This is a genomic window from Ruegeria sp. BHSA123, from assembly GCF_059613425.1.
On sequence record NZ_JBXWSL010000007.1, the window covers coordinates 57,020 to 112,199 of the forward strand.

60 protein-coding genes and 1 tRNA gene (2 of these 61 cut by a window edge) are annotated in these 55,180 nt (G+C 58.3%); 32 read left to right on the forward strand and 29 right to left on the reverse strand.

Annotation, left to right across the window (positions count from 1 at the left end; translation table 11 throughout):
• The 3 genes from AC2FNC_RS05685 to AC2FNC_RS05695 all read left to right on the forward strand — a co-directional run.
• On the forward strand, positions 1-274 hold the final stretch of the coding sequence (locus tag AC2FNC_RS05685) for a TRAP transporter substrate-binding protein (protein WP_480473301.1). Its footprint begins 809 nt before the window's first position; the window shows 274 of its 1,083 coding nt (coding positions 810-1,083); the start codon falls outside the window, past its left edge; it ends in the stop codon at positions 272-274.
• 122 nt (positions 275-396) lie between these two features.
• Complete coding sequence (locus AC2FNC_RS05690) at positions 397-1,323, forward strand: TRAP transporter small permease subunit (protein WP_480553749.1); 927 nt, start codon at positions 397-399, stop codon at positions 1,321-1,323.
• A gap of 17 nt (positions 1,324-1,340) precedes the next feature.
• Positions 1,341-3,695 carry a TRAP transporter large permease gene (locus AC2FNC_RS05695; protein WP_480493007.1) on the forward strand — a complete coding sequence of 785 codons (2,355 nt, stop codon included), beginning with the start codon at positions 1,341-1,343 and terminating at the stop codon, positions 3,693-3,695.
• 134 nt (positions 3,696-3,829) lie between these two features.
• Here the strand turns inward: AC2FNC_RS05695 and AC2FNC_RS05700 are convergent, their stop codons facing one another.
• From AC2FNC_RS05700 to AC2FNC_RS05715, 4 genes are all read right to left on the reverse strand, one after another.
• Positions 3,830-4,219 carry a VOC family protein gene (locus tag AC2FNC_RS05700; RefSeq protein WP_480624503.1) on the reverse strand — a complete coding sequence of 130 codons (390 nt, stop codon included), beginning with the start codon at positions 4,217-4,219 and terminating at the stop codon, positions 3,830-3,832.
• Positions 4,220-4,226: 7 nt separating this feature from the next.
• On the reverse strand, positions 4,227-5,051 hold the full coding sequence (locus tag AC2FNC_RS05705) for an arginyltransferase (RefSeq protein WP_496714790.1): 825 nt from the start codon (positions 5,049-5,051) through the stop codon (positions 4,227-4,229).
• A gap of 75 nt (positions 5,052-5,126) precedes the next feature.
• Complete coding sequence (locus AC2FNC_RS05710) at positions 5,127-5,558, reverse strand: RDD family protein (RefSeq protein WP_480473291.1); 432 nt, start codon at positions 5,556-5,558, stop codon at positions 5,127-5,129.
• A 66-nt stretch (positions 5,559-5,624) separates the two neighbouring features.
• Complete coding sequence (locus tag AC2FNC_RS05715) at positions 5,625-6,047, reverse strand: DUF2852 domain-containing protein (protein WP_480473289.1); 423 nt, start codon at positions 6,045-6,047, stop codon at positions 5,625-5,627.
• A gap of 142 nt (positions 6,048-6,189) precedes the next feature.
• On the opposite strand from AC2FNC_RS05715, the gene AC2FNC_RS05720 reads away from it, so the two are divergent.
• Genes AC2FNC_RS05720 through AC2FNC_RS05740 form a run of 5 tightly spaced genes read left to right on the forward strand, consistent with a single transcriptional unit; the run spans position 6,190 to position 11,460 of the window.
• Positions 6,190-6,579, forward strand: a complete 390-nt coding sequence (locus AC2FNC_RS05720; RefSeq protein ID WP_496714791.1) for a DUF4440 domain-containing protein — start codon at positions 6,190-6,192, stop codon at positions 6,577-6,579.
• Between the two features lie 49 nt (positions 6,580-6,628).
• Positions 6,629-9,424 (forward strand): bifunctional [glutamate--ammonia ligase]-adenylyl-L-tyrosine phosphorylase/[glutamate--ammonia-ligase] adenylyltransferase, encoded by a 2,796-nt coding sequence (gene glnE, locus AC2FNC_RS05725; RefSeq protein WP_496714792.1) that lies wholly within the window; start codon positions 6,629-6,631, stop codon positions 9,422-9,424.
• On the forward strand, positions 9,408-9,680 hold the full coding sequence (locus AC2FNC_RS05730; protein ID WP_480517387.1) for a hypothetical protein: 273 nt from the start codon (positions 9,408-9,410) through the stop codon (positions 9,678-9,680). Before glnE ends, AC2FNC_RS05730 begins: the two co-directional genes overlap by 17 nt.
• 38 nt (positions 9,681-9,718) lie before the next feature.
• Positions 9,719-10,921 (forward strand): RSP_2647 family RNA methyltransferase, encoded by a 1,203-nt coding sequence (locus tag AC2FNC_RS05735; protein WP_496714793.1) that lies wholly within the window; start codon positions 9,719-9,721, stop codon positions 10,919-10,921.
• Positions 10,918-11,460: an RSP_2648 family PIN domain-containing protein gene (locus AC2FNC_RS05740; RefSeq protein WP_496714794.1), complete on the forward strand. Its 543-nt coding sequence runs from the start codon at positions 10,918-10,920 to the stop codon at positions 11,458-11,460. The genes AC2FNC_RS05735 and AC2FNC_RS05740 overlap by 4 nt, the downstream gene beginning before the upstream one ends.
• 71 nt (positions 11,461-11,531) lie before the next feature.
• On the opposite strand, the gene AC2FNC_RS05745 is transcribed toward AC2FNC_RS05740, so the two are convergent.
• Together AC2FNC_RS05745 and AC2FNC_RS05750 are read right to left on the reverse strand one after the other, a co-directional pair.
• Positions 11,532-12,218, reverse strand: coding sequence for a M48 family metallopeptidase (locus AC2FNC_RS05745; protein ID WP_480473277.1), 687 nt, complete (start codon positions 12,216-12,218; stop codon positions 11,532-11,534).
• A gap of 130 nt (positions 12,219-12,348) precedes the next feature.
• Positions 12,349-12,765: a hypothetical protein gene (locus AC2FNC_RS05750; protein WP_496714795.1), complete on the reverse strand. Its 417-nt coding sequence runs from the start codon at positions 12,763-12,765 to the stop codon at positions 12,349-12,351.
• A gap of 182 nt (positions 12,766-12,947) precedes the next feature.
• Between AC2FNC_RS05750 and AC2FNC_RS05755 the strand changes: the two genes are divergently transcribed.
• Positions 12,948-14,573: a winged helix-turn-helix domain-containing tetratricopeptide repeat protein gene (locus tag AC2FNC_RS05755; RefSeq protein ID WP_480553741.1), complete on the forward strand. Its 1,626-nt coding sequence runs from the start codon at positions 12,948-12,950 to the stop codon at positions 14,571-14,573.
• An 83-nt stretch (positions 14,574-14,656) separates the two neighbouring features.
• On the opposite strand, the gene AC2FNC_RS05760 is transcribed toward AC2FNC_RS05755, so the two are convergent.
• The 5 genes from AC2FNC_RS05760 to AC2FNC_RS05780 form a co-directional block, all read right to left on the reverse strand.
• Complete coding sequence (locus tag AC2FNC_RS05760) at positions 14,657-15,841, reverse strand: vWA domain-containing protein (protein ID WP_496714796.1); 1,185 nt, start codon at positions 15,839-15,841, stop codon at positions 14,657-14,659.
• Positions 15,842-15,845: 4 nt separating this feature from the next.
• Positions 15,846-16,016, reverse strand: coding sequence for a hypothetical protein (locus AC2FNC_RS05765; RefSeq protein ID WP_209503658.1), 171 nt, complete (start codon positions 16,014-16,016; stop codon positions 15,846-15,848).
• Between the two features lie 7 nt (positions 16,017-16,023).
• Complete coding sequence (locus AC2FNC_RS05770; RefSeq protein ID WP_496714797.1) at positions 16,024-17,391, reverse strand: DUF2927 domain-containing protein; 1,368 nt, start codon at positions 17,389-17,391, stop codon at positions 16,024-16,026.
• Entirely contained in the window at positions 17,388-17,837 is a 450-nt protein-coding gene (locus AC2FNC_RS05775) for a GNAT family N-acetyltransferase (RefSeq protein ID WP_496714798.1), read from the reverse strand. Before AC2FNC_RS05775 ends, AC2FNC_RS05770 begins: the two co-directional genes overlap by 4 nt.
• A 109-nt stretch (positions 17,838-17,946) precedes the next feature.
• Positions 17,947-18,792, reverse strand: a complete 846-nt coding sequence (locus tag AC2FNC_RS05780) for an AAA family ATPase (RefSeq protein WP_480473265.1) — start codon at positions 18,790-18,792, stop codon at positions 17,947-17,949.
• 381 nt (positions 18,793-19,173) lie between these two features.
• Between AC2FNC_RS05780 and dksA the strand changes: the two genes are divergently transcribed.
• Entirely contained in the window at positions 19,174-19,596 is a 423-nt protein-coding gene (dksA, locus tag AC2FNC_RS05785) for an RNA polymerase-binding protein DksA (RefSeq protein WP_209504868.1), read from the forward strand.
• 71 nt (positions 19,597-19,667) lie between these two features.
• Positions 19,668-20,816, forward strand: coding sequence for an FAD-dependent monooxygenase (locus tag AC2FNC_RS05790; protein ID WP_496714799.1), 1,149 nt, complete (start codon positions 19,668-19,670; stop codon positions 20,814-20,816).
• A 4-nt stretch (positions 20,817-20,820) separates the two neighbouring features.
• Here AC2FNC_RS05790 and xth read toward each other — a convergent pair whose 3' ends face one another.
• Entirely contained in the window at positions 20,821-21,600 is a 780-nt protein-coding gene (gene xth, locus AC2FNC_RS05795) for an exodeoxyribonuclease III (protein ID WP_480473261.1), read from the reverse strand.
• A 280-nt stretch (positions 21,601-21,880) separates the two neighbouring features.
• On the reverse strand, positions 21,881-22,204 hold the full coding sequence (locus tag AC2FNC_RS05800; protein WP_267363969.1) for a HesB/IscA family protein: 324 nt from the start codon (positions 22,202-22,204) through the stop codon (positions 21,881-21,883).
• 76 nt (positions 22,205-22,280) lie between these two features.
• On the opposite strand from AC2FNC_RS05800, the gene AC2FNC_RS05805 reads away from it, so the two are divergent.
• The 6 genes from AC2FNC_RS05805 to scpB all read left to right on the forward strand — a co-directional run bounded on the left by AC2FNC_RS05805 (position 22,281) and on the right by scpB (position 28,999).
• Positions 22,281-23,420, forward strand: coding sequence for a deoxyguanosinetriphosphate triphosphohydrolase (locus AC2FNC_RS05805; RefSeq protein ID WP_480473259.1), 1,140 nt, complete (start codon positions 22,281-22,283; stop codon positions 23,418-23,420).
• A gap of 252 nt (positions 23,421-23,672) precedes the next feature.
• On the forward strand, positions 23,673-25,418 hold the full coding sequence (gene argS / locus AC2FNC_RS05810; protein ID WP_496714800.1) for an arginine--tRNA ligase: 1,746 nt from the start codon (positions 23,673-23,675) through the stop codon (positions 25,416-25,418).
• An 88-nt stretch (positions 25,419-25,506) separates the two neighbouring features.
• Positions 25,507-26,571, forward strand: coding sequence for an SPOR domain-containing protein (locus AC2FNC_RS05815; RefSeq protein WP_496714801.1), 1,065 nt, complete (start codon positions 25,507-25,509; stop codon positions 26,569-26,571).
• The gene (nagZ, locus tag AC2FNC_RS05820) at positions 26,568-27,575 is read left to right on the forward strand and encodes a beta-N-acetylhexosaminidase (RefSeq protein WP_496714802.1); all 1,008 of its coding nucleotides are present in this window, start codon (positions 26,568-26,570) and stop codon (positions 27,573-27,575) included. The genes AC2FNC_RS05815 and nagZ overlap by 4 nt, the downstream gene beginning before the upstream one ends.
• Complete coding sequence (locus AC2FNC_RS05825) at positions 27,565-28,359, forward strand: segregation and condensation protein A (RefSeq protein ID WP_480517368.1); 795 nt, start codon at positions 27,565-27,567, stop codon at positions 28,357-28,359. The genes nagZ and AC2FNC_RS05825 overlap by 11 nt, the downstream gene beginning before the upstream one ends.
• Entirely contained in the window at positions 28,352-28,999 is a 648-nt protein-coding gene (gene scpB, locus AC2FNC_RS05830) for an SMC-Scp complex subunit ScpB (RefSeq protein WP_267363960.1), read from the forward strand. Before AC2FNC_RS05825 ends, scpB begins: the two co-directional genes overlap by 8 nt.
• A gap of 93 nt (positions 29,000-29,092) precedes the next feature.
• Here the strand turns inward: scpB and AC2FNC_RS05835 are convergent, their stop codons facing one another.
• From AC2FNC_RS05835 to AC2FNC_RS05870, 8 genes are all read right to left on the reverse strand, one after another.
• Positions 29,093-30,172, reverse strand: a complete 1,080-nt coding sequence (locus AC2FNC_RS05835; protein WP_480493018.1) for a 2'-deoxycytidine 5'-triphosphate deaminase — start codon at positions 30,170-30,172, stop codon at positions 29,093-29,095.
• 61 nt (positions 30,173-30,233) lie between these two features.
• A tRNA-Pro gene (locus AC2FNC_RS05840) sits at positions 30,234-30,310 on the reverse strand.
• 61 nt (positions 30,311-30,371) lie between these two features.
• On the reverse strand, positions 30,372-30,977 hold the full coding sequence (locus tag AC2FNC_RS05845) for a MerR family transcriptional regulator (protein WP_480473247.1): 606 nt from the start codon (positions 30,975-30,977) through the stop codon (positions 30,372-30,374).
• Between the two features lie 18 nt (positions 30,978-30,995).
• Positions 30,996-31,298 (reverse strand): integration host factor subunit alpha, encoded by a 303-nt coding sequence (gene ihfA / locus AC2FNC_RS05850; protein WP_209503673.1) that lies wholly within the window; start codon positions 31,296-31,298, stop codon positions 30,996-30,998.
• Between the two features lie 96 nt (positions 31,299-31,394).
• A complete protein-coding gene (locus tag AC2FNC_RS05855) occupies positions 31,395-32,366 on the reverse strand; it encodes a beta-ketoacyl-ACP synthase III (protein WP_496714803.1) in 972 nt (323 codons plus the stop codon).
• A 22-nt stretch (positions 32,367-32,388) separates the two neighbouring features.
• On the reverse strand, positions 32,389-33,477 hold the full coding sequence (gene plsX, locus AC2FNC_RS05860) for a phosphate acyltransferase PlsX (RefSeq protein WP_480473243.1): 1,089 nt from the start codon (positions 33,475-33,477) through the stop codon (positions 32,389-32,391).
• A 24-nt stretch (positions 33,478-33,501) separates the two neighbouring features.
• Positions 33,502-33,708, reverse strand: coding sequence for a 50S ribosomal protein L32 (gene rpmF, locus AC2FNC_RS05865; protein WP_008756996.1), 207 nt, complete (start codon positions 33,706-33,708; stop codon positions 33,502-33,504).
• Positions 33,709-33,913: 205 nt separating this feature from the next.
• Positions 33,914-34,450, reverse strand: coding sequence for a YceD family protein (locus AC2FNC_RS05870; protein WP_480517364.1), 537 nt, complete (start codon positions 34,448-34,450; stop codon positions 33,914-33,916).
• Between the two features lie 85 nt (positions 34,451-34,535).
• Here AC2FNC_RS05870 and AC2FNC_RS05875 point away from each other — a divergent pair, with 85 nt between their 5' ends.
• From AC2FNC_RS05875 to AC2FNC_RS05885, 3 genes are all read left to right on the forward strand, one after another.
• A complete protein-coding gene (locus AC2FNC_RS05875; protein ID WP_480517362.1) occupies positions 34,536-35,009 on the forward strand; it encodes an outer membrane protein assembly factor BamE in 474 nt (157 codons plus the stop codon).
• A gap of 100 nt (positions 35,010-35,109) precedes the next feature.
• Complete coding sequence (locus tag AC2FNC_RS05880) at positions 35,110-35,850, forward strand: GNAT family N-acetyltransferase (RefSeq protein WP_480473237.1); 741 nt, start codon at positions 35,110-35,112, stop codon at positions 35,848-35,850.
• A 68-nt stretch (positions 35,851-35,918) separates the two neighbouring features.
• Positions 35,919-37,727 (forward strand): ABC-F family ATP-binding cassette domain-containing protein, encoded by a 1,809-nt coding sequence (locus AC2FNC_RS05885; protein WP_480517360.1) that lies wholly within the window; start codon positions 35,919-35,921, stop codon positions 37,725-37,727.
• On the opposite strand, the gene AC2FNC_RS05890 is transcribed toward AC2FNC_RS05885, so the two are convergent.
• Together AC2FNC_RS05890 and AC2FNC_RS05895 are read right to left on the reverse strand one after the other, a co-directional pair.
• A complete protein-coding gene (locus AC2FNC_RS05890; protein WP_480517357.1) occupies positions 37,724-38,272 on the reverse strand; it encodes a sugar O-acetyltransferase in 549 nt (182 codons plus the stop codon). The two genes, AC2FNC_RS05885 and AC2FNC_RS05890, sit on opposite strands and share 4 nt — an antisense overlap.
• Positions 38,273-38,281: 9 nt before the next feature.
• Complete coding sequence (locus tag AC2FNC_RS05895; RefSeq protein WP_480473231.1) at positions 38,282-39,037, reverse strand: 3-hydroxyacyl-CoA dehydrogenase; 756 nt, start codon at positions 39,035-39,037, stop codon at positions 38,282-38,284.
• A gap of 220 nt (positions 39,038-39,257) precedes the next feature.
• Between AC2FNC_RS05895 and AC2FNC_RS05900 the strand changes: the two genes are divergently transcribed.
• Positions 39,258-39,983 (forward strand): hypothetical protein, encoded by a 726-nt coding sequence (locus AC2FNC_RS05900; protein WP_496714804.1) that lies wholly within the window; start codon positions 39,258-39,260, stop codon positions 39,981-39,983.
• Between the two features lie 78 nt (positions 39,984-40,061).
• Here AC2FNC_RS05900 and tyrS read toward each other — a convergent pair whose 3' ends face one another.
• Entirely contained in the window at positions 40,062-41,315 is a 1,254-nt protein-coding gene (gene tyrS / locus AC2FNC_RS05905; RefSeq protein ID WP_267363943.1) for a tyrosine--tRNA ligase, read from the reverse strand.
• Positions 41,316-41,620: 305 nt separating this feature from the next.
• On the opposite strand from tyrS, the gene AC2FNC_RS05910 reads away from it, so the two are divergent.
• Positions 41,621-42,715, forward strand: coding sequence for an anhydro-N-acetylmuramic acid kinase (locus AC2FNC_RS05910; protein ID WP_480517764.1), 1,095 nt, complete (start codon positions 41,621-41,623; stop codon positions 42,713-42,715).
• A gap of 27 nt (positions 42,716-42,742) precedes the next feature.
• Here the strand turns inward: AC2FNC_RS05910 and AC2FNC_RS05915 are convergent, their stop codons facing one another.
• Together AC2FNC_RS05915 and AC2FNC_RS05920 are read right to left on the reverse strand one after the other, a co-directional pair.
• Entirely contained in the window at positions 42,743-43,519 is a 777-nt protein-coding gene (locus tag AC2FNC_RS05915) for an extensin-like domain-containing protein (protein WP_480624489.1), read from the reverse strand.
• Positions 43,520-43,609: 90 nt separating this feature from the next.
• On the reverse strand, positions 43,610-44,029 hold the full coding sequence (locus AC2FNC_RS05920) for a cupin domain-containing protein (protein ID WP_496714805.1): 420 nt from the start codon (positions 44,027-44,029) through the stop codon (positions 43,610-43,612).
• Between the two features lie 85 nt (positions 44,030-44,114).
• Here AC2FNC_RS05920 and AC2FNC_RS05925 point away from each other — a divergent pair, with 85 nt between their 5' ends.
• The 7 genes from AC2FNC_RS05925 to AC2FNC_RS05955 all read left to right on the forward strand — a co-directional run bounded on the left by AC2FNC_RS05925 (position 44,115) and on the right by AC2FNC_RS05955 (position 50,352).
• A complete protein-coding gene (locus AC2FNC_RS05925; protein ID WP_496714806.1) occupies positions 44,115-45,533 on the forward strand; it encodes a protein adenylyltransferase SelO in 1,419 nt (472 codons plus the stop codon).
• A gap of 296 nt (positions 45,534-45,829) precedes the next feature.
• On the forward strand, positions 45,830-46,534 hold the full coding sequence (locus tag AC2FNC_RS05930; RefSeq protein ID WP_480517762.1) for an endonuclease/exonuclease/phosphatase family protein: 705 nt from the start codon (positions 45,830-45,832) through the stop codon (positions 46,532-46,534).
• 83 nt (positions 46,535-46,617) lie between these two features.
• Positions 46,618-47,031, forward strand: a complete 414-nt coding sequence (locus AC2FNC_RS05935; protein ID WP_480473221.1) for a Fur family transcriptional regulator — start codon at positions 46,618-46,620, stop codon at positions 47,029-47,031.
• Between the two features lie 135 nt (positions 47,032-47,166).
• On the forward strand, positions 47,167-48,045 hold the full coding sequence (locus AC2FNC_RS05940; RefSeq protein WP_496714807.1) for a DMT family transporter: 879 nt from the start codon (positions 47,167-47,169) through the stop codon (positions 48,043-48,045).
• Between the two features lie 136 nt (positions 48,046-48,181).
• Complete coding sequence (eno, locus tag AC2FNC_RS05945) at positions 48,182-49,459, forward strand: phosphopyruvate hydratase (protein WP_496714808.1); 1,278 nt, start codon at positions 48,182-48,184, stop codon at positions 49,457-49,459.
• Positions 49,460-49,507: 48 nt separating this feature from the next.
• Positions 49,508-50,047: a GNAT family N-acetyltransferase gene (locus tag AC2FNC_RS05950; RefSeq protein WP_480603358.1), complete on the forward strand. Its 540-nt coding sequence runs from the start codon at positions 49,508-49,510 to the stop codon at positions 50,045-50,047.
• 140 nt (positions 50,048-50,187) lie between these two features.
• Complete coding sequence (locus AC2FNC_RS05955) at positions 50,188-50,352, forward strand: hypothetical protein (RefSeq protein ID WP_480517341.1); 165 nt, start codon at positions 50,188-50,190, stop codon at positions 50,350-50,352.
• Here AC2FNC_RS05955 and AC2FNC_RS05960 read toward each other — a convergent pair.
• Genes AC2FNC_RS05960 through mazG form a run of 3 tightly spaced genes read right to left on the reverse strand, consistent with a single transcriptional unit; the run spans position 50,349 to position 52,657 of the window.
• On the reverse strand, positions 50,349-50,798 hold the full coding sequence (locus AC2FNC_RS05960; RefSeq protein ID WP_480517339.1) for a GNAT family N-acetyltransferase: 450 nt from the start codon (positions 50,796-50,798) through the stop codon (positions 50,349-50,351). The genes AC2FNC_RS05955 and AC2FNC_RS05960 overlap by 4 nt on opposite strands.
• Positions 50,795-51,736, reverse strand: a complete 942-nt coding sequence (locus AC2FNC_RS05965) for a nucleoside hydrolase (protein ID WP_480517337.1) — start codon at positions 51,734-51,736, stop codon at positions 50,795-50,797. Before AC2FNC_RS05965 ends, AC2FNC_RS05960 begins: the two co-directional genes overlap by 4 nt.
• Positions 51,737-51,790: 54 nt before the next feature.
• Complete coding sequence (gene mazG / locus AC2FNC_RS05970; protein WP_496714824.1) at positions 51,791-52,657, reverse strand: nucleoside triphosphate pyrophosphohydrolase; 867 nt, start codon at positions 52,655-52,657, stop codon at positions 51,791-51,793.
• A gap of 66 nt (positions 52,658-52,723) precedes the next feature.
• Here mazG and AC2FNC_RS05975 point away from each other — a divergent pair, with 66 nt between their 5' ends.
• From AC2FNC_RS05975 to speB (AC2FNC_RS05985), 3 genes are all read left to right on the forward strand, one after another.
• On the forward strand, positions 52,724-53,887 hold the full coding sequence (locus AC2FNC_RS05975; RefSeq protein WP_480473207.1) for a M20 aminoacylase family protein: 1,164 nt from the start codon (positions 52,724-52,726) through the stop codon (positions 53,885-53,887).
• Between the two features lie 30 nt (positions 53,888-53,917).
• Positions 53,918-54,892 carry an agmatinase gene (gene speB / locus AC2FNC_RS05980; RefSeq protein ID WP_480473205.1) on the forward strand — a complete coding sequence of 325 codons (975 nt, stop codon included), beginning with the start codon at positions 53,918-53,920 and terminating at the stop codon, positions 54,890-54,892.
• 89 nt (positions 54,893-54,981) lie between these two features.
• Positions 54,982-55,180 carry the 5' end (the start) of an agmatinase gene (gene speB / locus AC2FNC_RS05985; protein WP_480624485.1) on the forward strand. Its footprint extends 749 nt past the window's final position, so 199 of the gene's 948 nt are visible here — the first part of the coding sequence; its start codon is at positions 54,982-54,984; its stop codon lies beyond the right edge, outside the window.

Genomic DNA, 55,180 nt, shown 5'->3' on the forward strand with positions numbered 1-55,180 from the left:
CGAAGCGCACCAGTGGAACCTGGCGCAGTTCCTGGCCAACAACGGTGCCGCCCTGCAGCGCCTGCAGGCCGGTGGCGTCAAGGTTTTGGAATTCCCCGACAGTGTCTGGGATGCGTTCGGCAAGGCCAGCCAAGAGGTTCTGGACGAGAACATGGGCGACGAGCTGTTCAAGAAGATCTACGACAGCGCAATGCCGTCGATGGCGGCTTCGTCGGCATGGAACAACCTGTCGTCGGGTGTCTACACCGCACAGCGTGACCGTGTTCGCGGCTAAATCTTCCTGATCAAAGGAAAAACGGTTTCCCCGCGCCTTGCGGGGAAACCTTTCCCGTTGCGCGAAAGGACTTGGGCAAGCCACAATAGGCCTGCGCGCAACTGAGACGACCTGGGGACAACATGCAGGACGAAAACGGTATCTCGTTCTTCGGCGCCCTGTGGAATGGACTGGTTTGGTTCATTCAGAACATTGCCGAAGCCTTCTATAATTTCGGATATGCGATCACGCATCCGCAGCTCTGGCTGGACTGGTCTGACAAGGCGTCGATCATGCGCTTTGTCTATTACGGCGGTTCGGTCGAATTCTTCTTTGTGGTGTTCACCTTCTTTCTGGTTCTGACAGCCGTCGGGTTGTATTACAGAAACTTCATGTGGGCCATCGTGCGTGGCCTGGAAGGGTTTGCAAACACCACCGGGCGGTTCTTTGCCTGGGCGGGTCTGCTGATGGTAATCCAGCAGATTGTCATCGTATTCATGCAACGGGTCTTTACCCGTCCCGATATGTCCTTCGGTCTGGGAATACCGTTCCAGATGGATATCAGCTGGTTCGCGGAAGAGCTGAAACTGTATAACGCCATGGTCGTCTGTCTGTGCTGTACATACACATTTGTGCAGGGCGGGCATGTGCGCGTTGATCTGATCTATGCCGGTATCAGCCACCGCGCCAAGCGCGTGGTCGATATGTGCGGTGCGTTACTGTTCATGATGCCAATGGCGGTGCTGACCTGGATGTACGGCTGGTTCTTCCTGTGGCGTCACCTGATCGTGCCGAACCCTTCGGCCAGTGACGCGCTGGACCGTCTGGTAGCCAAGTCCCGTGCCTTGCGCTGGAACGTGGAAACCATCGGGTTCAGCCCCAACGGGTTCAATGCCTACTTCCTGTTCAAGATCCTTCTGGTGGCGTTTGCGGCCATGGTGTTCCTGCACGCCATCGCGTTTTTGTACCGGTCGTATCTGGAATACGTGGAAGGGCCGGACAGCATCGGAAAATACCTCGACAAGGACAGCCTTGGTGAGGGCGAAGAAGCCTATGAAGGCGCGCATTAAGGGCGGAGACAAAGACAATGCTATTCGGACTTGATGGCGTCGAGATAGGCCTCATTATCGTATTCTTTTGCCTTTTCGGGGGCATTCTTTCCGGCTTTCCGGTGGCTTTTGCCATCGGCGGGGCGGGGATCATATCCTTTGGCATCATCGCCGCGCTGGACAGTGCGGGGTTGCTGATCCACCAGGCGATTGATGTTGGATCGCAAAGTTATCGGGACCTTGTGAATTCCGGGATCAAGCCGGACACCATATCGGTGTTCCGATACCCGGATTTGCCAAGGCTCGCCGAACCGGTTTTTGCCTCGGGCTGGGAAACCGCGCTGGACCGCAACGTTTCGTTCATCGTGAACCGCATGAACGAGCGCGTACTGGCCGGACAATCCATCGAGACCCTTCTGGCCGTGCTCATGTTTGTTCTGATGGGCATCACGCTGGAACGTTCGAAGATTGCCAATGATCTGCTGACGACGATGGCACGTGTTTTTGGCCCGCTTCCGGGTGGTCTGGCCGTGTCAATTGTGGTTGTGGGGGCGTTTCTGGCGGCTTCGACCGGTATCGTTGGCGCGACCGTTGTGACGATGGGCCTGCTGGCGCTTCCAACCATGTTGCGCAACAACTATTCACCGGAACTGGCGACCGGTGTGATCGCGGCATCGGGCACCTTGGGGCAGATCATTCCGCCGTCGATCGTGATCGTCCTACTGGGCACATTGGCAGGAGATCTGTATTCGACAGCCCAGGAAACCAGGGCTGTTGAGGCCGGTTGCACCGACGCGCTGACCTATCTGGGTGAGCCTGCGGTTGTCTCGGTCGGGACATTGTTCCAGGCTGCGCTGTTGCCAGGGATCATGCTGGCGCTGCTCTATGCGCTCTATGCCTTTGGTTATGCATTGCTGAATCCACACAAAGCGCCCGCTGTGGCTGTGTCCGGTGGTTCCGGGGAACCCATTACGCGGTCAGAAGGCCTGACATGGTTGCTGGGTGCGCCTGTAGCCCTGATCGTCGGCGCGGTCCTTTTGGGCAATGTCGGTGTGATCGGAAGCCAGAACATCTCGGTCTCGGCCTTCTCGGATATCGGCGAGGGTGCGTCGCTGCGGACCAACGTATCGGAAGAATGCAAGGCGTCAATGATCGACCTGCATGGGCAGGCTGCATGGGATCAGGCGGTTTCCGAGCAGGAAGCCATTGATGCCGCGGGCGGCACAACCCAAGCGCATCGCCTGACAGAAGAGGAACTGGCTGCTGAACAGCAAAAAAGGATTGCCGATGCGGCACCGATCGGCACCGGAGTGGCGGTTACCCTCGTCCTGCTGGGTCTGACCCTGGTTCTGGGCCGAGGGATCGCACCGTCGCGGTCACCGCAACCGCTGATACTTGGCGCAATCGGGCTGCTGCTGATGGCGTTGGTCGATATCCTGATAATATCGCCTACCACATCCTCTGGCGTGACTTTCGTGCTGCTCGCCCTGCCGTTCGCGCTGGCCATGTATGGTTGCAAAGAGGCTGCGGCCCGCTGTGCCACAAACGATCTGATCCGCGTGGTCTTCCCGCCGCTTGTTCTGATCATCGCGGTGCTGGGCTCGATCCTGGGAGGTGTCACCAATCCGACACCGGCGGCTGCGCTGGGCGCGGGTGGCGCGATCATGCTGGCCGCCTATCGCAAGCTGCAGGATCAGGGCCGTTCGGGCAAAGTGGTCATCTGGTCGACCTTCGCCGTTGTCATTGCACTGCTGATGGGGGTCAACTTTGACCTGCGTATCAATCAAGGCAGTGTGACGGTGGAAACCTGGATCGCCTTCATCATTGCTTATGCGGCCTACCTTTACGCCCTGTTCGGGCTGCTGTACGGATGCTGGGTGCTCTATTCCAGCGGTGTTTTGACCCCGGTGGTGCGTGAGACAGCCAAAGTGACCTCGATGGTGTTCACCATCCTCATCGGATCGCAGTTGCTGAACCTCGTGGTGATTTCATTCGGAGGGGAGCATTATATCCAGCAATTCCTGAAGAGCTTTGACAACGAGTTCACGGTTTTCCTGATCGTGATGCTGGTGCTGTTCATTCTGGGGTTCGTGCTGGATTTCCTCGAGATCATCTACATCGTGATCCCCATCGTGGGCCCGGTGATCTATGGCGGCTCGTTCGATCCGAAATGGGTCACGATCATGGTGGCGGTGAACCTTCAGACGTCGTTCCTGACGCCACCTTTCGGGTTTGCGTTGTTCTACCTTCGAGGGGTTGCGCCGAAAGAGGTCACAACTGGTCATATCTATCGCGGGATCGTTCCGTTTGTTCTGATCCAGGTTATGGGGATCGCGATCTTGTGGTTCTTCCCGACGATTGTCACGATCGTTCCGGACCTGATGCCAAACTGATCCGATCCGGAAGAGAATATTGCAAAGGGGGCCGATTGGCCCCCTTTTCTGTTTGTTTCGGGCAAGGGGCCAGCCCCTTCTTGGCCTGCGGCCAATTCATCCCCGGGATATTTATAGCCAGATGAAGATGCGGATCAGGTGAACTGGATCAGGTCCCAGCGATTGCCGAAGGGATCACGCCAGACAGCGACGATGCCATAGGGTTCGTGGCGTGGGTCTTCTTCGAAGTGGACATCCCCAGCGCGCATATCTGCGTGGTCACGATAAAAGTCATCGGTTTGCAGGAAGAACCCAACGCGCCCGCCGGTCTGGTTGCCTATGGCGGCGGTTTGTTCAGGTCCGTCAGCCTTTGCCAATAGAAGGCATCCGCTGTCCGAACCTGGAGGCGCGATGAGAACCCAGCGCTTGCCATGGCCGAGGTCGATGTCCTTGATGAGTTGGAAGCTGAGTGTCTTTGTATAAAACAAGATGGCGTCGTCGTAATCCGGCACAACAAGGGTGACGGCATGCAGGCTTTGTTTCATCGCGCGGTCAGCCTTTGGTCGGATGCCGGTCAGGGAGCTGGATATTGGCGACCTGTTCGGCGATTGGCGGCGCCGACAAGGGGTGATGCGATGTGCCGGAATAAGCATCCGGATCACTGATCTTTTGCCACCCCCCCTGAATATACGCCTCAAGCCCAGAAAACTTGGCTTTGTAGCCCATCTTGGGACTGCCGGGGACCCAGTACCCCAGATAGATATAGGGCAGGCCCGCCTCACGTGCGATGTCGATATGGTTGAGGATCATGTAGGTGCCGAGTGAGTTCTGCGGCTGTTCCGGGTCGTAGAAGGAATAGACCATGCTTAGCCCGTCATCGAGCACATCGGTCAGGCTGACGGCGATCAACTCGCCCGTTTCAGGATCGGCATATTCCACAACGCGGCTGCGGATCGGTGTTTCCTCGATCATCGCGGCGAATTCGAAAACGTCCATGTCAGCCATGCCACCATCGGCGTGACGGGTGTCAAGATAGCGGCGAAACAGCTCGTATTGCTCATCCGTGGCCCATGGCGAGGTTGCGCGGCGTTCCAGATACCCGTTCCGCTTTGCCGTGCGTTTCTGGCTTTTGGTCGGACGGAAGGCTGAAACATCGATCCGGGCCGACAGGCAGGCTGCGCAATCCGTGCACGAAGGCCGGTAGAGTACATTCTGAGACCGGCGAAATCCTTGTTGAGACAGGGAATTGTTCAGCTGTTCAGCCCCTTCGCCTTGCAGGGCGGTGAACAGTTTACGTTCCATCCTGCCGCCAAGATAAGGGCAGGGCTGCGGTGCCGTGACATAGAATTGTGGCGCAATTGGCAGCGTATGTCGCATGAAATCCCCATCCAGCCTCGGGAGGGATGATAGCAACCGTTCCCGAGACCGCCAAGTGTTTCACGCAACCTTGCGTCAGGCCCGTTGATTGATCATGACGGTGCCCAGAAAACTGTCGGTCAGACCCTGGCCACGGGCGCTGGTCATCATCATGATGACCGAGATGATCTGGACCACGGGAAAGGCCATGCTGACGAAATAACCAGCTGTGTGGGCAAGCGCCTTGCCCAGATCCATTCGTTCTCCGAACGCATCGCGCAGCTCGATCCCCATAAAGCGCATTCCCAGCGTGGCTGAGCCGTTGGCGATTGTCACTACCCGGTAGACGAAGCTAACAACCGCGTAGATCAGGGCCAGAAAAAACAGACCCAGAAAGGCGGTTAAAAGGATTGCCACCGTGCAAAGCAGCGAAATGAAGGCGATATCGAACAGCCAGGCAACGAAGCGTTTGGTTGTCACCGAACGATAGAAATCAGGTTGGGTGTCCGGGTCGGGCAGATGGTTCATTCGATAGGTCCGAAAAACTGGGGTAGGGGTACCCTGTCCCGAAACACCGGGGCAGGGCAAGGTCAATCAGGCGGGCTCGCCCTTGCCGTCTTCGTCATGGCTTTCGCGGGCGCGTTCATCCATGAATTGATCGAATTCGGCTTTGTCCTTGGCGTCACGCAGGCGGCGCAAGAAGGCTTCGAAATCCTGTTGTTCGCGTTCCAGGCGGGCCAGGGTATCTGCTTTGTAGGCGTCAAAGGCGCTGTTGCCTGAGGGCTTCATTGCACTCATGTGGCTGTGCCAGGATTTGCGGCGGTTGCAGGATTTGCTGAACATGCGTTTGCTCCAGATCATATAGGCCAGCAGGGCAAGGCCAACGGGCCAGAAGAAGATGAAACCAAGAACCATGGCGGCGATCCAGGCCCCTTTGCCTTTGTCATCCAGCCAAGCTTCGGTTCGGTAAAGCCATCCCGGATTCGCGGGGACGGCGGGGTCGGACAATGCGGTCATTTGAGCTCTCCAGGGTTGATGTAAACTCTATTCACATTGCATAGATGGGGTACCGTTTGGACGGGTGCAAGGGGTAATGTGAAAAAGATTTACATTATGCAATCCGGTTGACGTTTCAGGATCTGGCTCGCAGGGTCCGGGTATGGATAAGACGGACAACAAAGCTGCCCCTGCACTAAAGGACATTCTTGAACTGGAAACGCAGGTCTGGGTGGCGCTGGTTGATGGTGATGCAAGCGCCGACCGCGCCTTGCTGAGCGCGGATTTTCTGGGCGTTTATCCCACAGGATTTGCCAATCGGGACGATCACGTCGGGCAATTTGCAGATGCGCCAACGATGGCCGAGTTTGATCTGAGTGACGCTCGGTTACGCGTTCTGACACCGGATATCGTCTTGCTGTCCTACCGTGCCGATTACCTGCGCCCGGGTGCAGATCGGCGCGAGGCGATGCTGATTTCATCTTTGTGGGAACGAAGAAACGACGTTTGGGTCAACAGCTTCAGTCAGGACACGCCGGTTCAGGAAACCTGATCAGAATGCCCCATTGACGATTACGTCCCGTAATGCGCAGGGTGCGCGCATGACTGACGCTCTTGCCATTACCCGCCTTCCGCGTGCGTTTGATCCGTCCCTGGGCGATGAAGCCCGCGCTCTGATACCTGATCTGTCGCAGGAGATGGGAGAGCTGGTGGCGGGGGCGGCCGGGTCCAGCCCATATCTTAAAGGCCTGATAGAGCATGAAAGGGAATGGTTGCCTGATGCCTTAGTGCGCCCGGACCAGGCGCTGACTGAAGTCATGGCGGATGCGCGTGAGCTGCCGCCGGATCAGCTGAAATCCGGCTTGCGGCAGGCCAAGCGGCGTGTGGCGCTGTTGACCGCGCTTGCCGACATCGCAGGTGCCTGGCCGCTTGAGAAAGTCACCGCGGCACTGACCGATTACGGGGCACTGGCCGCAGATGTTGCGGCCAAGGCCGAGATTGCGACGTTGATCCGGCGCAACAAACTGCCGGGTATGACCGAGGACGATATCGAAACTGCCGCCGGGATGGTCATTCTGGCCATGGGCAAGATGGGCGCGCATGAGCTGAACTACAGCTCGGATATCGATCTGATTGTGCTGTTTGATGAGACACGGTTTGACCCCGACGACTTCTACGAGGCCCGGCAGGGTATGGTGCGGGCAACGCGGAACTTCTGCGCGACGCTTAGCGACAAGACTGCCGATGGCTATGTTTTCCGTACAGATCTGAGGCTGAGACCTGATCCCGCCGTAACACCGGTCTGCATGGCGATGGAGGCCGCTGAACGGTACTACGAAAGCCTTGGCCGCACGTGGGAGCGCGCAGCATATATTAAGGCCCGCCCCTGCGCCGGAGACTTGGCCGCGGGGCAGCGGTTTCTGGACACATTGCGCCCTTTTGTCTGGCGTCGCCATCTGGATTTTGCCGCCATTCAGGACGCGCATGATATGCGTCTTCGAATTCGCGAAAACAAGGGTACGGGCGGGGCCTTGTCGATCCCCGGCCACGACATGAAGCTGGGGCAGGGCGGTATTCGCGAGATCGAGTTCTTCACCCAGACCCGTCAGTTGATCGCAGGTGGCCGCGATCCGGATTTACGGGTGCGCGGAACGGTCCCGGGGTTGGCGGCGTTGGCGTCAAAAGGCTGGGTGCCGCAGGATGTCGCGGACAAACTGACCGATCATTATCGGGCGCATCGCGAAGTCGAACACCGCATTCAGATGGTTCATGATGCACAGACGCATAAGGTGCCGAAATCACCGGAAGGCATCGAACGCATCGCCTGTCTGATGGGGATCGGCAGCGACGAACTGAAACAGGACCTGAAAAACCGCCTGACGGAAGTACACGAACTGACCGAAGGTTTTTTTGCGCCCGGGCCCGGTCCTGCACCTGTGGCGGCGCAGGATGTGGAGTTTGACCAGAGTGTTCTGGCCCGGTGGACGACCTATCCGGCCTTAAGGTCCCAGCGCGGGTCGCGGATATTCGAACGGTTGCGGCCCGAGCTGCTGTCGCGTCTTGCCAAGACCGCCAAACCGGACGAGGCGTTGATGGCGCTGGACGGGTTTCTGTCAGGCCTTCCTGCCGGGGTGCAGCTGTTTTCATTGTTCGAGGCCAATCCGCAACTGATTGACCTACTGGTCGATATCGTTGGCACGTCTCATGCTCTGGCCTCGCATCTGTCGCACAATGCCTTGGTTTTCGATGCGGTGATCGGCGGCAGTTTCTTTGCCGATTGGCCGGGGCAGAAGGCTTTGCAAATCGAACTGGCCCGTGCGCTGGCGGAAGAGCCTGACTATGAAACCCGGCTCGACCTTGCGCGGCGCTGGTGTAAGGAATGGCATTTCCGGGTCGGTGTCCACCACTTGCGCGGTCTGATCGACGGGGCACAGGCAGGCCGGCAATATGCAGAGCTTGCACAATCGGTGATTGCCGCCATCCTGCCATATGTTGCCGAAAATTTCGCCCGCAAACACGGGCCCGCACCGGGGCGCGGAGCGGCGGTGTTGGGCATGGGGTCGCTGGGCGCAGGACGGATCAATTCGCAATCCGATCTGGACATGATTGTGATCTATGACCCGCAGGATCAGGACATGTCCGATGGTCCGCGCCCTCTGGCCACGCGCACCTATTATGCGCGGTTCACGCAGGCGCTGATCACAGCACTTTCAGCTCCGATGTCACAGGGGCGGCTGTATGAAGTTGACATGCGCCTGCGCCCGTCCGGCAATCAGGGGCCGGTCGCCACCAGTTGGGCCAGCTTTACCAATTATCAGCAGAACGAGGCCTGGGTGTGGGAACATCTGGCCCTGACCCGTGCTCATGTCGTTGCGGGTGATGCCGGTTTGGCAAATGATATCGAAGCGTTCCGCGCCGGGTTTCTGTCGCGCCCACGCGAGCGGGACAATGTCTTGCGCGAAGTCGCCGAGATGCGAACGCGCCTGGCCGCAGCCAAGGCACCTGCCGGGATTTGGGATGCCAAAAACGGGCCCGGCCGCCTGATGGACATCGAACTGATGGCCGAAACCGGTGCCTTGCTGGCAGGGACTACGGCACGCGATGTGTCCTCGGGCCTCGATGGAGCCGTCGCTGCCGGGTTGCTGGATGTCGCGCAGGCGCAATCCCTGAAAGACTGCTACAGCCTATGCTGGTCGGTGCAATGTGCGGCCCGGCTTCTATCGGGCAAAGTCATCGAGGCGGAGCAGATCGGTGAAGGAGGTGTGGATTTCCTGTGCCGTGCCACCGGGTTTGAACAGGTCGATGCACTGCAACGGGCATTGCAGGAGAGTTACACAACTGCGGCCGACCTGATCGGCAGCGTGATCCAAGAGGGCGAAGATGGCACGCAGCACTGATCCCAATGACCACAAAGGTCTGATCCAGGAAGCTTATCGCATCGAAGGCATCACCCTGCCGGAATGCCGCAGCATATTTCTGGACTGGGCGCTCAGCCTGCCCGAAGAGCGTGACCAGAACACGGCGCTGACCGAGTTGCATGCGGCATACGCGCTGCACAGCCCGGATCATCCCATGACTCAGGTTCTGTCCGAGGGCCTTCAGGCGGCCCAAACCCCGAAACGGCGCGGTGGCTGGCGTTCGCGAAGCCGCTAGGTCTTTTCCATCGGCACATTCGCGACTAAGAGGGCACCATGACCCAATCTGCCGACCGCCCCCGTATCCGCCTGAAACCCAAAGCCAACGCGCGCGGCCTGCGCCATGGCTTCCCTTGGGTCTATGCAAATGACATCGTCACCGACCGCCGTACGCGCAAGATCCCCGCAGGCGCTCTGGCGATTCTCGAGGATGACACTCCCGCAGCGCTTGCGCTGGTGGCGGTCAATCCTGAGTCAAAAATCATGTGCAGGGTGCTGGATCGTGATACCAACGCGCAGTTGGACAATACTTGGTTCGAAACCCGCCTCAGCCGCGCCCTTGCACTGCGTGAACGTCTGTTTGATGCGCCTTTCTACCGTCTGGTCCATGCCGAGGCCGATGGCTTTCCCGGTGTGATCATCGACAGGTTTGGCGATACCTGTGTCATCCAGCCCAACGCGGCCTGGGCCGAGGTGCATCTGGATACGCTCACCGAAGCGCTAATCAAGGTCGCAGGCGTGACGACGGTGCTGAAAAACGCCTCGGGCCGCACGCGCGGGCTGGAAGGGCTCGACGATGAGAACCTGACTTTGCACGGCACAGCACCCGACGCGCCCCTGCCTGTGCCAATGAATGGTGCCACGTATATGGCCGACCTGACCGGAGGTCAGAAAACCGGCCTGTTTTACGATCAACGCCCCAACCAAGCCTTTGCCTCACGGCTGGTACATCCCGGAGCGCAGGTGCTGGACGTGTTCAGTCATGTCGGCGGCTTTGGTCTGGCGATGCTGGCCGCAGGTGCCGGACGGGCCTTATCCGTCGATGGGTCTGCGGCCGCGCTGGAACTGGCCACCAAAGGTGCCGAGGCTTCGGGCCTTGCCGACAGGTTCCAGACCCGGCAGGGCGACGCGTTCGATGTACTGACTCAATTGGGGGACGAGGGTGCGGTTTTTGACGTGGTCATTTGTGACCCACCTGCCTTTGCCCCATCAAAACAAGCGCTGGATTCGGGTTTGCGCGCCTATGAACGTATCGCACGGCTTGCCGCACCTCTGGTCAAACCGGGCGGCTATCTGGGGCTGTGCTCGTGTTCTCATGCCGCCGATCTGGGACGGTTCCGCGATGCCTCCTCCCGCGGGATCGGCCGGGCGGGCCGAAAGGCGCAACTGATCCACACCGGATTTGCTGGGCCGGATCATCCGCAACTGCCGCAACTGGCGGAAAGCGGCTACCTCAAGGCGGTGTTCTACCGCCTATGAAGGCTGTTCTCGACACTTGCGTCCTCTATCCCACGGTCATGCGCGAAATGCTGTTGGGCGCCGCGCGATTGGGATATTTCACCCCGATCTGGTCCGCCCGCATCCTCGAAGAATGGGCCCGCGCCGCCCGCAAGCTGGGCCCGACGGGGGAGGCGCAGGCGCGTGCTGAAATCGCGCTGGTGCAAGCGGCCTGGCCGGATGCCGAACGTCCAGCGAACGAGGGTCTTCAAAACCGTCTGTGGCTGCCGGACGCCGCAGATATCCACGTGCTGGCCACAGCAATCGCGGCTTCCGCTGATCTGATTGTCACGGTAAATGCCAAGGATTTTCCCAGAAATATCTTGACTGATGAAGGGCTTGACCGGCAAGATCCCGACAGCCTGTTGTACAGCTTCTGGCAGTCAAACCCAGAAGGCATGAGCACACTTGCCACACAGGTCCTTGCCGAAGCCGATCGCCTCTCAGGCGAACAATGGACCCTCCGCGCGCTCATGAAAAAAGCCCGGCTTCCGCGATTGGGCAAAGCGCTCGCCATCTGAGCGGGATCCAGCTTCATCTGGCCAAAAATATCCCGGAGAGCGCGAGAAGCTGGCCTCTCGCAGCACAGGCATCACCCGCGTGCCCAACGCTGTTCAAGCTTTTCCAACGCCGCAACACGTTCATCTGTCTTGGGATGGCTCATCAGCCAGGCCGGGACCACCCCGGCGCGCTGCTGTGTCAACTCTTCCAGCTTGTGAAACAGTGATTTCTGCGGGCCGATTCCGATACCGGCTTTTGTCAGCAAAGCTGCTGCGTATTCATCCGCCTCATACTCGTCCTGCCGCGACAGGCGCGAGGCGATCAGTGCGGTCAACGCATTGGCAATCATCGCCCCGACAAAGGGGATGAACCTGTTCAGAACCATGATCAGCGCCGTTCGCATCGCATTCTGCCCTGAAAAATCGATCATCCGCCGCCGTGCGTGACCCAGCGCCACGTGCCCCAATTCATGCGCAATTACACTGGCCATTTCCTCAGCCGAAACCTCTCCGTTGTGGAACTTGCGGTAAAATCCCCGCGTGATGAATATCCGCCCGTCCGGCGCGGCCAGCCCGTTCACCGGGTCGATCTCGTAGATATAGACCGGCACCCGTTCGATCCCGAGCGCCGCCGCCAGCCGGTCGGTCATGCGTTTCAGCGCCGGATCGGCAAGTTCCGTCGATTTCGCATCCAGTTCACGATGGGTGCGCCAGACGGAAATCCGGTACATCACAATTCCATAGGCAATGGCCAGCAGGATCGGGGTCAGGCGAAGCATGGGCTAGATATGGTAGCACTGGGCTTTTAGGGCAAACGAAAAATTCAGGGGCCGCTTTTGGGACAAAGCTACCGCCAGAATTCTGCGATCCTGCGGCAGCTTTGTTGATCTATAGGATGCGATGTAGCAATCAAAGACCTGTAGACGGCTCAACTTCCAGTATGACGAAAGTCTTCTTTCCATTGACGTCGAATTTCTGAACCACGTCACCGTCGCGAACGACCGTCAGACAACGATAGCGGCCTTCATCTGCTACCATGGAAACACAAACCTGATCCGTATCAGTGATCGCAAATGCTCCCGTACCCGTCCAACCGCCGTTGGTTAATTCGCCACTGACGATATTGTTCGGGTCGTAATAGAAACGGAACGTCTTCTCTCCGGAACTGGCTGTGACCCTGTTTCCGATCAGTAACTCGGCTATCTGTTCTGCATTCAGCTTTTTGCCGCCATTGGCCAATGCCGCTTCAAGGTCAGTTTGCGCGAAGACCGAGCCGCCGGCACAGGTTATTGCGGCCGCCATGAGCAGTGTTCTCAACCGTGGCATGTTCCTTCTCCTTTCATGATGGGGGAAACGTATCGGGATGATTTCCCGCCATACGGAAGTTAGAAGGATTCCGGCCGCGGCACTTGATCGAAAGCTGATATTTCCTGACATTTAGATGACAATTGGCAAAATCCGTTGAGCGACAAACACAGCCGGATGTAAGTTGAACTATGTACAGGTTTTTGGATTTTGAACTTGACCCGGCAAAAGGTTTGAGCCGCAGCGGACATCCGGTGGCATTGGAGCCTCAGGCACTTCAACTGCTTGAATTACTGATTAGAAACCGCAGTCGAATCGTCACCAAGGATGAAATAGTTGATGAAGTCTGGGCCGGAAAGGCCATAACGGACGCAGCTCTGAACACGCGAATCCGCTCTGTACGAAAAGCACTGGGCGATAGCGCGGCGAGTTCGGAGTACATCAAGACGCTTCCCAAGCGCGGGTTTCAGTTCGTTGCGCCGGTCGTTCAAAACGAGCCTTCGGAACAGCAATCTGGCAGGCCTTCAAAACGGCTTGCTCTTGCTGCGAGCATTGTTTCGGCGTGTGCTCTTGCCATTGTCTTTTTTTCTGTCTCCTTTGAACGGCAAGGATTGCCAGATACCGAAACCCCGTCATTGGCTGTTGTTCGTTTTGATAATCTGGGCGGTGATAACGCGGGGCAGTACTTTGTCGATGGTCTTACAGACGATCTGACCACTCACCTGTCACGCAACCGTGACTTGTTCGTCGTTTCCAGCGCGACGATGTTTTCTTATGCGCGTGGCGAGGCGAGCCCGATCGAAATCGCCCGCGAACTGGGGGTCGATTACATCGTCCGGGGCAGCGTCCGACGCGCTGGCGATCGGGTGCGGGTTAGCGGAGAACTTATTGATGTGGATGCCAGCGAAACTATTTGGGCAGAGAGTTTCGAACGGCAAACAACGGGTATCTTTGCGGTTCAGGACGAGATTAGCCAAGCAATCGCCGGGCAATTGTTGCCGGAAATATACCTGTCGGACGCGACGCGCTCACAGGGAAAGCCAACCCAGGACATGGGAGCGTGGGATCTGTACCTTCGCGGTCGGGTGCGTCAATCCGAGTTTACCAAGGAGGCACAAGAGGAAGCCGCAAGCTACGCGCGGGAAGCGATTGCGGCTGATCCTGGTTTTGCCGCAGCCTACAGCCTGTTGGCTCGTGCCCTTGGGACGACTTTCTTCTTCCAATGGGCAGACACCCCGCAGAACACGCTCATATCCGCTACCGAAGCCGCTACGCGAGCTATAGAACTCGACGGTCAGGAAGCGCAGGCCCACGCGGCATTGGGATATATTTACCGGTTTACCGGCGAGGCGGATCCTGCCATCGCAAACCTCGAACGCGCGGTCGCTCTCAATCCCAATGACGCTCGTATCCGTTTGGAACTGGCGCATACTTTCGATTGGTTTCGTATGCAGGACCGTGCGTTGCCGGAGATTGAAATGGCCATCAAACTGAGTCCGCGCGATCCGATGCTGCAGAACATGTACTTTTATAAAGGGCATATCCTGTTTCATCTTGGACGCCACGAAGAGGCGCTGGATACTGCAAGGCAGCTGGGCACTGTCGCGACAAGCAACACCTGGCGTCTGTTTCATCATCTACTGCGCGCCGCAAACCTTGCCGAAATGGATCGACCGGAAGAAGCTCATGAGGCCGTGGAGGCGGCTATGCGCATTAATCCGAAACTTTCAATTTCGGCGATGAAGAGACAGTTCGCAGGATCGAAAAATCATCCAGAAAACCGAAAAATCTGGTTGGCGAGTTTGAAAAAGGCTGGTGTGCCGGATTAGGTGCAAAAAACAAAGAAGTTCGAAGACTGGACGCTCGTAAGTTGGAAAATTGGTCGCTATGGCCTCAAACCTGCCATCAGTCTCTACCGCGTCAGCTCGCGCATTCCCTTTTCAAGACCAGCCAGTGTCATGGGCACCATGCGATCTTCAAAGATGTCGCGGATCATGCTGATGGAATGGGTATATTCCCAGTATTTCTCGGGCACCGGGTTGATCCACAGGTTTGCCGCCCACTGTTCGCGCGCGCGTTGCAGCCAGACCTGACCAGCTTCCTGATTCCAATGTTCATTGGCACCGCCGGGATAGGCGATCTCATAGGGGCTCATCGAAGCGTCGCCGACAAAGATGCACTTGTAGTCGGACCCATAGGTGCGCAGCACTTCGTGGGTCGGGGTCTGTTGGTTCCAGCGGCGGCGGTTGTCCCGCCAGACCCCTTCATACAGGCAATTGTGAAAGTAGTAATATTCCAGATGCTTGAACTCGGTTCTTGCAGCGGAAAACAGCTCTTCAACCACCTTGATATGCGGGTCCATCGAGCCGCCGACATCCAGAAACAACAGTACTTTGACGGCGTTGTGGCGCTCGGGCCGGGTTTTGACATCCAGATAGCCATGCTCGGCCGTGGCGCGGATGGTGCCGTCCAGATCCAGCTCTTCGGCTGCTCCCTCCCGCGCCCAGCGGCGCAGGCGTTTCAGGGCGACCTTGATGTTGCGGGTGCCCAGTTCAACCGTATCGTCGAGGTTCCTGAATTCCCGTTTGTCCCAGACCTTGACCGCACGCTGGTGACGGCTTTCTTTCTGACCGATACGGACGCCTTCGGGGTTGTACCCATAGGCCCCGAACGGAGAGGTTCCTGCGGTGCCGATCCACTTGTTGCCGCCCTGATGACGGCCCTGTTGTTCCTTGAGCCGTTCGCGCAGTGTTTCCATCAGCTTGTCGAACCCGCCAAGCGCTTCGATCTCGGCTTTTTCCTCCTCCGACAGGTGTTTCTCGGCCATCTTGGCGAGCCAATCGGCAGGGATATCGACAGCTTCCAACACCTGATCGAAACTGATCTCGCCCAAGCCCTCAAAGCTGGCGGCAAAGGCGCGGTCGAATTTGTCTATATTGCGCTCGTCCTTCACCATCGACACCCGGGCAAGGTAATAAAACGCTTCGACATCATAGGTGACCAGACCCTTTTTCATGCCTTCCAGAAAAGTCAGATACTCCCGGAGTGATACCGGGATGCCCGCTTTGCGGAGGTTTTTGAAAAAGGGCAGGAACATTGCGTCATGCCACCATGCGAAGCAGAACCAGCGAGATCACCAGCCCCACAAGCGCAAAAGCGATCCCATATCCGGCGGCATACTGTGCCATGTCAGCGCCGTTTCCATTGCGTTTTTTTGCGGTCAAAGCACCCAGGATTGCACCCAGTATCGCCATTCCCAGTACTAGCAACATATGCGTTTCATCCGTCTTTCGTGCTGTCAGCGGGGCGTCGGCCACTGTTTTGAGCCAGAGATTGAGCCACCAAATCAGAACCGAACCCGTATCGCGCCCATCCAAGGCTGTCCAGTCTGACGGCACGTGCCTTTTGTAATTGACCGGCCTGTTTCAAGGCCTCGGATTTCAACAGCAGCAAGGTTGCCAGAAGCGAAGCGTTTTCCGCGCGGGTCATCACGTCGATGGCCTGATCCAGTTCGGGCAGGACCTCTGGCCCGCGATCCTGCGCAAGCGCAAAGGCTGCGGTTTGCGTTGAGACATAAGCCTGATGAACCTCGGTTCCGGGCGTTGCGCGAAGAAACTGTTGCGCGATCTTGAACTGCCGCTGGGCTTCCGCCGGGTCACGAAACTGCTCCATCCGACCCATCAGGTAGTGGGGATAGGCGCGGCGGTGATCCGTCCATCCCAATTGCTGCCCGATGCGGACTGCCTTTTGCGCGGCGCGTATCTGCCGGGGGGAACCCGGCCCTGGTCCCAGTGATTTCTGGATCGCGTTGATCCACTCTCGGGGGGTATCCGTTGGCCGTTGCGCGGCTAATCGGTCACCGCGTGGATTCAGGCGGCTGAGAACATCGGGGATGACGGCGGCGACCTGATCCCGTGTCATACCGGTGTGCAGTTCGGGCGCATAGGCCGCGCGCAGAATCAGCATGTCGAACCCAGTCAAAACCGTATGAATATTGTCGTCGTTGAACACGGAATCCGGCAGGTGATAGAGGTCGTTCAGCGGACCAAGGGCTTGCGCCAGTTCTTCGTGCAGACAATCGCGCATTTCCTGCGGGCTGACATCGTAGGGGATGAATATCCCCAATCGTTCGCGCTGGCGCAGCTCAACCCAACTGCTTTTGGTCTTGCGGCGGTCGCGCTGATACTCAGCCAGGCTGGACGCGTTTGGCACCACGAAACAGGCCGCGTTTGGCAGAATTTGCAGAATGTCCTTCTGGCTGACCGCTTCGATCGTGATATTGGCCTGACCGTCGTTGATTTGTCGGATGTTGATACCCGCCTCGCGCTTCAGGCGGTTCAGCAGGCGGGTCAAATCCTGCTGCATACTTTGTGTCGGCGATCCGGTCAGGCGAACGGTGATCGGCGTTTCGAACCGGGTGAAAACGGGCAGGGCGGCCCCGCTTTCCAGTTCGAAATGCAGGGACAAGAAATCCGCCGCGATGTTCGTGTTGGACCGTGCCGGTGGCGAAGGGCGGGGTGCCGCAAAAGACTTGGCTGGCGGCAACGCCACTTCGATATATGAAACATCGTTCCCGAGTTCGATTGTCTCGACAGACGTGCAGCCAGCGATAACCAGCGCCAGAAAAAGGGCGCCCAAACGCATCATGGGCGGGCGTACTTGATGAACGGTGTCAGGGTGCCGATGCGATCATAAAGGTGGCGTGCCGTGTGGTTGAACTCTTGCGTCAGCCAGTAAACGGTTGGGGCGCCCTGGCGATCCGCCTCTTCATAAACCGCCTGAATCAAGGCGCGACCGACGCCCGTTCCTCGGGTTTCAGGTCGGGCGAACAGGTCTTGCAGGTAACAGACCTTTTCCACTTTCCAGGCGTGGCGATGAAACAGGTAATGCGTCAGCCCGACCAAAACGTCATTCTGTTCCGCAACAAAACAGGAAAAATCCTGTGGGTCGTCGCCCAACAATCTGGAAAAGGTCGTTTCATACACGTTTTCAGGCAGGGTAGTTTCATAAAACGCCAGATAATCCCGCCACATTTCGGCCCACTGATCTTTGTCCTCGGCCCGCAGGGTCCGGATTGTCAGAGCGTTCGCCAAGTGATGACCCCAATACTGCTGCTTTGAAACGCGGTTGCGTCAGGTATTTCGATGCTGACACCCGGGATACGCAATGGCAAGCCGTGATCACTGATTGTTCACACGCAGGCTAGCGTTTGCCACGTGCCATGAAAGCAAGACGTTCGAACAGATGCACATCCTGTTCATTTTTCAGCAAAGCGCCATGCAGCTTCGGCAGCGCGCTGGCCCCGTCACGCCTGAGGTCTTCGGCCGTCAGGTCTTCGGCCAGCAACAGCTTCAGCCAGTCCAGCACCTCCGAGGTCGAGGGCTTTTTCTTGAGCCCTTGCGTCTCTCGGATCTCATAGAATTGCGTCAGCGCGGCGGTCAGAAGTGCGTCCTTGATGCCGGGATGATGCACATCAACGATCCGGCGCATCGTCGCCTCATCCGGAAAGCGTATATAGTGGAAAAAACAGCGGCGCAGGAAAGCGTCTGGCAGCTCTTTTTCGTTGTTCGAGGTTATGATGACGATAGGGCGGTGCTTGGCCCGGATCGTCTCGCCCGTTTCGTAGACGTGGAACTCCATCTTATCGAGCTCCTGCAATAGGTCATTGGGGAACTCGATATCCGCCTTGTCGATTTCATCGATCAGCAGAACAACCTTTTCGTCGGCGTCGAAGGCCTGCCACAGCTTGCCCTTGCGGATATAGTTCGACACATCATGGACACGCTCTTCGCCTAGTTGGCTGTCACGCAGGCGGCTGACGGCATCATATTCGTAAAGACCCTGCTGCGCGCGGGTGGTGGATTTCACATTCCACTCGATCATTTTCAGCCCCAGCGCACCGGCCACCTGTCTGGCCAACTCGGTCTTGCCGGTACCGGGTTCGCCCTTCACCAACAGGGGGCGCTCAAGCGTGACAGCGGCGTTCACGGCAATGGTCAGATCGTCGGTGGCGACATATTCGGCTGTACCTTGGAAACGTGCGGTCATGGGCCTCTCGTGCGTATATTGCGTTGGACGGGCAGGTTGTGGTTTCCGGGTTACAGAGCGGCAAGGTTTTTTACAACCCGCGTCCCTGCGTCGCCCGGCGGGAATTGTGCTGCAACTCCAAGCCCTTTTGCTTGATTCCGATGTAGACCATTCCCGGACGTTGTAACTCTCGCCCCAAAAAAGCCTGTCAAATTTCATAGAAATACAAGGTTTTGTTGATGTTTGTCTCATAGTTAGACAAATCCGCGGGGGTGCACTGTTGCGCAACGTTTGTGTAGTGACATTCCACCGCCCGTCGGCTAAACGCTGCGCAGAAGGGAGAGCCAAATGTCAGCTGAAACAGCCTCGAACGACGTTACTGGCCATACCGAGGGAGCAAATATGAAGCAGGAAGTTTTTCTGCCGGAAGATTACCGTCCGGCCGAAGATGAGCCTTTCATGAATGATCGTCAGCTTGAGTATTTTCGTCGCAAGCTGCTGGATTGGAAGACAGAGTTACTGGCTGGTAGCCGCGACACTATCGAAGGGCTGCAAGACAACACCCGTAACATTCCGGACGTCGCGGACCGCGCCAGTGAAGAAACTGACCGTGCGCTGGAACTGCGGACCCGTGATCGTCAGCGAAAACTGGTCGCAAAGATCGACTCGGCCCTGCGCCGGATTGATGATGGCGAATACGGGTATTGCGAAATGACGGGCGATCCGATCTCGTTAAAGCGTCTGGACGCACGACCGATTGCAACCATGACACTTGAGGCACAAGAGCGCCATGAGCGTCGCGAAAAGGTCCACCGCGACGATTAATCGCCGGGTATGTGTAAGAAATCCAAACGCCGGGGCCTGTGGCTCCGGCGTTTTTGCGTTATGCGGATGCCATGAAGATAGATGGATTGAAATTCTGTGTCATTGGCGGTGGAATCGGCGGCCTGGCCTCGGCTCTGGCACTGAAACACCGTGGGGCGCATGTCACGCTTCTGGAGCAAGCCCCGGCCCTGACCGAAGTCGGCGCTGGTTTGCAGATCAGCGAGAACGGGATGCGCGTTCTTCATGCACTTGGCGTCACAGGTCTTTCTGTCGGGCAGAAGTCCCATGGAACTGTCTTGCGCGATTACCGAGAAGGGCGCGTGGTCAGTCACCTGCCGGGCCCCTCAGCTGGTCCGACTTATTACTACCACCGTGCCGACCTTCTGAACCTTCTTCATGATGCGGCTTGTGACGCAGGCGTGAATATCCGCTTGGGTGCCAGAGTTTCACATGTGCAAAAGCATCTCAACGAGGCCGAGGTGATCTTGGCGTCAGGCGAGCGAATTCGCGCCGAGTGCGCCATTGCGGCCGATGGCGGCCGCAGCATGCTCCGCCCGGCTCTGAACGGGGCAGAGATGCCGGAGTTCACGCATCAGGTGGCCTGGCGCGCCACCATCCCCTGGCAGCCCGGTCATGACCCGGTTTCCGCATCCCTGACGATGGGGCCTGGGCGGCATGTGGTAACCTATCCGTTGCGTGACGAAAGCATGATGAACATTGTCGCGGTTGAAGAGCGTTCGGACTGGCGGGAAGAAGGATGGCGTCAGACGGGCGACCCTGAAGAGTTGCGCAAGCGCTTTGCAGATTTCGGTGGCCCCGTGTGCGACATTCTGTCGAAAGTCACGGATGTGCATCTGTGGGCATTGTTTCTGCGGCCTGTCGCCCAAAGCTGGCAGAATGGTCGGTTGGCTCTGGTGGGGGACGCGGCCCATCCGACGTTGCCATTCATGGCACAAGGGGCATGTCTGGCGCTCGAGGACGCTTGGGTTCTGGCGCGCGCGTTTGACGAACGATCGGGTATCACCAACGCACTGGCGGCCTATGAAACAACCCGCAAACCAAGGGCGCAGCGCGTTGTCGCGGCGGCTGGGTCAAATGCGCGGAACTTTCATCTGCGCGGTCCAGCCCGTATGGCTGCGCAATGTGTGCTGAGGGTCGTCGGTGCCCGGTTGTCACAACGCTATGAATGGATCTACAGTCACGACGTCACGGCTGCCTAGGGCCTCAAAGATCCAGGTCAATCCAGACGGGAACGTGATCGGATGGCTTTTCGTGCCCCCTAACAGCCGCATCAATCTGGCAATCTCGCATGAGGTCGGCCGCTTGTGGCGTCAGCAGGAAATGATCAATTCGAATTCCGTCATTCCGGTTCCACGCGCCAGCCTGATAATCCCAGAAAGAATAGTGATCGGGGCCCTGCGTTGTGGCGCGAAAGGCCTCGGTAAAGCCAAGGTTCAGGATCTTTCGAAAGGCGGCCCGGCTTTCCGGGCGGAACAACGCGTCTTCCCGCCAGGCATCGGGGCGTTTGGCATCCTCGGCCTGTGGGATGATGTTATAGTCTCCGGCCATCAGGGCAGGCTCCTCTGACTTCATCAGGGCCTGGGCGCGGTCGTAAAGCCGTTCCATCCAGGCCAGCTTGTAATCGTATTTCGGTCCGGGTGCCGGATTCCCGTTGGGCAGATACAGCCCACAGAGCCGCAGGGCCTTTTTGCCTACGACGGTGGCCTCGATCCAGCGCGCCTGTTCATCATTGTCATCGCCGGGAAGGCCGCGAGATACATCCTCCAGCGGAAGCTTCGACAGGATCGCGACACCATTAAAGCTTTTTTGCCCATGTGTTTCCACGTTGTACCCGCGATCTTCAAACATCTCGCGTGGGAAGTTCTCGTCGACGGATTTGATTTCCTGAAGAAGAACAACGTCGGGTTGGGCGTCGTCCAGCCAGCGGGGCAGCGCCTCGGTTCGTGCCTTGATGCCATTGATGTTGAACGTGGCGATTTTCATTCGCGATCCTCCGAAACCTTGTGGCAACCTATCGCTCAGAACGGGCCCAGCGGCAAGTCGGAGATCGGATTAGCGAGGCTCTGCCTCGCGCTCCGGGATATTTTTAGCCAGATGAAGAAACGAACCCTTAACCGTTTTTTCGATACTAGAAGGGGCGGTACAGGCGGGGACGCCGATGACCGCGCCAGGTGAAGCTCTCTGGTCGTTTTGGTCAGAGAGCGGATCCCTGCTTCATCTGGCTGAAAACATCCTGGGGGTGTGGGGGCAAAGCCCCCGCCGGTTACATCGAAAACGACGTGCCGCAGCCACAGGAAGAGGTGGCGTTGGGGTTGTCGATCACAAACCTTGCACCAATAAGCTCCTGAGTGAAATCAATCACCGCGTTTTCAAGAAAGGGCAGAGAGACCGGGTCGACGATGACTTTCTGCCCCTTGCCTTCAAGGATGAGGTCATCGGTGTTTGGCGTGTCCAGAGCGATTTCATATTGAAAACCGGAACATCCACCACCCTCCACTGCGACACGCAGGGCTTGCCCCTGTTCCGCGGCGCCGATCTCGGCGAGGCGGTCAAAGGCGCGTTCGGTGACTGATGGGGGCAGATTCATGCCGGTCTCCAAAGGTTTATTTCCCAAGCGTCCTACAATATATGAAACAAAAAGACAGGCGACAAGGACAAGGCCTTTGGACAGAGCGGGATTTGCTTCGGACCCAGACCGTGCAAGGGGGCGGCTGGTGCCAGAGGAAGAAAGCAGCTTCCGGTCATGCTTTCAGCGTGATCGCGACCGGATCATTCACGCCAGTGCGTTTCGGCGGCTCAAACACAAGACGCAAGTCTTTGTCGAGCATGAAGGCGACAGTTATCGAACACGGCTGACCCATTCCATCGAAGTTGCTCAGGTCGCGCGAACCATTTCAGGGGCGTTGGGCCTGAATCCTGAACTCACCGAGGCTGTAGCCCTGGCGCACGACCTGGGTCATACACCCTTTGGTCATACGGGTGAAGACGCCCTCCACGCGCTGATGGTGCCTTACGGGGGGTTTGATCACAATGCCCAGGCCATTCGGATCGTAACGAAGCTGGAGCGGCATTATGCCGGGTTTGACGGATGCAACCTGACCTGGGAATGTCTGGAGGGTATCGCCAAGCATAACGGTCCGGTTGTTGGCGATCTGCCGTGGGCGCTGGCTGAATGCAACCAGGGCTTTGATCTTGAACTTCATACCCATGCAAGTGCCGAGGCGCAGGTGGCGGCTTTGTCTGATGACATTGCTTACAACAATCACGACCTTCTGGATGGGTTGCGCGCGGGGTTGTTTGAAGATGATGATCTGCGTCACCTTCCGATCGTGGGGGGATGCTACGCGGATGTGGATGCTAAATACCCCGGTCTTGATCCGTATCGACGACGTCATGAAGCACTGCGGCGGGTATTTGGGGTCATGGTGGCAGATGTCATCACAACGTCACGAGACTTGATTGTAGCCTCGGGCGCGCAATCGGTCGAAGAGATTCGCCATCTTGGGCATCCTGTCATCCAATTCTCGACCGGGACTTGGGCGGATCTGAAACAAATCAGGGCGTTCCTGTTCACCCGGATGTATCGCGCACCCAGCGTCATGAAGGTACGGGCCAAGGTTGCAACGGTTGTCGAAGACCTGTTCCCGATCTACCTGAACGACCCGAAACAGATGCCCGCACGTTGGCACGAGGATATTGAAGCTGCGGCGGATGAGACAGCTTTGGCCCGGATCGTATCGGACTACATCGCAGGTATGACCGACCGTTTTGCCTTGCAGGATCACGCGCGGCTGACTGGCTGACTGGGCCGCAATGACACGGGTAATGGTCCATGTTTGCGACCTTTTTTGTGGGTTGATTGGTGCCTTGCGCAGGCGGGAAGCGATGATCAGAAGCCGTACGACAGACAGCCCGCAGGGTATTTGAAATCTCTGACAGTGGAAATCCGGGCGAGATTGGCAGACATTGGGCGCAAACCAAGTCCAAACATTAGGCGTCCATTGACCTTGCCGTGATGCGTGGTAAACCGCCGGGCAAGCAAAAGGACATCCGAAATGAACCTGTTTTCCGAGATCCGCGGCCTTGTACTGGACGCGCTGGCGCAGATGCAGTCCGAAGGCGCGTTGCCCGAGGGGCTGAGTTTTGACAACGTGGCGGTCGAACCGCCGCGCGACGCGGCGCATGGCGACATGGCGACAAACGCGGCGATGGTGCTGGCAAAACCGGCCAGGATGAAACCGCGTGACATTGCCGAGGCATTGGCAGGGAAGCTGGAGGCGGATGACCGGATCGCCAGCGCCGATGTGGCGGGTCCCGGTTTTCTCAATTTGCGGCTGGCGCCGTCGGTCTGGCAAGGTGTGCTGGCGGCCGTGCTGGAGAAGGGCACCGATTATGGCCGCTCGACTATGGGTCATGGGCAGAAGGTCAACGTTGAATATGTTTCGGCCAACCCAACCGGTCCGCTGCACGTGGGTCATACACGGGGTGCGGTATTCGGTGACGCTCTGGCAAGCCTGCTGGCTTATTCGGGCCATGATGTGACCCGCGAGTACTACATCAACGACGGCGGCGCGCAGGTGGATGTGCTGGCGCGCTCGGCTTACGAACGCTATCGCGAGGCCAATGGTCTGAGCCCCGAGATTGCCGAAGGTCTTTATCCCGGCGACTACCTGATCCCAATTGGGGAAGCGTTGAAAGAGAAATACGGCGACAGCCTGATCGACAAGCCGGAAAGTGACTGGCTGGAAGAGGTACGTGAGTTCTCGACCGACGCGATGATGGATCTGATCCGTGCTGACTTAAAAGCGCTGGGCGTTGAGATGGATGTGTTCTTCTCGGAAAAATCGCTCTATGGCACCGGTCGGATCGAGGCCGCATTGCAATCGCTGACTGACAAGGGTCTGATTTACGAAGGCGTGCTCGAGCCGCCGAAGGGCAAAAAGCCCGAAGATTGGGAGCCACGCGAACAGACGCTGTTCAAATCGACCGAACATGGCGATGATGTGGATCGCCCTGTCAAGAAATCAGATGGCAGCTGGACCTATTTTGCCCCGGATATTGCCTATCACTATGACAAGGTGTCCCGTGGTTTTGACGCGCTGATCGACGTGTTTGGCGCGGACCATGGCGGCTATGTCAAGCGGATGAAGGCGGCTGTTTCGGCACTGTCCGACGGTGAGGTGCCGCTAGATATCAAGCTGACGCAGCTGGTGAAGCTGTGGAAGAATGGCGAGCCGTTCAAGATGTCCAAGCGTGCAGGGAACTTTGTCACTCTGCGCGATGTGGTCGATCAGGTGGGCCCGGACGTGACGCGGTTTGTTATGCTGACCCGCAAGAACGACGCGCCGTTGGATTTCGATTTTGACAAGGTTCTGGAACAAAGTCGCGAGAACCCTGTATTCTACGTTCAATACGCACATGCCCGTGTCATGAGCGTGCTGCGCCGCGCGGCCGAGGCTGGAATTGCGGTTGATGATGCGACCCTTGCAGGCGCCGACCTGAGCAAAAACGATCATGCCTCGGAACTGGTTGTTGCCAAGAAGCTGGCAGAATGGCCGCGGCTGATCGAGATTGCGGCGCGGACCAATGAACCGCACCGGGTCGCATTTTACCTTTATGAACTTGCAGGCGACTTTCATGCGTTGTGGAACAAGGGTAATGACGAGACGCAATTGCGTTTCATCCAGGATGGCGATGTTGCCACAAGCCAGTCAAAAATCGCTTTGGCCCGGGCCGTTTCTGTTGTGATTTCAGCGGGCTTGGGTATTCTTGGCGTTACTCCGGCGCAGGAGATGCGGTAACAAATATCGCCCGAACCGCCGGTACGAGGTAGGCAAGAAATGACCCGCGGGCCTTATTTTCAGGCGTGAAACGGGCAGTGAGGCGGACATGGCGAGTTACGATTACTCGGGGCATCAAAGCCCCGGGCAGATTCATTACCCGAATCAAGCGCATTCTGATGATGTGTATGATTTTCCCGAAGATATGCAGGAAGATGACGCGCCGCGAGGCTCGTTTGGTCTGGGCAGGGCAGTCAATTTCCTGGGGGCTGTTGCTTCCTTGGCGCTGGTCGCCGGTGTCGGGGTCTGGGGCTATCAACTGATCATGCGCGATGTCAGTGGCGTGCCGGTTGTCCGCGCCGCCGAAGGGCCGATGCGTGTGCAACCGGAAAATCCGGGTGGAACACCCGCCGATCATCAGGGCTTTGCCGTGAATGCCGTCGCCGCCGAAGGCAGTGCCGCGGCACCGGCTGACCGGTTGATCCTTGCGCCGCGCCCGGTGTCCCTTACGGAAGAAGACCTGCCCGCCGGAGAACTGAAGCCGACCCCTGCGCTGCATGTGATCGAAGAACCGATCACCACGCAGGAAGCCGCGCGCCTGCGCCAGAACGCAGTAGATGCGCTGGTTGCGGAATTGGCGGGTGCGGCAGCAGAAACGCAGCAAGAATTCGAAGACGGTGTGCAACTGGCATCGCTGACCACCCCCGACGAAGAACCCGCCATTGACCCGGCAGATTTTGCTGCGGCCTTGCCAGACCCAAGTTTCGCAGAGTTGCCGGGTGTGCGCCGATCGTTGCGCCCTGTGACGCGTCCGGCACGGTCGACCCGCAGTCAGGTCGCACCCAGCGAGAATTCCGAAGACGCCATTAATGCAGCGGTGAAAGCTGCGGTTGGGGTGGATGTTGATCCGGATACACTGGCCAAGGGGACCCGACTGGCGCAGCTTGGGGCTTATGACAGCACGCAAGTGGCACAGGCCGAGTGGGACCGTTTGAATGGTCAGTTTGGTGAGTATATGTCGGGAAAACAGCGCGTTATTCAGAAAACCTCAAGCGGTGGGCGGACCTTCTACCGCCTGCGCGTTCTGGGGTTTGAAGATCTGAGCGACTCGCGCCAATTCTGCGCCGCTCTGGTCGCGCAAGGCGCTGACTGTATCCCGGTGGCCGTGAGGTGAAGTTCGGAGCAGCGATCACAGATGCTGAAGGACTGCGCCTGACGCAGGAGGAAAGAGACCTGTTTCGCCAGATGAACCCGTTTGGGTTCATTCTGTTCGCCCGCAATATTGAAAACGCCGATCAGGTGCGCGCCTTGTGTGATGATTTCCGAGAGGCTGTTGGGCGCAACTGCCCCATTACCATTGATCAGGAAGGAGGGCGCGTACAGCGTTTGCGCGCACCCTTGGCCCGCGAATGGCTGCCCCCGCTGGATCATGTGACCAGGGCGGGTGATCAAGCGGAACGCGCCATGTACCTCAGGTACCGCCTGATTGCGGATGAGCTGTTTGGTCTGGGCATCGACAGCAATTGTGCCCCTATGGTCGATGTGGTGCGGCCCGAGACACACGCGTTTCTGAAAAACCGCTGTTATGCCTTTGATCCTGAGCAGATTTCCAGGATCGGCAGGGCTGTGGCGCAGGGCCTTCTTGATGGGGGCGTTCTTCCGGTTCTCAAGCACATTCCCGGCCATGGCCGTGCCACTCTGGACAGTCACCATGACCTGCCGCATGTTGATTTGCCGCTGGAAGAGTTGGAATACAGCGATTTCGCGCCGTTCCGTGCCTTGAACGACCTGCCGATGGGGATGACCGCGCATCTGGTCTTTGATCAGATAGATCCCCGGCCGGCCACCATTTCCGCGGCCATGATGGGTCTGATCCGAGACAATATCGGCTTTGGCGGGCTGATTATGACCGACGATATCTCGATGAAGGCGCTCAGCGGGGCGTTGACGGACCTCTCCCGCCAATCTTTGCAGGCGGGCTGCGATGTAGTCCTGCATTGCAATGGCAGTTTTTCTGAACGTGCCGCTGTAATGGAAACTGCCGGAGAAATGTCGGATGTGGCACAAGCCCGCGCAGAACGGGCGCTGGCGATGCGCAAACGCCCGCGGGAACTTGACATCCAAGCCGCCGAAGCGGAACTATCTGCCCTAATGGGCGGGCAGGTATATGAACGATAATCTTTTTAGCGAAGACCCTGTCTCGGTCGCGGATCGTCTTGCGGCCGAAGCGCTGATTGTTGATGTCGACGGGTTCGAAGGCCCGTTGGACGTTCTGCTAACTCTATCACGCACGCAAAAAGTGGATCTGCGCAAGATCTCGGTTCTTGCGCTGGCGCAGCAATATCTGGCCTTTGTTGAAAAGGCGCGTGCGCTGCGCATTGAACTGGCCGCCGATTATCTGGTCATGGCGGCGTGGCTGGCCTTTCTCAAGTCCCGTCTATTGCTCCCGCCAGATCCGGATGACGATGGGCCATCGGGTGAAGAACTGGCCGCGCATCTGGCGTTTCAACTTGAACGCCTGCAGGCAATGCGCGACGTCGCTGCGCGGCTGATGGCCCGCGACCAACTGGGTCGTGATTTTTTCAAGCGCGGGCAGGGCGAGGACGTAACCCGCATCCGCACCGTAACCTATTCCGCCACGCTGCTGGATCTGATGCAGGGATATGCCCGTATTCGCACCCGTGACGAGTTCCGCCCCTTTGTGATGGACCGCGACTCGGTGTTTACGATGGAGCAGGCACTGGAGCGGATGCGCCCGCTGATCGGTTTTGCGGGGACGTGGACCGATATGGAAACCTATCTGCCCGATGGTTGGGATACTGACCCGGTGCGCCGCAGGTCGGCGACGGCTGCGACCTTTGCGGCCTCGCTGGAACTGGTGAAAGAAGGACATATGGAGATCAAGCAGAGCGAGACATTCGCGCCGATCCATTTGCGCAAGAGGACCCAGACACGTGACTGACGCCCCAGAAGAAACCGGCACCCTGTTCGAGGCGCCACCATTGGCGGAACAGGAGCGTATGGTCGAGGCCGTTTTGTTTGCCAGCGCCGATCCGGTGACGATTGCCGACCTTGAGGCGCGGATGCCGCATGGAAGCGACGCCGCACAAGCCGTTGAGTTGCTTCAGAGACGTTACGAAGGGCGCGGCGTGCGCGTGGTGCGTGTTGGAGAGGCATGGGCGATCCGTACGGCCCCTGATCTGGGCTTTCTGATGCAAAAGGAAACGGTTGAAACTCGTAAACTCAGCCGGGCCGCGATCGAGACATTGGCCATCGTTGCCTATCACCAACCCTGCACCCGCGCCGAGATTGAGGAAATTCGCGGCGTGTCAGTCTCTCGCGGGACGATTGATCAATTGCTAGAGATGGAGTGGATCAGGCTGGGCCGTCGTCGCATGACACCGGGTCGTCCGGTGACATTTGTGGTGACGTCCGAATTTCTGGATCATTTTGGTCTGGAGAACGCCCGCGACCTGCCGGGTCTCAAGGAATTGAGGGCTGCGGGTCTGTTGGAAAACCGGCCTCCACCGGGGGCTATCCCTCTGGGCGAGGGGCGCGAGGACGAAGTGGACGAGGACCAGTCGGAATTGTTTGAGGAATAATAACCCGGACAGGTCACTACGGGTCAGGCGCGGAACCTGCGACAGGCAACGTGGGTTATCCGGCACGTGCACCGTTGCAAGAAATTCTGAGGATTAGCCGGCCGCTTTGAAGTGCTTGGACAGCTTCAGGCCTTGGCCCTGATAGTTCGATGCAATCCCGGCACCATATAGCTGCGTGGGCATTTCAGCCATTTTCTCATAGACAAGGCGCCCGACCACTTGTCCGTGCTCCAGCACGAAAGGCGCTTCGTGGCATCGCACCTCAAGCACGCCTCGCGACCCGGCCCCCCCGGCGGCTGCATGGCCAAAGCCGGGATCGAAGAATCCGGCATAATGCACCCGGAATTCACCAACCATGGCCAGATAAGGTGCCATTTCGGCGGCATACATCGGCGGGATGTGGACCGCCTCGCGGCTGACAAGGATATAGAATGCTCCGGGGTCAAGTATGATGCGACCGTCCTTGGTGCGCACTTCCTCCCAATATTCCTGGGGGTCGTATTCGCCAATTCGGTCCAGATCGATTACCCCGGTATGGGGCTTGGCGCGATAGCCGACCAAATCGGTATCGGGCAGTTGCAGATCGACCGAAAAGCCAAGACCGTCCTGAATCACAGCAGGGCCGTCTACCAACGGCGATTCGGCGTGCAGGGCGGTCAGTTCGGCGTCAGACAAGACGGCCTGACCCTGACGGAAACGAATCTGGTTCAGACGCATACCGGGCCGGACCAGAACCGAAAACGAACGTGGACAGATCTCGGCATACAGCGGGCCCTTATAGCCCGCAGGAACGCGATCGAATTCTGTGCCACCATCGGTAATGGTACGGGTCAGAAGGTCAAGCCGCCCGGTCGAGCTTTTGGCATTGGCGACGGCGGTTATGTCGCGGGGCAGGGCAAGTGATTCCATCAGGGGCACCAGATAGACGCAGCCCTTTTCCAGAACAGCGCCGTCCGAGATGTCGATGCGGTGCATTTCGAACTCGGCCAACCGATCCGTAACGGTCCGTCCTTCGCCCGCGAGGAACGAGGCGCGTACCCGGTAGGCCACTGTTCCCAAACGCAAATCAAGGCTGGCTGGTTGAATTTGCGCTGGCAGGACATCGGGGTTGGCGGCAATCTCTCCGCGCGCGATCATTGCTTCGATTTGCTGGTTCGCGCAAACACCTGTCATCTCGATCCCCTCGTGTGCCAGAGCGGGATCTGGCCTTTGTGCCATAAACGTCGGTGTGATTTGGTCGGGCTAGCAGGACTCGAACCTGCGACCTTCCGTCCCCCAGACGGACGCGCTACCAGGCTGCGCCATAGCCCGACGTTGGGCCGTTCATAAAGATTTTCCCGGCAGGGGCAAGAGGAAAACACTGCCTTTTTTCCTAACCCGTCGCCTGTGTTTCAACACGATCCAGCCAGCGGCGCAGGTCTTTTGCAATTGGTGCAATCCGGCGCAGTAGTTCGTCGTCAAACTCGGCGCGCTTCCACGCCAGCGACGCGATCCCACCCATCAGGGGCGCAGTGTTCAGGTCTGGCTGTGGTTCTTGTTCTGACGCAGTCGCGGGAAGTGCGTCGGCCTGCACGCCTTCGTTCACCGGCTGCTCGGCCGGTTCGTCCAGATCCATAAGGATTTGTTCGGTGGCGGCAGCGGGTTTCGGTTCGAACGGCACCACTTTGCCCTGAACGGGTTCAATCAGGGCAGGGCCCGGTTCGTCTAGAGGCGGAGACAGTGCTGCGACATGTGCGACGCCTTGCTCGCGCAGGATGCGCTGCACACCTTTGATTGTGATCCCGTCCTCGTGAAGCAGTTTCTTGATGCCGCCCAGAAGACGCATGTCATTGGGGCGGTAATACCGACGCCCGCCCGCGCGTTTGACCGGTTTGACCTGAGTGAAGCGGCTTTCCCAGAAACGCAAAACATGGGCCTGAACACCAAGCCAATCCGCTACTTCACTGATCGTGCGAAACGCGTCGCGGGATTTGCTCATATCCGCGTGACCCTGGGGTTACTTGCGATTCCCGACGGCGACGCGATCTTTCATAAGATGCGACGGGCGAAAGGTCAGTACGCGGCGGGGCTGTATCGGAACCTCTTCGCCGGTTTTGGGGTTGCGTCCGACTCGCGCGGTCTTGTCGCGAACACTGAACGTACCGAAGGACGAGATCTTCACCTGCTCGCCACGCACCAGAGCGTCGGACATGTGGTTCAGAACGCTTTCGACCAGCTGCGCACTTTCGTTGCGCGAAAGCCCAACTTCGCGAAAGACGGCCTCGCTCAGATCCATTCGAGTCAGTGTATTGTCGCCCATGTCATTTCCCCTGTTGCTGTCAAAGCATATGGGTATGGCAAATTCGCTGTCAATATCAATGAATTGCAAGCAGCTGTGTAAGCTGGATTGCGCCGGTTACCAGCGCAGAACCACCGCGCCCCAGGCCAGACCGCCGCCAATTGCTTCGGTCACGATCAAGTCGCCGGGTTTGATCTGCCCGCGTTGTTTACCAACCGACAGTGCCAATGGGATGGATGCAGCCGAGGTGTTGCCGTGATCCTGAACGGTCACAACCACGTTTTTCATCGGCAGGCCCATCTTTTTGGCCGTGCCCTGAATGATGCGAATATTGGCCTGATGAGGAACAATCCAGTCGACGTCAGCACTGCTCAGCCCCGCGCGGCTCAGGGCTGTTTCAGCCGTTTTGGTAAGCTTTTCAACGGCATGTCGGAAAACCTGATTGCCCTGCATACGCAGATGCCCGGTGGATTGGGTCGAAACACCCCCATCGACATAAAGCAGGTCCTTGTAGCGCCCGTCCGAGTTCAGATCGGTTGCGAGTATGCCGCGATCCGCAGCGGTGCCTTCGCCATCCTGCGCTTCGAGTACCAAAGCGCCGGCACCATCCCCGAACAGAACACAGGTCGAGCGGTCGGTCCAGTCCATAATCCGGGAAAAGGTTTCGGCACCAATGACCAGCACGCGTTTGGCCTGACCGGACAAGATCAACGCATTTGCGTTGCTGAGAGCGAAAACGAATCCCGCGCAGACGGCCTGTACGTCGAAAGCAAACCCCTTGGTCATACCCAGCCGGGCCTGAACCATGGTCGCGGCAGAAGGAAAGGTCAGGTCCGCGGTCGAGGTCGCCACGACGATCGCGTCAATATCATCCGATGTCAGGCCCGCATCGGCCAGGGCAGCCTCGGCAGCTTTGGTGGCCAGGTCCGACGTCGTTTCGTCATCGGCAGCAAAATGGCGGCGTTCGATCCCCGACCGGGTTCTGATCCACTCATCCGTTGTGTCCAGCGTTTTCTCAAACTCGGAATTTGGAACAATACGTTCCGGCAAATAATGCCCGACACCTACTACAACTGAACGGCCTGCCATTTTTGGGGTACTGCCTTTTTTGTTATTTATCGGTCTGCGGCGCAGCTTGCGCGGCATCTTGTGCAAGCTGGGCCGTGGATGCAACCCGCGCAGCTAATTTTTCGGCAAAGCCGGACCGTGCCAGAGTAAAGGCCAGTTTGATCGCTGCCGACACTCCGGTCGCATCTGCCCCGCCATGGGATTTAATAACAGTCCCGTTCAGACCCAGAAACACGCCACCATTCACACGCCGCGGATCAATGCGCTTTTTCAGGCGCTGTAGTGACGTAATGGCCAGGACCGAAGCCAATCGCGACAACGGAGAGTATTTGAACGCCTCACGCAGAAGATCTCCGATCAGCCTGGCTGTGCCTTCGCCCGTTTTGATCGCAACATTGCCCGTAAACCCATCTGTAACAATGACATCTGCCTTGTCGCCGGGAATGTCGCTGCCTTCGACAAAGCCAACAAACTCGAAATTCGCCTGTTCGGCGTATTCCGAAATCATGGCATGCGCTTCTTTCAGTTCGGCCCGGCCCTTATGCTCTTCGGTGCCAACGTTCAGCAACCCGATCCGGGGGCGGTTCAGGGCCATGCCGTTGCGCGCATAAGACGCGCCCATCAGGGCGAATTGCAGCAAATCCTTGGCGTCGGCGCGCACATCGGCGCCCACGTCCAGCATTACATTGAACCCCTGCGGGTTGCGCGAAGGCCACAGGATCGCGATTGCGGGGCGGTTCACGCCCGGCAATTTGCGCAGACGCATCATCGAAAGGGCCATAAGGGCACCGGTGTTCCCGCAGGACACCGCGCCATGGGCTTCACCCTGACGAACCGCTTCCAGCGCGGACCACATCGAGGTCTGCTTGCCGTTGCGCACGACCTGGCTGGGCTTGTCTTCCATCGTAACAACGTCGGGGCAATCACGAAAAACGACGCGCCCTTCAAGGACACGTCGTTTGGCAACCAGCTTGCGCAATACCTGTTCGGGCCCGTGCAGCAGGAACCCGATATTCGGGTTCTTGCCAGCCGATTTTGCCAGACCTGCAACGACGACAGCGGGACCTGCGTCCCCTCCCATTGCGTCAACCGAGATGGTGATCCGTCCGGCGTGCGTGGGCTGATCGTTCATGCCTTGGCCTGCGCTCAATCAGGCTTAGGCTGCGTCTTCGTCCAGATCGATTTCGTCGGCCTGTGCGACGACTTCGCGATCGTCATAGTGGCCGCAAGAGGCACAAACGTGGTGCGGGCGTTTCAGCTCGCCGCAGTTCGGGCATTCGTTCGGGTTTGCAGCAACCAGAGCGTCGTGTGCGCGGCGGTTGTTGCGACGCGACTTGGAAACTTTGTTCTGTTGGACGGCCATGGTCTCAACCTTTGTCTGACTGGGGGCCGCAGATTCGCTGCCGACCCGGGTTTCGTAGTTCGTTTATCGTGGTTTGACGCGCGTTTAGGCGACGGGCCCCGCAATGTCCAACCCAAAATCCGATGAGCGCGCGAAAATACTGCGATTCTCGGCATGTTCAAGCGATTTTTCTGACCGCCTGCTATGACAGGAAATCTGGCACCTGTCACTCGTCTTTTTTTAGCACATCGCGCAGACCTGCCAATCCTGCAAAGGGTTTGGCATCGTCATCCGTCATCGCCTGTTTGCCCGGTTCTGTGTAGGCAGCTTGGCCCAGTTCCGCGCCGTCTTTACGCGGATATTGTGGCAAAGCCAGAGACAGGGCCTCGACCATGACAAGGGCCGGATCAATTTCAGGCCCCAAAGGTTCAGATTCGTCATCTTCCTGGATTTCGAACTCTGGATCATCTGGGTCTGCCCAATCCGCAAGAAAAGTCCGGTGCACTGGTATGTCGATCCTTGTCGTCACCGGTTCCAGCGTCACTACGCAAGGTTGGATGACAGTTGCACCGAGTTTCCCGTTTAGAACCCAGTCCCGTTTGCCCTGCGCCCTCAGTTCGCCCGAAAAGCTGAGTTTGCGCAGCCCCAGCAGCCCAAGGTCTTGCCTGATCTGCTCGAGCGCGGTGGTTGCGGGGCGCAGATCGAACGGTGTCGGGGCGTTCTGCGGCAGGTCAGACACCCGAAATGATGTCGTGTTGCTCATTCGTGAGCCTTTCTATGTGTTGAACCGTGGCAGCGGTTTATGTAATCGGATAGAAGCCGAAGAAGGCCAAGGCAAGAGGGTGCAGATGTTGAAGGTAGTGAACCGGTTGAAACCAACTGCGAAATCGCTTGTGTTTGTTGCCTGTCTGGCTGCGACCGGGGCTTGTACGGCTATATTCAAGAATCACGGCTATGTGCCACCGGCCGAAGAACTGGCGGAAATCAAAGTAGGCGTAGACACGCGGGACAGTGTGCAAGAGGCTATCGGCGCGCCGGGCGCATCCGGCGTGGTTCGGGATTCGGGCTATTACTATGTCCGCTCTCGCGTGCGTCACTACGGTCCGAAACGGCCCGAGGTGGTATCCCGCGAACTGGTTGCCATCAGTTTTGATCAGCGCGGTGTCGTCAGAAACATCGAACGCTTTGGTCTTGAAGACGGGAATGTGATTGCTCTGGAGCGCCGCGTTACCGATTCCAACGTTCAGGACAAAGGCTTCCTGCGTCAGCTGCTAGGCAATATCGGCAACTTCAACCCGGCGAACATTCCGGGCGCCAACTAATTTGCGCCTAAACCTTGCGGTGGTCACAGGGCAGTCACATGTCTTGTGCTAATGGTGTCGTACCGACGCCTGAGGGTCGGCAACCGTGGAGGGCGCGACCGTGGCAACGGCAGTTTTGTTAAGCAAGGGGCGCTATCGCGCCAGACTGGCGCAGTCGCCCGAGGATATCAGAACAGCTCAGGCATTGCGGACCTTGGCTTTTGGCACAGAGCAACCGGACTGCGACGAGTTTGATGCACGCTGTAGCCATATCCTGGTCGAGGATATGCGCTCGGCAGAACGGCTGGTCTGCTGCTTTCGGATGCTGACCATGGATAGTGGCGGCGAGATCGGGCGAAGTTATTCGGCGCAGTTCTATGACCTGACCTCGCTCGAAGGCTTCAAAGGTCGGATGGTCGAAATGGGACGATTCTGTATCCATCCTGATCACAGCGACCCCGACATCCTGCGTGTCGCCTGGGGTGCAATGACGGCCTACGTTGATCGGAACAACGTCGAGATGCTGTTTGGATGTTCCTCTTTTGCCGGTACCGAAACAGAGCAGTATCTGGATGCGTTTGCGATGCTAAAACATCGCCATCTGGGCCCGAAACGTTGGTTGCCGCGCGTGAAGGCTCCGGATGTGTTTCGTTTTGCCGCGCGTTTGCGGCGCAGACCGGATTCTAAAAAGGCAATGCTGCGGATGCCGCCTTTGTTGCGGACCTATCTGATGATGGGCGGTTGGGTCAGCGATCATGCGGTGGTGGATCGCGACATGAACACGCTGCACGTTTTCACAGGGGTGGAAATCGGTGCGATCCCCCCGGCGCGCAAACGTCTGTTGCGGGCGGTGGCCGGGTAGATTGAGTATTTTTGAAAAGATGAAGACGGGGCGTTGACGCAATGTGTCAGCCGGTTTAGCTGGCGGGCATGGCGAGAATTCCTTTGTTGCAGATGTCCGGCATTTCCCTGACTTTCGGGGGTGACCCGGTGTTTTCCGAACTGGATCTGGTGGTTCAACCCGGTGATCGTGTTGCGCTGGTGGGGCGAAACGGGTCCGGAAAGTCCACGTTGATGAAAGTGATGGCCGGTCTGGTCGAGGCGGATCGGGGCGAGATTGTCGTGCCGCCCGGGAAATCCGTTGGCTATATGGAGCAAGATCCGACGATGGAAGGCTTTGCCACGTTGGGAGATTACGCATCCTGCGGGTTGGAGCCGGGAGAACTTTACAAAGTTGAACGGGCCGGTGAAGGGTTGAAGTTCGATCCTTCACGCGCGGTTGAGACCGCTTCGGGCGGAGAGCGGCGGCGGGCGGCACTGGCCAAGCTGATGGCCGAAGCACCGGATCTGATGTTGCTGGACGAGCCGACCAACCATCTGGATATCGAAGCCATCGCGTGGCTGGAACGCGAACTTGGCGCGAGCCGAGCGGCCTTTGTGCTGATCTCGCATGACCGAGCCTTTTTGAGGGCTCTGACGCGGGCAACGCTTTGGATTGACCGGGGGGCTGTTCGGCGACAGGAGCAGGGTTTTGAAGCCTTTGAGGCCTGGCGGGACAAGGTCTGGGAGGAAGAGGACCAGCAACGCCACAAGCTGAATCGCCTGATCAAATCTGAAGCGAAATGGGCGGTTGAGGGCATTAGCGCCCGACGCAAACGCAACCAAGGCCGGGTGCGGGCCTTGCAGGCGTTGAGAACTGAAAAGGCGGGGCAGATCAAACGTCAGGGTTCGGCTGCAATGGCGCTGGAGGCAGGGCCAAAATCGGGCCGCAAGGTCATTGAGGCCAAGGCGCTGGCCAAAGGATTTGGCGACAAGCAGATCGTTCGGAACTTTGATCTGCTGGTACAGCGCGGTGACCGGGTGGCCTTTGTCGGGCCGAACGGTGTTGGAAAAACAACGTTGCTGAAGATGCTGCTGGGGCAGGTGGAGCCGGACGCGGGCTCGGTATCTCAGGGGACGAACCTTGAAATCGCGGTATTCGATCAGAACCGCGCCCAACTAGACCCTGAGATGAGCCTGTGGGACAGTCTGACCGGCGATCCGGCTATGCGGGTGTCGGGCAAGGCCGATCAGGTGATGGTGGGCGGGCAGCCCAAACATGTTGTAGGGTATCTCAAGGAATTTCTATTTGACGAACGGCAGGCCCGAGCAGCCGTCAAGTCCCTGTCCGGTGGGGAAAAAGCCCGATTGCTTCTGGCCAAGCTGATGGCGAAACCCTCGAACCTATTGGTGCTGGACGAACCGACCAACGATCTGGATGTCGAGACGCTGGACCTGCTGCAAGAGCTTTTGGACGATTACGACGGCACCGTTCTGCTGGTTAGCCATGACCGGGATTTTCTGGACCGCGTGGCGACAACCACCATCGCGATGGAGGGTAACGGACAGGCGACAGTTTATGCTGGCGGTTGGTCGGATTACATCGCACAGCGCGGTGATGTGATCGAAAAAAGTGTAGAAAAAGCAAAGCTTTCAAAGCCAAAGGTCAAGCAGGAAGAAAAGCCGAAATCCGGCTTGTCCTTCTCGGAGAAGCACCGGCTGGAGAAACTGCCTGCCGAGATCGCGCGCCTAGAGGCCGAGATTGCCAAGCTGGAAGAGTTGATGTCCGATCCCGAGCTGTTCACGCGTGAGCCGGTGAAGTTCCAAAAAGCGACCGAGGCGTTGGTTGAGCGGCAGGAGAAACTCTCGGCCGCTGAAGAGGAATGGCTGACGCTCGAAGAGAAAGCTGAAAGCGTTTAGAGGGCCAGACGTCTTGCTGGATTACCTGCCACGGTTTCTCTGGCGGGGACATCTTTGGTGACGACGCTGCCTGCGCCGATTGTGGCGTAGTCGCCTATGGTTATGCCGGGCAACAGGATCGCTCCGCCGCCAATCCAAACCTGCCTGCCGATGTTGACGGGCAGGCCGACTTCCAGCCCTTGTGCCCGATCAGCAGGGTCCTTGGCATGATGCGCGCAGTAAATCTGAACATTGGGGCCGAACATCGTGTCGTCGCCAACCCGAACGGGGGCCGTGTCCAGAACAACGCATCCGGCATTGAAGAAAACCCGACTGCCCAGATGGATGTTCATTCCATAGGCGCAATGAAAAGGGGCTTCGAGAAAACAGTCCTCGCCGACATGGCCCAGCAGCGCGTGCAGTTCCGGGGCCATCGCGCCGCGTGTGTCGGGCGGACAGGTGTTGTGAGCGTGTACAGCCCGTCGTGCTCGCGCGCGCAGATCGTCCAACTCAGGATCGAGACAGCAATACCACTGCCCGGACTGCATTTTCTGGCGCTCCGACATGGAGCTGTCTTACCGCATCCGCAGAGCGCCGTCGATGCGGATGACCTCGCCGTTCAGGTAGCCCATTTCAACGATGAAACCGGCCAGTCGCCCGTATTCCTTGGGGTCACCCAGGCGGGCCGGGTTCGGGACGTCTGCGGCCAGTTGTTGTTGCACGTCTTCAGGAAGGCCCGCCAGCATCGGGGTCATAAAGATACCCGGCGCAATGGTCATGACGCGAATCCCGGTTGAGGCCAGGTCGCGGGCCATCGGCAGGGTCATGCCAACCACGCCGCCTTTAGAAGCTGCATATGCCGCCTGTCCCTTTTGGCCGTCGAATGCAGCAATAGATGCAGTGTTGATGATCACACCGCGCGCCCCGTCTGGTTCGGGTTCGTTCTTTGCCATCTCGGCCGCAGCCAGCCTTGAGACGTTAAATGTGCCGACAAGATTGATGTCGATCGTGCGCTGGAACGCGTCCAGCGGGTGTGGGCCATCCTTGCCGACCGTCTTGATTCCATAAGCGATACCGGCGCAGTTCACAGTCGCGGTAATCTTGCCCATCCTGTCCATACCGTGGCGCACGGCAGCTGCGACCGAGGATTCATCTGTTACATCCGTCGGCGCAAAATACCCGCCGATTTCGGAGGCGACTTGAGCGCCACGGTCCGCGTCACGGTCTAGAATAGTAACTTGTGCGCCCTGCGCGGCAAAGTGACGGGCGGTGGCTTCGCCCAGACCGGATGCGCCGCCGGTGACAAGAGCGGCTGTGGTGGACAGGTGCATCGGAACTCCTCCCTAGGATATGAACAACTGTTCAATAACTGCTTTGCAGGGGCTGTGTCCATATCTTTGAGCCCGAACGCCCAAAGGGGCGGCGCGGAATAGCCGCTGCCGGGTCAATACGCATCTTTAAGGCATCTTAATCCGCGCTTCACGAAAACGCGCCTGTTCGTGAACGAAGTAATCACAGCCATTGCGTGTTTTTTCGTCAGGAGGTTCCGATATGGTAAATAGTAAGAAACTAACACTGGGCGCTGTTCTGGCCGCGCCTGTCTTTGGGGTTGTGGTTGCCGGCAATGCTTTTGCAGCGCCGGAAACCTGTAATTGGCAAACGGCTCGAAGTCTTGCGAATGCAGGCGACTATGCCGGGCTTTGCGATTGTGTTCAGGTGACCCCAAGCTTTCTGGACAGACTTCAGAAGAGACCGGATTTTGAGACAACGCTGAGCATTACCGGGGCGCAATGCCCGGGTCTGGCCGCTTTGCTGGCAGACTTGCCAACGGCAAGCCTGTCCGGTCTGGCCGAGAATCGGGGTGAAAGCCGCGGTTCAGAACCCGGCGGGGCAGGGTTTGCGAATGCAGCTGGTCCTGACGGCCCCGGTGGTGGTGGAGAACCTGACAACGGCGGCGAAGAACCCGGCGGTGGCGGTGGGGAACCCGGCGATGGCGGTGTAGAACCCGGCGGCGGTGGCGGAGAACCCGGTGCTGGCGGTGGAGAGCCCGGCGGTGGCGATGGAGAACCTGGCGGTGGCGATGGAGAACCTGGCGGTGGCGGTGGAGAGCCCGGCGGTGGCAAAGGCAATGCCGGCGGCGGCAAAGGTGGCGATAAGGGTAACAATGGCAGCGGCAACGGCGGCGAGGGCAGCGGTCCGGGTCGCGGAAACAATGCCAATGACGATGAGGGCGAAAGCGACAGACCCGGTCGCGGTGGCGGAAAGGGACGTCAGTAGTCTCGTCCACCCCAATATAGATACGGCCACCCAATCGGGTGGCCGTTTTCTGTTTTGCTTTCCAAGGTGAAAGGGGCGTCAGCCCAGTTGCACCAATGCGTGGCGTTTCTTGCCTGCACTCAATTTGATCGGGGATGACAATGCGCCCGCGTCGATCATCAAACCCGCATCCGTCAGCGGAGCGTCGTCCAGTTTGGCCCCGTTTTCGGCAATCAGGCGCTTGGCCTCTTTGCCGGATTTGGCCAGGCCTGACTTGACAATGATCTGCACGATGGACATGCCGTCGCCCAGTTCATCCGCGCTGAGGGTCAGGGTGGGCAGATCGTCTCCAACCCCACCTTTTTCGAACACTTCACGGGCCGTGGCCTCGGCCGTTGCCGCAGCTTGCGCCCCGTGCAGAAGGGCTGTCACCTCATTGGCGAGGCGGATTTTGGCCTCATTGATCTCGGACCCGGCAAGCGCACCAAGACGGTCACATTCATCCACGGGCAATTCGGTATAGAGCTTCAGGAACCGCCCGACATCCGCATCGGTGGTGTTGCGCCAGAACTGCCAGAATTCATAGGGCGAGCGCATCTCGGCGTTCAGCCAGACCGCGCCATCCTGCGATTTGCCCATCTTCTTGCCGTCGCTGGTGGTCAGCAGGGGTGAGGTCAGGCCGTAGATTTCGTGATCCAGCACCCGGCGAGTCAGGTCGATACCGTTGACGATGTTGCCCCACTGGTCGCTACCGCCCATTTGCAGAACACAGCCATAGCGGCGGTTCAGCTCCAGAAAGTCATAGGCTTGCAGGATCATGTAGTTGAACTCGAGAAACGACAGCGATTGCTCGCGATCCAGCCGGGATTTCACCGATTCAAAGCTGAGCATCCGGTTGACCGAGAAATGCCGCCCGATGTCGCGCAGGAAATCGAGGTAGTTCAGATCATCCAGCCATTCGGCATTGTTCAACATCAGCGCCTTGTTTTCGGCATCAGTGTCGTAATCGATATAGGCCGCGAACACTTTCTTGATGCCCGCGATGTTTTCGTCAATCTGTTCGGGTCCCAGCAGGGGGCGTTCATCCGCGCGGAACGAGGGGTCGCCCACCTTGGTGGTGCCGCCACCCATAAGGGTGATCGGCTGGTGGCCGGTCTTCTGGAACCAGCGCAGCATCATGATCTGGATCAGGCTGCCCACATGCAACGACTTGGCCGTTGCATCAAAGCCGATATAGGCCGGCTTGCACCCGCTGATCAGCGCGTCGTCAAGGCCCTGATAATCGGTGCAGTCGGCGAGGAAGCCGCGCTCGATCATCGTGGCGATGAAATCCGATTTGGGGTGGTAGGTCATATCGTGCCCTCGGGGTTTGTGTTGCGGGGCACTGTATAGGCGGCGCTGCGGATGAGGAAAAGCCACCTTTTCACTCTAAAACCGCGTGCCGTGATATGCGCGCGCTACTTGATGGCCGGGGTGTTGATCATGAAACGCGACGTCGGAAAAAAACCGACGCCCCCAATCAGAAGGCTTGCCAAGGCGGCATAACAAAAGCACCTTGACCAAGCTGCAACCCAGAGGTGAAGTCCAGAACCCCGGGCACGGCGGAAACATTGCCAGATCAGGAGGCAGGCGTGGGCCAAACCATCAAGAAATACGGAATGGTTCGGGCATTGGGCGCAATGTCCGGTACGTCGCTGGACGGGGTGGACGCTGCGGTGGTGGAAACCGACGGGCATTCCATCGCTGGATTCGGGAAAAGCGGCTATCGCGCCTATACCGATGCCGAACGCGAAATTCTGCGGGCGGCTTTGGGGCAATGGCACGGTCCACAGGTCGACGCGGCGGCCGAGATGGTGACCTTTGCCCATGCCGAAGCGCTGTCCGAGTTCGAAGATGTAGACCTGATTGGCTTTCACGGCCAGACTTTGGCGCATGAACCGCGCGGGCGCGGGACATTGCAGGTGGGCGATGGTCTTGGGTTGGCGCAGGCGCTGGGGCGCCCGGTGGTCTGGGACTTCCGAAGCGATGACGTGGCTATGGGGGGCGAGGGCGCTCCGTTAGCACCGTTTTTTCACTTTGCCTGCGCCAAGTGGTTTGGCGCGGACCGCCCCTTGTGCTTTTTGAACCTGGGTGGTGTTGGCAACCTGACCTATGTGGACCCAAGCTTTGATGGTCCCGAGGCGCCGGGGGCGCTGCTTGCCTTTGATACGGGGCCGGCGAACGCGCCGGTCGATGACCTCATGCAAGCCCGGCTGGGGCAGCCGATGGACCGGGATGGTGCGGTTGCGCGCAATGGCACCGTCGAAATGGGCGCGCTGGAGCTGTTTCTGGCTGAGCCTTTCTTCGCACGTATGCCGCCCAAGTCGCTAGACCGGAACGATTTCTCTGAGATGATCGACCTAGTGAAAGAACTGGGTGATGCTGACGCGGTGGCAACCCTAACCGGGATGTGCGCAGCGGGTGTGGTGCAGGGGATGGAACATTGTCCGCAGCCGCCGTCTTGCGTGCTGGTTACAGGCGGTGGACGGCGCAATCCGGTGTTGATGGAGATGCTGCGCGTATCCCTCGACTGCCCGGTCGAACCGGTCGAGGCGGTGGGGCTGGACGGCGACATGCTCGAGGCGCAGGCCTTTGCCTATCTGGCTGTGCGCGTGGCGCGGGGATTGCCAACCTCGTGCCCCGGAACAACCGGGGTGAAAGCGCTGGTGGGTGGCGGCATGGTCAGTTCAGTGAACGTTCAACCGGTGGGTTGAGGCTGCATACAGGTATCGGCTAACGTGTTATCGACACACAGGCTTGCCACTGCGACGGGCTGTGTCGAAGTGAAAATGCCCTTTGTGATACCGGTCAGCGTCAGGGCCAAGAACAGTTCCGAACAGGCCACAGGCTCCGCTGTGCAACTCTTGCAACACGACGCTTTGATCGGTGTCGCTCCATCCGTCCTGAACGGTGATCTGCGTTCCGTCCTGCAACACGAAGGTCGAGATATCGATGGCCCGACCCCGCGCATGTTCGGAAATGCGCGCATAGGGCTGGTTGTTCTGCGTCTTGCAGGCATAGTGGCCAACAACCCGCATACCCTTGAGCCCACCCCCCAGATCGGCAAAGGCGGGTTTGGCGACGTTTTCTATCCATGTTTTCAGCGTGACGGCTGTCTGACAGTCCATCAGCGAGAACTGGCTGAGTGCAATGTCCGAAATTTTGTAAATTCGGACCGGGTCGGCGATGCCGCAACCTTGCGCTTTTCCAGCCAAAGACGTGCGGGTTTCGCCCAAGATGGTCCAGTCACCACAGACCGCGCCGCGGTCGCGCATACGCTGACGACCCACTTCAAACTGGCGAAACTTGCAAGGGCGCAGGGCCGGGCGTTTCGAGGTCAGCACCGCAGGTTCGACAGTCCCGGCAGGTTCGATATGTTCGGTTGCGACTTCCTCCTGCAGATCGGGCAGTGCCAGTTCGGATGAAAGGCGGGATTCTGCACAGGCGGGCTCGGCGTTTGCAAGACAGGTACTTGCGAACAGAAGCAGAAGGACCAGAAAGATGCGTTTCACAATCACCCGATGCTCCGATACCTGCGGTTGCGTTGACAGAATGATAAATGGGTAACTTTCTGTAAACTCACCTTTTCAGACCATCCCCAGATCAGCTTATCCCCGAAGGATATCAAACCCGGGTTCTGCCAGTTGGAACCCATCGAACTGAAATCCGGGAGACACTGCACAGCTGACCAGCGTGTAATTACCGGTGCTGCGCGCGGCCTGCCAATGGCCGTTGGGAACAATCAGTTGCGGTGCGCCCCGAGACAAATCGGGCGACAGCACATGGTCAACCGCCGGACCCTTGTCGGTTGCGCTCAATGAAAGGATTAATGGCGCGCCCGCGTGGTAGAGCCAGATCTCGGTCGCGTCGACCCGGTGCCAGTGGCTGCTTTCCCCCGCTTGCAGCATGAAGTAGATGCAGGTGCCGGTCGGGCGGCCCTCGTTCTCGGCACGCCAGGTTTCCGCGTACCAGCCGCCCTCAGGGTGAGGTTGCAGGTTCAGGCGGTTGATGATCTCTTGTGCGGTCATGTGGCCCCCGTGTGTTTGGCGCAATTATGCACGGCAAGGTGTGATCCGCTATGGTATTCGTGCGCACGGGGAATATGTATGCCGCATGACACTGACCATTCCATTCGATAACTCATATGCCCGCCTGCCGGACGCGTTTTTTGCACGACAGAATCCGGTGCCTGTACGCGCGCCCAAGTTAATCGCGTTCAATGATGATCTGGCACGGCTGTTGCAGGTCCATCCGGGTGATGTGCAAGAGATGGCGGAAGCCTTTGCAGGTAATCGCATCCCCGATGGTGCGGACCCCATCGCGCAGCTTTATTCCGGGCATCAGTTTGGCCAGTACAATCCGCAGCTTGGGGACGGACGCGCGGTGCTGTTGGGCGAAACTGTCGGAACGGATGGCGTGCGGCGGGATGTTCAGCTGAAAGGCTCGGGCCCGACGCCGTTTTCACGTAGGGGCGACGGCAGGGCTTGGCTGGGTCCGGTTCTGCGCGAATACGTGGTGTCCGAGGCGATGCACGCGCTGGGCATTCCGACAACACGCGCGCTGGCGGCGGTAGAGACGGGTGAAACCGTGTTCCGGGAGGGTCCGATGCCCGGTGCGGTGCTAACCCGGGTTGCAACCAGCCATCTACGGGTAGGCACCTTTCAGGTCTTTGCAGCGCGGGGGCAGTTGGACAATCTGCGGCGCCTGACAGACTACGCAATCGCGCGCCACTATCCTGGGGCCGAAGGGCCAATGGGTCTGTTGCGGGCTGTGCGCGATGCGCAGGCACGCCTGATCGCTCAGTGGATGAGCGTGGGTTTCATCCATGGGGTCATGAATACCGACAATTGCTCGATCGCGGGTGAGACCATCGATTATGGCCCCTGTGCCTTCATGGATGTTTATCATCCCAATACGGTCTACAGCTCGATTGATCGGATGGGCCGTTATGCCTATGCCAACCAGCCAGATATAGCAGTGTGGAATCTGGCGCAGCTGGCAACCTCTCTGATTCAGCAGATGGACAACAAGGACGCCGCTGTTGAGCAGGCGACCGAGATCGTGCATGCCATGCCGGACCTGCTGCAACAGAACTGGTTGACCCGGTTCCGGGCAAAGATCGGGCTGACGACCGCTGAAGAAGGCGATCAGGCGCTGATCACCGATTTGCTAAAACGTATGGCCGAGGGGCAGGCTGATTTCACCAACACCTTCCGTGCGCTGGGCAAAGATACCGTGCGCGATCAGTTTGTCGATCCACAGGCCTTTGACAGTTGGGCAGAAGGCTGGCGTGCGCGTTTGGCGCGTGAGGCCTCGCCGCATGAAGTGATGACCGCAGCGAACCCTGCCTATATTCCGCGCAATCACCGTGTCGAGCAGATGATCCAATCAGCGGTGGCGGGGGATTACCAGCCGTTGCATCGGCTGAACGCTGTCCTCGCGCGGCCTTACGACGATCAGGCAGATGCGGAGGATCTCAAACGGCCCCCGGCTGATAACGAGGTCGTGCACGCCACGTTCTGCGGTACGTGACGGTCAAACATCTCTGGTAGTCTCTCGGTGCGGTACGGTTTCGCTGGGAGGGGTGAATGAATTTGCCCGTTCCAGATCGGTGTCGGATGCGCTGAAACTGCTGTATCTCCGTCCTGCCGCACCTGGATGATATGAGGGGAAACCCATCTGTTTCCGGCCACGCCACGTGCCGGGTTTTTAGGCGATATATTGTGCCGAGGCGACTTCCCCGGTCGCCGTTGTTGAGAAGTGAAACTGAAGGGTTGCGTCCGGCGACAGGCGTGGCACTTTGGGTCAAGCCCACTGGTCAGGTCTATATGCAGTCATCTTCCACCCTTCGCATCGCAAGCTATAACATTCAGAAATGCCTCGGGCTGGATCTCCGGCGCCAGCCGCAGCGCATTTTGCAGGTCATCGAACATATGCAGGCCAATATCGTTGTGTTGCAGGAGGCCGACAAACGTCTGCCGCCGCGGCCGGCGGCCCTGCCGCATTTCATGCTGGATGAAGCGGGGTGGCAGATCGTCGATCTGGGTGGTGCCGGCAGTCTGGGCTGGCATGGCAATGCAGTGATCTGGCGTGGCGAGGGCCTTTCGGTCCGGCGAACCGGGCATCACGAACTGCCCGGGCTTGAACCGCGCGGCGCGGTCCGTGTCGAGTTTGATACCCATATCGGGCCGTTGAGGGTGATGGGAATGCATCTGGGGCTGTTGCCTGCATCGCGACGTCAGCAGATCTCGCATATCAGGCGGTTTGATAAAGAGCTGGAGCAGATGCCGACTGTCTGGGCGGGGGATTTCAACGAATGGTCCCGACAGCCTGTTCTGGATCATCTGGCACCGGAAATGCGTTTTCTGCCCCCCAAGCCGAGTTTTCCCGCCGCGCAGCCGCTGGGCGCGCTGGATCGGATCGCGCTGGGCGCGGGCGTCAGGGCCACTGCGCATGGTGTCCATGACGCGCGCCCGGCACATATCGCATCGGATCATCTGCCGGTTTGGGCTGATTTGGCGCGCGTGGCTTAAGTTCACTGGAAAAGAAGAAATCCCTGTGGCGCAAATCGCACAGACATACTAAGACAGACACCCGAGCAATTCTGAGGGGCATCATGTCGGAAACGATTATTGGACGTTGTGAGGCCAAGGGTCTGCGCATGACCGGTCAAAGAAGGATCATCGCGCAGGTATTGGAACAAAGCGACGACCATCCGGATGTCGAAGAACTGTACGCGCGTGCTTCTGCCATCGACACAGGCATCTCGATTGCGACGGTGTATCGTACGGTCAAACTGTTCGAAGAGGCCGGAATTCTGGAACGTCTGGAGTTCGGCGATGGGCGGGCCCGTTACGAGGATGCCGAGCGTGATCACCACGATCACCTGATCGACATGCAGTCGGGGGAGGTTATCGAATTTGTCGACCCCGAGATCGAAGCCCTGCAGGAAAAGATCGCCGCCAAGCTTGGGTACAAGCTGAAAGGGCATCGGCTGGAACTGTATGGCGTGCCGCTCAAGCAGAAGTGATCCATCACAAATCACGAACGGCCCCAACACGTTAATTCATTGAATGTGTCGGGAATTGGCTTGCCAGATGCCGCTGGTTGCGGTTCATGTGCCCGCATACTGCACCCCAAGTACCCTTTTCCTACGGACGCGCGCATGAATAACGTAAACGGCATCCTTTTGCTGATCGGCTCGATGGCGGCCTTTTCTCTTGAGGATATGTTCATCAAGTTCCTGTCGGGCGCTGTGCCGACAGGTCAGATCATGGTGTGTCTGGGTGTGTTCTGCGGGCTTGTCTTTGCGGTGATGTCGGTGGTCACCCGCAAACGCATCTTCGATCCCGTGGCGTGGAAACTGCTGCCGATGGTACGTGCAGGGACAGAAGGATTCGGTGCCGTAACCTTTGTCACCGCGTTGTCGCTGATTGATCTGTCCACTGTCGCCGCCGTGTTTCAGGCCATGCCGCTTGCCGTGACCATGGGCGCGGCCCTGTTTCTGGGAGAGCAGGTCGGCTGGCGCCGCTGGAGCGCCATTGGTGTCGGCTTTATCGGTGTTCTGATGATCATTCGCCCCGGATTGGAAGGGTTTCAGCCAGACTCGCTGTTTGTCGTCCTGACCGTGTTTGCGATTGCGGCGCGTGATCTGATAACGCGCAAGCTGGATGCTCGGGTGGCCTCATCCGTTGTGGCGATGCAGGCGTATATCGCAGTGGCGCTGGCCGGGCTGCTGTTGATGGTCATTTCCGGAACACCCTTTGTGCCGGTGCAAAGCGGCCAGGCAGGGCCATATCTGGGCGCGATCGGTTTCGGCGTTTTGGGGTATTACGGCATCGTAACGGCCATGCGGGTTGGCGAGGCTTCGGCCATGATGCCATTCCGTTACACGCGTCTGGTGTTTTCGATCCTTGCCGGAATGTTTATGTTCGGTGAACGCCCTGACGCGCTGACAATGGCTGGGGCGAGCCTCATCATCGGATCTGGCCTGTATACCTTTATCCGCGAGCGACGTCTGGCGCGCAATCTGGTTCCGGCCTGATCCTGTTGGCGCAAACAGCAAACTGTTAGCCCTAAAGGTCGGTAAATATGCGTGTTAGCGATAACGGAACCGGTTTACTTTTGGCCGGTTGCTGCTATGACGCGTGCAACCGACTGCAGCCATAGGGACAGACCTCATGAGCACCATTATTGACATCCACGCGCGCGAAATTCTGGACAGCAGGGGCAACCCGACGGTCGAGGTCGACGTGATTCTGGAAGACGGCACCATGGGCCGCGCCGCCGTACCGTCCGGTGCGTCCACCGGCGCACATGAAGCCGTAGAAAAACGCGACGGCGACAAATCCCGCTATATGGGCAAAGGGGTTCTGGAAGCCGTGGCCGCCGTGAATGGTGAAATCGCCGAGGAACTGGTGGGCTTTGACGCGACAGAACAAGTGGCCATCGACCAGGCGATGATCGAACTGGACGGAACCAATAACAAAGGCCGTCTGGGCGCCAACGCCATTCTGGGTGTGTCGCTGGCCACCGCAAAGGCGGCAGCCGATTTCACGACGCAGCCCCTTTATCGTTACGTCGGTGGTACCTCAGCTCGCGTGCTGCCGGTACCGATGATGAACATCATCAATGGCGGCGAACACGCCGACAACCCGATCGACATTCAGGAATTCATGATCATGCCAACCTCGGCCGCGAATATTCGCGAGGCCGTGCGAATGGGGTCCGAAGTGTTCCATACGCTGAAGAAAGAACTGTCTTCCGCGGGTCTGGCCACGGGCGTGGGCGATGAGGGCGGTTTTGCCCCCAACATCGCCAGCACCCGCGAGGCGCTGGATTTCATCCTGAAATCCATCGAAAAGGCGGGCTACAAACCCGGCGAAGAAATCCACTTGGCCTTGGATTGCGCGGCGACCGAGTATTACAAGGATGGTAAATACGTTCTGGCGGGCGAGGGGATCACCCTGACATCCGAAGAAAACGCAGCCTATCTGGCGTCTCTGGTCAATGACTATCCAATCATCTCGATCGAAGACGGCATGTCCGAGGATGATTGGGACGGCTGGGAAACCCTGACCGACGCCATCGGCGACAAGGTGCAGCTCGTGGGCGACGACCTGTTTGTGACCAATCCGGCGCGCTTGGCCGAAGGGATCAAGCGCGGCTGCGCGAACTCGATGCTGGTTAAGGTGAACCAGATCGGATCGCTGACCGAAACCCTGCGCGCCGTCGATATGGCGCACCGTGCGCGTTATACCAACGTGATGTCGCACCGTTCGGGCGAGACCGAGGATGCCACTATTGCCGATCTGGCGGTGGCGACCAATTGCGGTCAGATCAAAACCGGCTCGCTGGCGCGGTCGGATCGGTTGGCCAAATACAACCAGTTGATCCGCATTGAGGAATCGCTGGGCGAGGTTGCGGAATACGCAGGCGCGTCGATCCTTCGCAAATAACGCGCTTGGTGCTAGGCTGGCCCCTGGTTTTAATCCGGGGGTCGCATTGTGCTGAACATCATCGAACCGGAAACGCCGGACCAGATTGAAGCGGTTCGGCGTTTGTGTTGGGATTACAGGGATTTCCTGCTGGCACTGGATGAAAGAACCGCCCAGATTGTGCAGGCTTTCTACCCAAGCGAAAAATACGCCCGCGTGATGGACAACATCGACGCGGAACACACACCGCCGACCGGTGGGATCAAACTGGCATTGCTGCATGGGGAACCGGTCGGCTGCGGTATGTTTCACACGTACGAACCCGGTGTAGCTGAAATCAAACGTGTATTTGTAACTGACGCAGCAAGGGGGACCGGAGCAGGCCGTGCCATCATGCTTTCGCTGATCGAAATGTGCCGAGATATTGGGTTCGACTATATTCGAATGGACACCGGCAAACCCCTGGAAGCGGCGACTCGGTTATACCTGTCTTTGGGCTTTCACTTGCGCGACGCCTATTACGAAACTCCTGAAATCGCACGCGACCACCTGCTTTTTTTTGAGATGCCGCTATTTGAGAATGGCACCCTCAGGCCAGAGAAAAGTTAAATTTTTCAGGGACATGTTCGTTTGCGGTTGAGGTGTTTGATAAAAAAAATGTGGCTTATCTATTCTTATGTGTGAACTTGTTACTTATCACGCCCGCACAGAATGCCGTAGTTTGTCTTCATTGCAGAAAGGAGACTACGATGTCTGTATCCAAATTCCTTCTGATAATCGTCACAGCGTCCATCACAGTATTGTCCGCCTGCGCGGGTCCGGGAACGTATCCGATAACCGGAGAAGAGGTTTCGTCGAATGACCCGGTTCAGCATATGAATCCGGCAAATATCTTCCGCGGCGAGTCGCGCTAAAGTACCTTGCTCATCAGCATATACCTGTCGCGTTGTCTAAACCCGGTACGCAGATAGAGCTTATGGGCAGATTCATTGTTTCGGTCGACTTCCAGATGAAGAGCCATCAGGCCTGCCCCGGCAAGAGCTTTGGGCAGATCCAAAAGAACCTCGGTGGCAATGCCGCGGCCCCGAACGGCGGGGCGTATATAGATTTCGTCCACGAAACCGTCCATGCCGCCAAACTCGACTGACCAGCCAAAGGTCAGGATGATATATCCCAAAGGCGCGCGCCCGGGCCCAATCAGATAGACACAGCCATGAGGGATACCATCCAGCATGGGGGCGAGGGCATTGCGTGTCTTGTCGGCGTCCTGTGTCAGCCCGGCCTCGGTATGAAAGGCGGTGACCAGCGTCATCAGGCGATCCAGATCGTCGGGACGCGCTAGGCGGAGGGCAGCGCTCATAATCTGGCCAGCCTTTCTGTCAGCAAGGTGAAAAAGCCGTCGGCGTCGATTTCCCCCATGAACAACGCATTTGGTGCGCGGTTGGTGACACCCCACCAATCCGCAACGGTCATGCCCAAGGTCAGGTCGGACCCTGTTTCAATCTCGACATTCACGCGGCGGCCCGAAAACAGCTCGGGGCGGATCAGATAGGCGGTGACGCAAGGGTCGTGCAGGGGAGCGCCCGCGCTGCCGTATTTCTCTTTGTCGAAGCGTTCAAAGAAATCCGTCATCTCGGCCACGGCATGCCCAACCTTGCTGTCCAATGCGCGGAACGCGTCGTTTCGCGGTTTGGTCACCAGCGCTTTGTGCGTGATATCCAATGGCATGACAACAATCGGTATTCCGGATTTAAAAACGATATCAGCAGCTTCTGGGTCGACATAGATGTTGAATTCAGCAGTGGGGGTGATGTTGCCGACTTCGAAATACGCCCCACCCATCAAGACGATTTCCTGCACGTGGTCGATGATATCGGGGGCCTTGCGAAACGCAGTCGCGACGTTTGTAAGCGGACCCAGTGGACAAAGGGTCACGGTCCCCGGCTCTTCAGCACGCAGGGTGTCGATGATGAAATCCACAGCGTGACCTTTGGCCAGGGGCATCTGCGGATCCGGCAGGACCGGGCCATCCAGCCCGGTTTTCCCGTGCACATGTTCTGCGGTGACAAGCGGACGGTTCAGCGGTTTGTCGCAGCCCGCATAAACCGGCACATCCGTACGTCCGGCCAATTCACAAACGATTCGGGCGTTCTTGGCTGTAAGGGCGAGCGGGACGTTACCCGCGACGGCCGTAATACCCAGAACCTCGATCTCGTCCGGGCTGGCCAGCGCCAGCAGGATGGCGACGGCGTCGTCCTGTCCGGGATCGGTGTCGATGATGATCTTGCGAGGGGGCATAGGCGTCTCCGGGGGTCGTGAAGGTGGGACACTCGCAAGTGTCGGATCGCTTGTCTACCCGTTTCTGGTTGCGGCCAGTGTATCCACCGGCGGGAGTTTGCCATTCGCGCGATGCTCTTCCGTTTTAACTTCGTCCCACAGCGCATCCATCTCGGCCAGATCGCTTTGCGAGGGGGTCTTGCCCCGTTCGGCCAGCCGGGCTTCGACCTTTTCAAAGCGACGGGTGAACTTGGCATTGGTGCGACGCAGGGCGGCTTCGGGTTCGATGCCAAGATGACGACCCAGATTGACCATCACGAACAGCAGATCGCCGAATTCGTCTTCCAGCGCGTCAGCATCCATTTGGTCACGCGCCTCTTCCAGTTCGGCGGCTTCTTCGGTGATCTTGGCCAGCACATGGCTTGCGTCAGGCCAGTCGAACCCCACCCGAGCGGCACGTTTTTGGAGCTTATGCGCGCGCAGCAGTGCGGGCAGGTTTGCGGCCACACCGTCCAGCGCACCTTTCTGTTCCTTGCCCGCCCGTTCGGCGGCTTTGATGGCCTCCCAATCTTTGATTTGCTGGTTAGCCGACTTGTCGCGGGATTCATCGCCAAACACATGCGGATGGCGGCTGACCATCTTGTCCGACATGGTGCGCACTACGTCCTGAAAGGTGAAATGTCCTGCTTCTTCTGCCATTTGGGCGTGAAACACGGATTGAAACAGTAAATCCCCCAGTTCGCCCTTAAGCTCGTCAAAGGCTTCGCGTTCGATGGCGTCCGCGACCTCATAGGCCTCTTCGATCGTATAGGGGGCGATGGTCGCGAAATCCTGTTCGATATCCCACGGGCAGCCGGATTGCGGATCGCGCAGGCGGCGCATGATTTCCAGCAGCCGTTCGATACCTGCATCGCTGTCATGGATCAGAGGATTTTCAGCCATTGCGAACCCTTTCATTCCGGTGTCAGATGCATCCATTCCGCAGTCCCGATCAGGAGTCCACCCCAGATGCCCGTCGTCAACCGAATTGCCGATTTCTCTGCCGACATGACCAGATGGCGCCAGTATCTGCATACCATCCCAGAGTTGGAATTCGAATGCCATGAAACTGCGGCCTTTGTGGCGGAACGTCTGCGTGAGTTCGGGGTCGATGAGTTGCATGAGGGGCTCGCAAAGACCGGGATGGTCGCGATCATAAACGGGCAGGGCGACGGGCCGACGATTGGCCTGCGCGCCGATATGGATGCGTTGCCAATTACCGAAGAAACAGGCGTTGACTACGCCTCTCAGAACCCCGGAAAGATGCATGCCTGCGGTCATGACGGGCATACCACGATGTTACTGGGCGCGGCCCGTTATCTGGCCGAGACGCGAAATTTCAGCGGTCGCGTGGCGCTGATCTTTCAACCCGCCGAGGAAGATGGCGGTGGTGCTGGCGTGATGGTCGAAGAAGGCATCATGGACCGTTTCGACATCTCGCAGGTCTACGCGCTGCACAACGCGCCGGGATTTGCCGAAGGGACATTCTATACCACGCCAGGGCCGATCATGGCGGCTGTCGATACGTTCGAAGTGCATATTCAGGGTGTCGGCGGCCACGGTGCGATGCCGCATGAAACCCGTGATCCGGTTATGGCGGCCTGTGGGATTGCGCAGGCCATTCAGACCATTGTCAGTCGCAACCACTATGCGCTGGATGATCTTGTCGTTTCGGTCACGCAAATTCACACAGGCACGGTCAACAACGTGATCCCGGATACGGCCTATATCAACGGCACCGTTCGAACATTCGATCCGAACGTGCAGCAGATGGTGATGCGACGCATGGCCGAGATTGTCGAGGGGCAGGCCAAATCCTATGGGGTCGAGGCGCGTTTGGAATACAATGTCGATTACCCTGCCACCATCAATGATGCCGAAAAGGCGGGTTTTGCGACCGAGGTGGCGCGAGAAATATCCGGAGATGACCGGGTCACCGGCAATACCGGGCGCGAGATGGGGGCCGAGGATTTCTCGTACATGCTGCAAAAGCGCCCCGGTGCTTATCTGTTCCTCGGGCAGGGTGAAGGCGCGGGGCTGCATCATCCGAAATACAACTTTAACGACGAAATCGCACCGGTGGGCGCGTCGTTTTTCGCGCGAATCGTGGAAAAAGCGCAGCCGTTGAGCTGATAAAGGTTCGGGAAAGGGACTACGGAAGACATGGCACTGGAAGACGCAAGAAACCAAGTGGATGAGGCATTCACCAATCCGGACCTCAAGGGGTTGTCTTATGAAAATACGTTCGGCGGCGCGACGTCTTTTCTTCGGCGGCTTTACACCAAGAACCTGAAGGGTGTGGACATCGCCGTAACCGGCGTGCCGTTTGATCAGGCGGTTACGAACCGGCCCGGCACGCGCCTTGGCCCTAGGGCGATCCGAGAGGCCAGTGCGCTTCAGTCGCCTGATGCGCCCTATGGCTGGCCCTTTGATGCGCTGAGTGAACTGGCGATCGTGGACTATGGCGATATGGCTTATGATTATGCCAATATACCGGCCTTTCCCGACACGCTGACCGACCACATCCGGACCATTCTGACCGCTGACGTAGCGTCGGTCGCGTTGGGTGGCGACCACTATATCAGCTTTCCGATCCTCAAGGCTTATGCCGAGAAATTCGGGCCAATGTCCCTGCTGCAATTCGATGCGCATACCGACACATGGGTCGATGACGATATGTCCCGCGTGGATCACGGGACAATGTTCTACAAGGCTGTAAAGTCGGGCATTGTCGATCCGAAACGCTCGGTCCAGGTGGGTATTCGCACGACGAATGAGGATACGCTGGGCGTGAACATCATCGATGCGCGTGAGGTTTATGAATCGGGACCTGCTGCCGTGGCGCAAAAGATCAAAGACATTCTTGGTGACAGCCCCGTTTACCTCAGCTTCGACATTGACGGTCTTGACCCGGCCTTTGCCCCTGGTACGGGCACGCCGGTCTGGGGTGGGTTAAGCTCGATTCAGGCGCAAATCATCCTGCGCGACATTGCCGGGATCAATATCAAGGGCGGGGACGTGGTCGAAGTATCGCCGCCCTTTGACACCTCAGGTGCGACAGCGATTGCTGGGGCTCATGTGGCGACGCAGATCATTTGCCTGTTGGGGTGGAACAAGCTGGAAAAAGCAGAAGGGTAAACCCGCATGGGTTCACGTTAACCAACAGTTAGCCATGCTTAAGGTATGTGCTGGATCAAGTGACGAACAGGGACGGGACCATTACGCGCATGACCGAATTCAACCAACCAATTAGCGGGAATGATCTGGCTCGGTTTTCCGGGCCGAACACATTCATGCGCCTGCCGCAGGCCTCCTCGCTTGAGGGGCTGGATGTGGCGGTGCTGGGGGTGCCGATGGATATCGGCACGTCGTGGCGGTCGGGCACGCGCTTTGGCCCCAAGCAGATCCGCGGCGAAAGCGCGATGA

What these genes read in the sequence shown, in the direction of transcription:
- AC2FNC_RS05690 (WP_480553749.1), top strand. Translation starts at nt 397, where the DNA reads ATGCAGGACGAAAACGGTATCTCGTTCTTCGGCGCCCTGTGGAATGGA.
- AC2FNC_RS05695 (WP_480493007.1), top strand. Translation starts at nt 1,341, where the DNA reads ATGCTATTCGGACTTGATGGCGTCGAGATAGGCCTCATTATCGTATTC.
- AC2FNC_RS05700 (WP_480624503.1), bottom strand. Translation starts at nt 4,219, where the DNA reads ATGAAACAAAGCCTGCATGCCGTCACCCTTGTTGTGCCGGATTACGAC.
- AC2FNC_RS05705 (WP_496714790.1), bottom strand. Translation starts at nt 5,051, where the DNA reads ATGCGACATACGCTGCCAATTGCGCCACAATTCTATGTCACGGCACCG.
- AC2FNC_RS05710 (WP_480473291.1), bottom strand. Translation starts at nt 5,558, where the DNA reads ATGAACCATCTGCCCGACCCGGACACCCAACCTGATTTCTATCGTTCG.
- AC2FNC_RS05715 (WP_480473289.1), bottom strand. Translation starts at nt 6,047, where the DNA reads ATGACCGCATTGTCCGACCCCGCCGTCCCCGCGAATCCGGGATGGCTT.
- AC2FNC_RS05720 (WP_496714791.1), top strand. Translation starts at nt 6,190, where the DNA reads ATGGATAAGACGGACAACAAAGCTGCCCCTGCACTAAAGGACATTCTT.
- glnE (WP_496714792.1), top strand. Translation starts at nt 6,629, where the DNA reads ATGACTGACGCTCTTGCCATTACCCGCCTTCCGCGTGCGTTTGATCCG.
- AC2FNC_RS05730 (WP_480517387.1), top strand. Translation starts at nt 9,408, where the DNA reads ATGGCACGCAGCACTGATCCCAATGACCACAAAGGTCTGATCCAGGAA.
- AC2FNC_RS05735 (WP_496714793.1), top strand. Translation starts at nt 9,719, where the DNA reads ATGACCCAATCTGCCGACCGCCCCCGTATCCGCCTGAAACCCAAAGCC.
- AC2FNC_RS05740 (WP_496714794.1), top strand. Translation starts at nt 10,918, where the DNA reads ATGAAGGCTGTTCTCGACACTTGCGTCCTCTATCCCACGGTCATGCGC.
- AC2FNC_RS05745 (WP_480473277.1), bottom strand. Translation starts at nt 12,218, where the DNA reads ATGCTTCGCCTGACCCCGATCCTGCTGGCCATTGCCTATGGAATTGTG.
- AC2FNC_RS05750 (WP_496714795.1), bottom strand. Translation starts at nt 12,765, where the DNA reads ATGCCACGGTTGAGAACACTGCTCATGGCGGCCGCAATAACCTGTGCC.
- AC2FNC_RS05760 (WP_496714796.1), bottom strand. Translation starts at nt 15,841, where the DNA reads ATGTTCCTGCCCTTTTTCAAAAACCTCCGCAAAGCGGGCATCCCGGTA.
- AC2FNC_RS05765 (WP_209503658.1), bottom strand. Translation starts at nt 16,016, where the DNA reads ATGTTGCTAGTACTGGGAATGGCGATACTGGGTGCAATCCTGGGTGCT.
- AC2FNC_RS05770 (WP_496714797.1), bottom strand. Translation starts at nt 17,391, where the DNA reads ATGATGCGTTTGGGCGCCCTTTTTCTGGCGCTGGTTATCGCTGGCTGC.
- AC2FNC_RS05780 (WP_480473265.1), bottom strand. Translation starts at nt 18,792, where the DNA reads ATGACCGCACGTTTCCAAGGTACAGCCGAATATGTCGCCACCGACGAT.
- dksA (WP_209504868.1), top strand. Translation starts at nt 19,174, where the DNA reads ATGAAGCAGGAAGTTTTTCTGCCGGAAGATTACCGTCCGGCCGAAGAT.
- AC2FNC_RS05790 (WP_496714799.1), top strand. Translation starts at nt 19,668, where the DNA reads ATGAAGATAGATGGATTGAAATTCTGTGTCATTGGCGGTGGAATCGGC.
- xth (WP_480473261.1), bottom strand. Translation starts at nt 21,600, where the DNA reads ATGAAAATCGCCACGTTCAACATCAATGGCATCAAGGCACGAACCGAG.
- AC2FNC_RS05800 (WP_267363969.1), bottom strand. Translation starts at nt 22,204, where the DNA reads ATGAATCTGCCCCCATCAGTCACCGAACGCGCCTTTGACCGCCTCGCC.
- argS (WP_496714800.1), top strand. Translation starts at nt 23,673, where the DNA reads ATGAACCTGTTTTCCGAGATCCGCGGCCTTGTACTGGACGCGCTGGCG.
- AC2FNC_RS05815 (WP_496714801.1), top strand. Translation starts at nt 25,507, where the DNA reads ATGGCGAGTTACGATTACTCGGGGCATCAAAGCCCCGGGCAGATTCAT.
- AC2FNC_RS05825 (WP_480517368.1), top strand. Translation starts at nt 27,565, where the DNA reads ATGAACGATAATCTTTTTAGCGAAGACCCTGTCTCGGTCGCGGATCGT.
- AC2FNC_RS05835 (WP_480493018.1), bottom strand. Translation starts at nt 30,172, where the DNA reads ATGACAGGTGTTTGCGCGAACCAGCAAATCGAAGCAATGATCGCGCGC.
- AC2FNC_RS05845 (WP_480473247.1), bottom strand. Translation starts at nt 30,977, where the DNA reads ATGAGCAAATCCCGCGACGCGTTTCGCACGATCAGTGAAGTAGCGGAT.
- ihfA (WP_209503673.1), bottom strand. Translation starts at nt 31,298, where the DNA reads ATGGGCGACAATACACTGACTCGAATGGATCTGAGCGAGGCCGTCTTT.
- AC2FNC_RS05855 (WP_496714803.1), bottom strand. Translation starts at nt 32,366, where the DNA reads ATGGCAGGCCGTTCAGTTGTAGTAGGTGTCGGGCATTATTTGCCGGAA.
- plsX (WP_480473243.1), bottom strand. Translation starts at nt 33,477, where the DNA reads ATGAACGATCAGCCCACGCACGCCGGACGGATCACCATCTCGGTTGAC.
- rpmF (WP_008756996.1), bottom strand. Translation starts at nt 33,708, where the DNA reads ATGGCCGTCCAACAGAACAAAGTTTCCAAGTCGCGTCGCAACAACCGC.
- AC2FNC_RS05870 (WP_480517364.1), bottom strand. Translation starts at nt 34,450, where the DNA reads ATGAGCAACACGACATCATTTCGGGTGTCTGACCTGCCGCAGAACGCC.
- AC2FNC_RS05875 (WP_480517362.1), top strand. Translation starts at nt 34,536, where the DNA reads ATGTTGAAGGTAGTGAACCGGTTGAAACCAACTGCGAAATCGCTTGTG.
- AC2FNC_RS05885 (WP_480517360.1), top strand. Translation starts at nt 35,919, where the DNA reads ATGGCGAGAATTCCTTTGTTGCAGATGTCCGGCATTTCCCTGACTTTC.
- AC2FNC_RS05890 (WP_480517357.1), bottom strand. Translation starts at nt 38,272, where the DNA reads ATGTCGGAGCGCCAGAAAATGCAGTCCGGGCAGTGGTATTGCTGTCTC.
- AC2FNC_RS05895 (WP_480473231.1), bottom strand. Translation starts at nt 39,037, where the DNA reads ATGCACCTGTCCACCACAGCCGCTCTTGTCACCGGCGGCGCATCCGGT.
- AC2FNC_RS05900 (WP_496714804.1), top strand. Translation starts at nt 39,258, where the DNA reads ATGGTAAATAGTAAGAAACTAACACTGGGCGCTGTTCTGGCCGCGCCT.
- tyrS (WP_267363943.1), bottom strand. Translation starts at nt 41,315, where the DNA reads ATGACCTACCACCCCAAATCGGATTTCATCGCCACGATGATCGAGCGC.
- AC2FNC_RS05910 (WP_480517764.1), top strand. Translation starts at nt 41,621, where the DNA reads ATGGTTCGGGCATTGGGCGCAATGTCCGGTACGTCGCTGGACGGGGTG.
- AC2FNC_RS05920 (WP_496714805.1), bottom strand. Translation starts at nt 44,029, where the DNA reads ATGACCGCACAAGAGATCATCAACCGCCTGAACCTGCAACCTCACCCT.
- AC2FNC_RS05925 (WP_496714806.1), top strand. Translation starts at nt 44,115, where the DNA reads ATGACACTGACCATTCCATTCGATAACTCATATGCCCGCCTGCCGGAC.
- AC2FNC_RS05930 (WP_480517762.1), top strand. Translation starts at nt 45,830, where the DNA reads ATGCAGTCATCTTCCACCCTTCGCATCGCAAGCTATAACATTCAGAAA.
- AC2FNC_RS05935 (WP_480473221.1), top strand. Translation starts at nt 46,618, where the DNA reads ATGTCGGAAACGATTATTGGACGTTGTGAGGCCAAGGGTCTGCGCATG.
- AC2FNC_RS05940 (WP_496714807.1), top strand. Translation starts at nt 47,167, where the DNA reads ATGAATAACGTAAACGGCATCCTTTTGCTGATCGGCTCGATGGCGGCC.
- eno (WP_496714808.1), top strand. Translation starts at nt 48,182, where the DNA reads ATGAGCACCATTATTGACATCCACGCGCGCGAAATTCTGGACAGCAGG.
- AC2FNC_RS05955 (WP_480517341.1), top strand. Translation starts at nt 50,188, where the DNA reads ATGTCTGTATCCAAATTCCTTCTGATAATCGTCACAGCGTCCATCACA.
- AC2FNC_RS05960 (WP_480517339.1), bottom strand. Translation starts at nt 50,798, where the DNA reads ATGAGCGCTGCCCTCCGCCTAGCGCGTCCCGACGATCTGGATCGCCTG.
- AC2FNC_RS05965 (WP_480517337.1), bottom strand. Translation starts at nt 51,736, where the DNA reads ATGCCCCCTCGCAAGATCATCATCGACACCGATCCCGGACAGGACGAC.
- mazG (WP_496714824.1), bottom strand. Translation starts at nt 52,657, where the DNA reads ATGGCTGAAAATCCTCTGATCCATGACAGCGATGCAGGTATCGAACGG.
- AC2FNC_RS05975 (WP_480473207.1), top strand. Translation starts at nt 52,724, where the DNA reads ATGCCCGTCGTCAACCGAATTGCCGATTTCTCTGCCGACATGACCAGA.
- speB (WP_480473205.1), top strand. Translation starts at nt 53,918, where the DNA reads ATGGCACTGGAAGACGCAAGAAACCAAGTGGATGAGGCATTCACCAAT.